Below are 57,671 nucleotides of genomic sequence, written 5' to 3' on the forward strand. Positions count from 1 at the left end.
AGGTTGGAGCATGGGCGCTCTCACCCACCCCAGATATGGGCGCCACGTGCAGACAAAAGGCAGCAACTGCTGGCGGAGATCCCTCACGTCAATAGGAAGCGGGATTGCGGAAGGGGGGTTCTAGGGGGGCGAAGCCCACCTGGCGGGGGGCCGTTGGGGGGCGGAGCCCCCCGACACGACCTGTCGGCGGCAGCCGAAAACGCAACGAGGCGTGCCCCCACAAGCACCGGCAGGCAGCCGAAAACGAAACGAGGCGTGCCCCCTCAAGCAACGGCCCTCACGTGGGTGCCCCCCACAAGCGACGGCCCTCACGTGGGTGCCCCCTCAAGCGACGGCAAGGGACCCGCAGAGGGTCACCCCGCGAGGCAGGAGGGGCCCAGCAATTCCTTGAGGTCACCAAAGAGCGCGGGGTCCGGGGTAACGCGGTGCCTATCAAGCCGCAGCACCGTCGTCTTCCGCGCCCCCTCCAACCGAACCCGCACCTCACTGGACCCACGATGCTGGGTAAGCACATACCCGAGTTTTTCCACCAGCGGCGGCGTCACCTTCACGGTCGGAATCGTAATGGTGACCGGCGCGGACGCCGACGCCTCACTCAGATCCGGAACCTGCAACTCCATCGCGACCAGCCGTGGCACATCCTCCCGCTTGTCGAGCCGCCCCTTGACGAAAACGATCGCGTCCTCCACCAACTGCGTGGAGACCAACTGATACGTAGCGGGGAAGAACATGCAGTCGATGGAACCCGCCAGGTCCTCCACGGTGGCAATCGCCCACGCATTCCCCTGCTTGGTCATCTTCCGCTGGAGCCCGGAGATGATCCCCCCGATGGTCACGATCGAGCCGTCCGAATAGTCACCGCCGGTCAACTGCGCAATGGCGGCGTCGGCCTTGTCGTTCAGCACATGTTCCAGCCCGAAGAGCGGATGGTCGGAGACATAGAGTCCCAGCATCTCCCGCTCCTGCGCGAGCAGATACGTCTTGTCCCACTCATCTTCGGAGAACTGCACATCCAGCCCGAAGCCGGGGCCTGAGTCATCGGCTTCGCCGCCCAGATCACCGAAGAGATCGAACTGCCCCTCGGCCTCCTTCCGCTTCACCTGCACCACGTTGTCGATCATCGGCTCGAACTGCGCGGTCAGCCCTTTACGCGTGTGCCCCATCTCATCAAAGGCACCGGCCTTGATCAGCGACTCGACGGTGCGCTTGTTGCAGACGACGGCCTCAACCTTGTCGAGGAAATCAGGGAAAGAGGAGTACTTCCCCTTGGCCTTTCGGCATTTGACGATCGAGTCCACCACATTCTGGCCCACATTCCTGACGGCCGTAAGACCGAAAACAATGGTGGAGTCGTCCTTCGAGGTGAAGTTCGCCTCCGACTCGTTGACGTTCGGCGGGAGCACTTTGATGCCCATCTTGCGGCACTCGTTGAGGTAGACCGCCGACTTGTCCTTGTCGTCCCGCACCGAGGTGAGCAGCGCGGACATGTATTCGGCCGGGTAGTTGGCCTTCAGATACGCCGTCCAGTAGGTGACCAGCCCATAGGCGGAGGAGTGCGCCTTGTTGAACGCGTATCCGGCGAACGGCACCAGCACGTCCCAGACGGCCTGGACGGCGGCGTCGGAGTAGCCGTTGTCCCGCATGCCCTTCTGGAAGTTCACGAACTCCTTGTCGAGAACCTCCTTCTTCTTCTTGCCCATGGCCCGGCGCAGCAGGTCGGCCTGTCCGAGCGAGTAACCGGCCAGGACCTGGGCTGCCTTCTGTACCTGCTCCTGGTAGACGATCAGGCCGTAGGTGATGTCGAGGACCTCCTTGAGAGGCTCCTCCAGCTCCGGGTGGATCGGAGTGATCTCCTGCTGGCCGTTCTTCCGCAGCGCGTAGTTGATGTGGGAGTTCATCCCCATCGGGCCGGGGCGGTACAGCGCCGAGACGGCGGAAATGTCCTCGAAGTGGTCGGGCTTCATCATGCGCAGCAGGGAGCGCATGGGGCCGCCGTCGAACTGGAAGACGCCCAGCGTGTCACCGCGGCACAGCAGCTCGAAGGTCTTGGGGTCGTCCAGCGGCAGGTCCAGAAGCTTGAGGTCGACGCCCTTGTTCTTGCGGATCATCTTGACCGCGTCGTCCATGATGGTGAGGTTGCGCAGCCCCAGGAAGTCCATCTTCAGCAGGCCCAGCGCCTCACAGCTGGGGTAGTCCCACTGCGTGACGACCGTGCCGTCGTTCTTCGGCGAAAAGATCGGCGCGTGGTCGATGACCGGCTCGCTGGACATGATCACGCCCGCCGCGTGCATGCCCATCTGCCGTACCAGGCCCTCGATGCCCATGGCTGCGTCGATGACCTTCTTGACATCCGGCTCGTTCTCGTACATCGACCGGACCTCGCCCGCCTCGCTGTAGCGGGGGTGTTTGGGGTCGGTGATGCCGGAGAGCGGGATGCCCTTGCCGAGCACATCGGCGGGCATCGCCTTGGTGATGCGGTCGCCCATCGCGTACGGGTAGCCCAGCACGCGGGAGGCGTCCTTGATGGCGGCCTTGGCCTTGATGGTGCCGTAGGTGCCGATCATGGCGACCTTGTCGGCGCCGTACTTGTCCGTCACATAACGGATCACATCGCCGCGCCTGCGCTCGTCGAAGTCGATGTCGACGTCGGGCATGGTGACGCGCTCGGGATTGAGGAACCGCTCGAAGATCAGCCCGTGGGTCACCGGATCGAGGTCGGTGATGCCCATGGCGTACGAGACGATGGAGCCCGCCGCAGAGCCACGTCCCGGGCCGACCGCGATGCCGTTGTCCTTGGCCCAGTTGATGAAGTCGGCGACCACGAGGAAGTACCCCGGGAAGCCCATGTCGATGATGACCTTCATCTCGTAGTCCGCCAGCTCCTGGCGGTCCTGGGGAACGCCGTCCGGGTAGCGGCGGGCCATGCCGCGCCGCACCTCCTCGCGGAACCAGGAGATCTCGTCGTACCCCTCAGGCACATCGAACTTCGGCATCAGGTTCTTGGGCTCGAACATGCCCTCGGTCTCGATGCGTTCCGCGATCAGCAGCTGGGAGTTGCGGCAGCCCGACTGCCAGGCGTCCGAGGAGTCGATGGCATACATCTCCTCCGCGGACTTGATGTAGTAGCCGGCGCCGTCGAAGCTGAAGCGGTCCGGGTCGGAGAGGTTGCTGCCCGTCTGGATGCACAGCAGGGTGTCGTGCGCCGCCGCCTCGTGCTCGTAGGTGTAGTGCGAGTCGTTGGTGACGACGAAGGGCGCGTTGATCTTCCTCGCGATGCGCTCCAGACCGTCCCTGGCGCGCTTGTCGATGTCGATGCCGTGGTCCATCAGCTCGACGAAGAAGTTCTCCTTGCCGAAGATGTCCTGGTACTCCCCGGCGGCCTTCAGGGCCTCGTCCTCCATGTCGAGGCGGATCTTGGTGCTCACCTCCCCGGAGGGGCAGCCGGTGGTCGCCATCAGGCCCTCGGCGTACTCGGCGAGCAGTTCGCGGTCCATCCTGGGCTTGCGGAAGAAGCCCTCCAGGCTGGCGCGCGACTGGGCGCGGAAGAGATTGTGCAGCCCCGTGGCGTTCCTGGCCCACATCGTCATATGGGTGTAGGCACCGTTACCCGACACGTCGTCCCGCTTCTGGTGCGGGGTGCCCCACTTGACCGGGCGGGTGTTCCTGCGGTGGTCGGGTGCCAGATACGCCTCGATGCCGATGATCGGTGTGACCCCGGCGTCCTTTGCGGAGTGGAAGAAGTCGTAGGCCCCGTGCAGGTTCCCGTGGTCGGTCATCGCGATATGCGACATGCCCATCTCGTTGCAGGCGTTGAACATGTCCTTCAGCCGGGCTGCGCCGTCGAGGAGTGAGTACTGCGTGTGCACGTGCAGATGTGTGAAGGGCTTGTCGGTCACGACGAAGGCCACCTCCGGGCGCGGGTCTTCTGGGGCGGCCTAGGAGTCTACGACCCGCCACTGACAACCGCTGAAGGTCCGTCCGGGCCGACGGCCCGCTGTGGAACCGACCGGGCACCATGCCCCGTCGCCGTACGTTGGACACTCGATTCGTCCTACACCGCTTCAGTCCCCTACCGCCTTACGGAGCGCACCCATGACCACGGCAGGCCAGGCAGCAGAGCGCGGCGAGACCATCCTGCGGGTCTTCGACACCGCTTTCGGCGACCTCCTCGCCGCCGACCCGGCGGCCTTCCGTACGAAGTTCCGCAAGATGGCGTCCTCCGCCTTCGCCTTCTACCGCGGCACGGCCTGCCTCTTCTACGCCGATCTTCACGAAGAGCGGGACGGCGGCCCGTTCCTGGACGAGCGCACCAGCCGGGTGTGGATCCACGGCGACCTGCACGCCGAGAACTTCGGCACGTACATGAACGCCAACGGCCGCCTGCTGTTCAACGTCAACGACTTCGACGAGGCGTACGTAGGCCCCTTCACCTGGGACCTCAAGCGCTTCGCGGCCTCCGTGGCGCTGCTGGGCTACAGCAAAGCGCTCAGTGACGAGCAGATCACCGCGCTGGTGACCACCTACGCCGACGCCTACCGGGACCGCATCCGCGTCATGGCCTCCGGCACCGCCGAGAGCGAGCCGCCCACCCTCACCCTGGAGACCGCACGCGGCCCCGTGCTGGACGCGCTGCGCGCAGCCCGTGCCAACACCCGCTTCGGGCTGCTGGGCACCATGACCGAGATCCGCGACTGGGAGCGCGGCTTCAGCCCGGGCGGCGGGTCCATCGAGCTGGACAAGGAGACGCGGGACGCGGTCCTGGAGGCGTTCGGCGCCTACCTGCACACCCTCCCGCCGCACGAGGGCCGCGAGCGGCACGGCGCCCACCGCGTCAAGGACGTGGTGGGCCGCCGCGGCATCGGCATCGGCAGCGCGGGGCTGCCCTCGTACAACATCCTGCTGGAGGGCCACAGCGACGCCCTTGAGAACGACCTGGTCATCTATATGAAGCAGGCGCAGACCCCGGCCGTCTCGCGGCACATCACCGACCAGGCCGTACGCGACTACTTCCAGCACGAGGGGCACCGCACCGTCATCTCGCAGCGTGCCCTCCAGTCGCACGCCGACCCGTGGCTGGGCTGGACGGAGCTGAACGGCGCGGGCCAGCTGGTGGCCGAGGTCTCGCCCTACGCGGTGGACCTGGACTGGTCGGAGCTGTCGGACCCGGACGAGATCGCGCAGGTCACCGCCGATCTCGCCCGCGCGACAGCGACCATGCACGGGGCGGCGGACGAGGCGGAGAGCGGCCACAGTCTGGTGCCGTTCTCCACGGAGCGCGCCATCGACGCAGCGATCTCGGCGGACGAGGACGGCTTCCGCGCGATGCTGGTCGACTTCGCCCACACATACGGCGCGCAGGCACGCCGCGATCACCAGATCTTCGTGGACCTCTTCCGCAATGGGCGTATTCCGGGGGTCTGAGCACGGTCGCAGGGGGGCTCCGGGAATTGCCGGGCCCCCGGATCCGGCCCTTTAGAGACCGCTTACGCGATCCCATGGCACACTCGGTCACCATGGGAGCAGCAGGGGTAAGGACAGCACGTGCGGGGCTTTTCACGGCCCTGTGCGTCACCCTGTCCTCCGGCGCCCATGTGCTGCTCTCCGGCTCCCCCGTCCCGCTGCGCCCGTTCCTCGTGGTCTCGGCGGTGATCTTCGCCCTCGCCTTTGCGCTGGCAGGGCGGGAGCGGAGCTTCGTGCGGATCGCGGCGCTGCTGATCCCGCTTGAGCTGGCGGCGGACACCGTCTTCACCACCGGCCAGCACGCCTGCTACGGGCAGGCCGGCGGGCCGGTGACCGGGCCGCTGCGCTCGGTAGGCGTCGAGCTGCTCTGCGGTGGCGGCAGCGTCGGCACGCCGCTGGCGCGGATGGCCGCGCGGGGCGGCGAGGCCGGCGCGTACCCGTTGGGCGTCCATGGTGTGCCGGGCGCGGCGCTGCCCTGGCTGCTGCTGGCCGCGCATGTAGCCGTGGGCCTGCTGGCAGCGCTGTGGCTGCGGCGCGGCGAGGCGGCCCTCGCCGGGCTGCTGCGCGCCGTGGCGGCCACTGCCTTCCGCCCGCTGCAGCTCGCGGTGGCCGTCCGCCGTACCTTCCGCGGCGGCGGCCCGGCCCTGCTCCGGCGTACGCCGGAGCCTGGTGAGCCCCGCGCGCTGCCGCTGCTGACCCACTCCGTACACCGTCGCGGGCCGCCTGCGCTCGCCACCGCCGCACCGGCGGTCTGAGCAGGTTTCCTTTCGCGTACGGACATACGGAGAAGAACAGTCATGAGCAAGCGCAACAGTTCGGAAGCCAAGCGCGCCGCCCGCGAGCGGCTGCGTATCGAGCGGGAGAAGCAGGCCAAGAAGGAGCGGACGCGGCGGCAGTTGCTGGTCGCGCTCTCGGTGGTCGGGGTGCTGGCCGTGGTGGCCGGTATCGGCGTCTTCATCGCCAAGCTGAACGACCAGGACTCCAGCGGCGACGACATGGCCGTCACCACCGGAGGTGCCAAGGCCGAGAAGACCATCGACGTCTACGAGGACCTGCGCTGCCCGGCCTGCGCCAGCTTCGAGCAGGCGGTGGGCGAGCCGCTCCAGAAGGGTGCCGAGGAGGGCAAGTACAAGCTGCGTATCCACCTCGGCGCGATCATCGACGGCAACATGGGCGGCTCCGGCTCCAAGAACGCCGCCCGCGCCCTGGGTGCCGCCAAGGCCGTGAGCCCCAAGGCGTTCGCGGACTACAAGCAGCAGCTGTACTCGGCCAAGTGGCACCCGAGCGAGCAGGGGCCCGACAAGTTCGCCGACAACAACTACCTGCTCAAGGTCTCGGACACGGTCCCGGAGCTGAAGGACAACAAGGCGTTCGAGAAGGCCGTCAAGAGCAAGAAGAAGTACAACAAGTGGGCCAAGGACATGATCGCCAGCTTCAACGGCGCCGAGGTCCAGAGCACCCCCACCATCAAGATCGACGGTAAGCAGGTGGAGCCGCAGGACGTGCCCGCCAAGCTCAAGGACATGGGCGTGGACCTGAAGTCGGGCAAGGAGAAGAAGAAGTAGCCGACGCAGAGCCCTGCGCGACGAGGGGCAGACCGCAATCTGCGGTCTGCCCCTCGCCCTTACTGATGCGTAACATGGCCGCTCGTGACTTCTACCGACTCCACGAGAACCGAACAAGTCCTGCCCGGAAGAGCCAAGGGACCGGTGCCCGCGCCACGGCGCCGCGCCGTGGTCGCCGCCGGCGCGGCCGGTGCCGCGCTGCTGCCGCTCGCGGGCGCGCTGCCCGCCGCGAGCGCGGCCGACGCCGGTCCCGCGTTCGTGCACGGTGTGGCCTCGGGTGACCCCCTCCCGGACGGGGTGCTGCTGTGGACCCGGGTCACCCCGGAGCCCGGCGCCGTCCCCGGCTCGGGCAAGGGCGCACCGGTCGAGGTGGCCTGGGAGGTGGCCGAGGACCGCGGGTTCACCACCGCCGTGGCGCACGGCACCGTGAAGGCGGAGGCCGCCGCCGACCACACCGTGAAGGCGGATGTGCGCGGACTGCGCCCGGCCACCACGTACTACTTCCGCTTCACGGCCGGGGGTGTCCACTCCCCCACCGGCCGCACCCGTACCGCGCCCGCCGAGAGCGCCGAGGTCTCCAACCTGCGTCTCGGGCTGGTCTCCTGCGCCAACTACGAGGGCGGCTACTTCGCCTCGTACCGGCATCTGGCGGCCCGTTCCGACCTGCACGCGGTGCTGCACCTGGGCGACTACATCTACGAGTACGGGCACGGCGAGTACCCCGCGGGGGACGCCGTCGTACGGACCGTGCAGCCCCCGCACGAGATCGTCTCGATCGCCGACTACCGGGTCCGGCACGGCCATTACAAGTCCGACCCCGATCTGCAGGCCATGCACGCGGCGCATCCGCTCGTCGCCATCTGGGACGACCACGAGTTCGCCGACAACGCCTGGTCGGGCGGTGCCGCCAATCACGATCCGGCCGCCGAGGGCGACTGGGCGAGGCGAATAGCCGCGGCGAAGCAGGCGTACTTCGAGTGGCTTCCGGTGCGGCCCTCCACCGCGGGCACCACCTTCCGCACGCTGCGCTTCGGGCGGCTGGCCGAGCTGCATCTGCTGGATCTGCGCTCGTTCCGCGACGCACAGGCAAAGGTGGGCGACGGCAAGGACATCGACGATCCGGCCCGGACGCTGACCGGGCGCAAGCAGCTGGACTGGCTGAAGAAGGGCCTGGCGGACTCCCCCGCCCGCTGGAAGCTGGTCGGCAACCCGGTAATGATCTCCCAGGTGGCCTTCGGCTCCGTCCCCGCCAAGTTCCTCGGCCCGCTCGCCGAGTGCCTGGGCGTGCCCGAGGAAGGGCTGGCCGTCAACACCGACCAGTGGGACGGCTACGCGGACGACCGGCGCGAACTCCTCACGCACTTGCGCGACAACCGGGTCACCGACGCCGTCTTCCTGACCGGTGACATCCATACGAACTGGGCCAACGAGGTACCGCTGCGCGCCGCCGACTACCCCGAGGAGGCCCCGGTCGCCACGGAGTTCGTCATCACCTCCGTCACCTCCGACAACCTCGACGACACCCTGCACGTCGCCCCCGACACCCTCTCGGGCGTCGCCGAGACGGCCGTCCGCGCCGCCAACCGCCATGTGCGCTGGGTGGACATGGACTCGCACGGCTTCGGGGTGCTGGACGTGGACGCGGCGCGGGCACAGCTGGACTACTTCGTCCTGTCGGACAAGGCCGACAAGTTCGCTACCGCCTCGCTGCGCCGCTCCTACCGCACCGCCTCCGGCTCACAGCGCGTCGAGCGCACGTATCAGCCCATACGCTGAGCCGCCCTTCACCCGTACGCTGATCCCCATGACAGGGGGAGAGCGCGGGCAGCGCGGACAGCTGGTCGACGGGCGTTTCGAGTTGCTGGAGCGACTTGGGGCCGGGGGCATGGGCACCGTGTGGCGGGCGCGGGATATCACCCTGCACCGCGAGGTGGCGCTGAAAGAAGTCCGGCCCCCGGCCGAGCCGGACGACCCGGACGCGGCACCGGAGGATTCGGCGGGATCCCGGGCGCTGCGCGAGCGGGTGCTGCGGGAGGCCCGTGCTCTGGCCCGGCTCAGCCATCCGCACGTGGTGACGATCCATCACATCGTGGACGGGGGGCCCTACCCCTGGCTGGTGATGGAGCTGGTTGCCGGGCCGTCGCTCGAACGGCGGCTCGGCCAGGGCCCGTTGGCGCCGCGCGAGGCGGCGCGGCTCGGCCGGGAAGTGCTCTCCGCGCTGCGCACCGCACATGCGGCGGGTATCCAGCACCGCGATGTGAAGCCCGGCAACGTGCTGCTGCGCGAGGACGGTTCGGCAGTGCTCACCGACTTCGGCATCGCCGCGCTCCAGGGCTCGGCCACGGTGACGGCGACGGGCGAGTTCATGGGCTCGCCGGAGTTCATCGCCCCGGAGCGGATCCGGGGCATCGACGACGACCCGGCGAGCGATCTGTGGTCCCTGGGGCTGACGCTGTACGTGTGCACGGAGGGCCACAGTCCGCTGCGCCGCGCCACCACGCTGGCCACCATCGCCGCGGTGCTCGACGACCCTGTTCCGCCGCCGGTACGCAGCGGCGCCCTGGGGCCGGTGCTGGAGGCCGTACTCGTCAGCGACCCCGCGGCCCGGCCCGGCGCAGCAGAGCTGGAACGGATGCTGACGGATGTCGCGGAGGGGCGGGAAGCGACACCGTATCTGCCGACCGAGACGGCGATGCCGGTACGCGGGCCCGCTGCGGCGCCGCCACCGTCCGGGGCGCCCGCCCCGGTGTCCACCCACCAGGTTGCTTCGGGCCGGCGCCGTGGCCGCGCCCCGTTCGCTGTCCTCGCAGCTGTGGTGGCTGGCGCCCTCGTTGCCGGTGGTGTGTTCCTGCTGACGCGGCCGGACGGGAAGTCCGCCGACGCAGGCGAGGGCAAGCAGAGCGCGCGGCCCACCGTGACGGACGCGGACCGCTCCCGGAATCCCTCGCCGAAGGAGAAGGAGAGCCCGCAGCCGGAGCGGAGCAAGAGCCCGGCCGCAGATGCGACCGGCTCCCCGGCCGGTCCGGGCTCCCTCGCCGACACCTGGGTCGCCCAGCTCGGCTCGGTCGCCAAGTCGGACGGCACCGGCGAGCGCGACAAGATGCAGGCTGCGCTGGGCCGCCATGGTTGGGGGGTGCGCTATGTGGACAGCGACCGCTATGCCTCGCTGCGTCCGGGCTACTGGATGTTCTACACCCCCGGCCCCTCCGGCGGCTTCCGGAGCGGCCTGGAGGTGACGGACTGGTGCGTCGCGCGCGGCCTGACGTCGTCGAGCCGGTGTGTGGGCCGCTATGTCAGCGACGACGCCGCCGACCGCCGCTACGTCTGCGCCCCGGACAAGAACCGGGGCACGGGGCGCTGCGAGCGCTGAGGACCCGTCCTACAGCGTCTCCAGGAACCCCAGCACCGACCGCCAGGTGCGCTCCGCGGCCTCCTCCTCGTAGTCCTCCAGTCCGGCGTGGGTGTACAGGTGCCCGGCACCCGGGTATCTGTGCACCTCCACGTCGGCGCCGGCCCGCTGCATCCGCAGATACCAGGCGGTCAGCCAGTCGTGCGGCTCGAAGGCGTCGGGGTCCCCGACATGCAGCTGCACGGGCAGCTCGTCCACCGCTGCGTCCTCGGGGATGTCCGACGTCCCGGAGAACAGCACCAGGCCGCGCGCCTTCTCGTCGGCCAGTGCGAGGGTCTGGGCGATGGAGCCGCCCATCGAGAAGCCCGCGTAGACCAGGCCCTTGTCGGAGTGGGGTGCGGTGGCGGTCACGGCCCGCCGCAGCAGCTCGTCGCGGTCGGGACTGCCCTCCTCCTCGCGCATCCGCATCCCTTCCTCGACCGAGGGGGCGGTCCGCCCGTCGAAGAGGTCCGGGGTGATCACCTCGTGCCCCGCGGTGCGGAGCCGCTCCGCCGCGGCGTGCACATCCGCGGTGAGCCCGCACACGGAGTGCAGGAGAACGATCGGTACGGGTGCCACAGATGTCACTTCCTTCACAAAGAGCCCCCGGTGAGAGCCCTGGAGCCGGGTACTCCACATGGTGCCAGGTACGGTCGTCGGTGGTCCCCGGGCGGTCGCAGCCGCCGCGCGGCCACCCTCCCCGGTGCCGCGACCGGGGCCTTCGCCAGGAGACCTAGGAGAAAGGCGACCATGGAGAACGTGCTCCGGCCCGTCATCGTCTTCGGTGGCGCGCTCGTGCTCTCGTACGTCCTCGCCTGGGCCGTCGACCGGCTGATGGTACGCCTCGACGTCCGCCACCCGGAGACCCCGATGTGGGGGCTGCTGCGCAGCGGTCGCTTCCCGTTCCAGGCGGTGCTGTTCGTCGCGCTGGTCAGCGCCTTCTTCGACAGCACGCAGCTGGCCAGGGACCACAGAAGCGGTGTCGACCGGTGGCTGACCATAGTCCTGATCGCGGCCTCGGCCTGGCTGATCCTGCGGATCGTCGCCGCGATCACGGAGACGATTGCCACCCGGTACGTGGGCGCCACCCACGACCCGGCGCGCGGTCGCCGGGTGCGCACCCAGCTCACGCTGATCCGGCGGTTGATCACCGCCGTGGTGACGGTGATCGCGGTAGCGGCGGTGCTGCTCCAGTTCCCGGGCATGAAGACGTTCGGCACCTCGATGCTGGCCTCGGCCGGTGTGCTGGGAATCGTCGTCGGTATCGCGGCCCAGTCGACGCTGGGCAACCTGTTCGCCGGGCTGTCGATCGCCTTCGGCGACATGGTGCGGATCGGCGACGAGGTCGTCGTGGATGGCGAGATGGGCACGGTCGAGGAGATCACCGTCTCGTATCTGGTGATCCTCACCTGGGACGAGCGGCGGATCACGATGCCGGTCTCGTACTTCACCAGCAAGCCGTTCGAGAACTGGTCGCGCGGCGGCCCCCAGCAGACCGGCACCGTCTTCCTCCAGCTCGACCACTCGGCGCCGATCGCCGAGCTGCGCGCCAGGGCGGAGGAGCTGGTGCGGGCCAGCGACGAGTGGGACGGGCGCAGCTGGAGCCTGGTGGTCACCGACAGCACGCCCACCACCATCGAGGTGCGGGTCGCGGTGACGGCACGCTCCTCGGACGATCTGTGGACGCTGCGCTGCTCGCTCCGCGAGGAGCTGATCGCCTGGCTGAAGACCTACCACCCGGAGGCGCTGCCGGGCATCCGGTACATCCAGCAGGAGAAGCTGGTCTGAGGCCGCGCCCCGAAGGGGCGCGGGGCTGTGCTCATATGCGGCTCCGCCGCGTGGGCGCGATCAACCACAACAGACCCGCAGCCTGCGGACGTCGGGCAGGGGCACCCCGAGGCACCGCCCCGCCTCACAGCCCCCGGAAACTGCGGACGTCCAACTGGTGCAGCACCCGGTCCACGACCTCCGGATCGACACCTGCCTCGCCGCGCGCGGCAATCACCTCGTGCCGCGCGGCGGACAGCAGCTCACCCTGGAGCCGCCGCATCTTCTGCGCCCGGGCCACGCGCTTGCTGTGCGCGGCCCGGCGCTCCTCGCCGACGATCTCGGGGGAGATCCGCGCGCCCACGTCCCAGGCCCTCCGCAGCAGCGCCTCGGAGACCTCTTCCGGCAGCTCCTCGACCTCTTCGATCTCCTTGAGCCGCTTGCGGGCCGCCTTGGCGACGCGCAGCGCCAGCTGCCGCTCCAGTTCCCGCTCGGCGGCGCTGTCGGACTGCACGTTGAGCCGCGTCACCAGCCGGGGCAGGGTCAGCCCCTGGAAGATCAGGGTGACGATCACCACCGCGAAGGCGATGAAGATGATCGCCTCCCGGCCGGGGAACGCACCGCCCCCGGCCTCCGGCTCGACGGACAGCGGGACGGCCAGCGCCAGCGCGACCGAGGCCACCCCGCGCATTCCGGCCCACCACACGACGACGGTCTCCCGCCAGTTGCGCGGGATGTCCTCGTCCAGGTCCTTGCGCCGGTGCAGCCGCTGCGCCAGCCACGCGGAGGGCAGCAGCCACAGCAGCCGCAGGATGACGACGACGCCGACGACCGCCAGAGCCGCGGGCAGCAGCTGCCGCCAGTCCTCCTGGACGGTGTCGAAGATGGTGTGCAGTTCCAGCCCGATCAGCCCGAAGGCGATCCCGGTCACCAGCATGTCCACGATCTGCCAGAACGTCTGCCCCGCCAGCCTGCCCTGGACGTCGTCCGCATCCACGGCATGCCCGGAGGCCAGGTAGAGCGCCGTCGTCAGTACGGCCAGCACGCCCGAGCCCATCAGCTCCTCGGCGAGCACGTAGGAGGCGAACGGCACCAGCAGCGTCAGCCCGGTCTGGAGCGTGGCGTCCCCCAGGTAGCTCATGAGCTTGTTGGCGAGCCAGCCCAGGGCGAGCCCGACGGCGAGGGCCACCACTCCGGAGAGCACCAGTTCGCCGGCGGCGACGGGCAGCGAGAACGTGCCGGTCACGGCGGCGGCGATCGCCACGTGATAGAGGGTGATCGCCGTCACATCGTTGAACAGGCCCTCGCCCTCCAGCGCGGAGACCAGCCGCCGCGGCAGTCCCACGTTGCCCGCGACAGCGGTGGCGGCGACCGGGTCGGGCGGCGCCACCAGCGCACCCAGCGCCACAGCCCCCGCGACGCCGAGCCCGGGCACCAGCGCGTTGGCCACGGCGGCCACCGCGGCGGTGGTGACGAAGACCAGCGCGACCGCCATCAGGAAGATCGGCCGCTTGTTCGCCGCGAACTGCCGCCAGGACGTGCGCTGGGCCGCGGCGTAGATCAGCGGCGGCAGCACCAGCGGCAGGATGAACTCGGGCGGCAGGGAGACATTCGGGATGGAGGGGATCAGCGCCAGCACTCCGCCGAAGATCGTCATCAGCACCGGCGAGGGCAGGCCCAGCTTGTCTCCCAGCGGGACCATGAGGACGGCGGCGAGCAGCAGTGCGAAGAAGAGGGCGAGCTGATCCATATATCAGGAGCTCTCGGCCCGCACCTTGTCCAGTGCGGCCTGGAGGTCTGCCGGGTAGGCGCTCTCGTACTCGACCCAGCCCCCGTCACCGGGGTGTTCGAAGCCGAGCCGTACCGCGTGCAGCCACTGCCGCTCCAGCCGGAGCCGTTTGGCCAGCGTCGGGTCGGCCCCGTAGGTGAGATCGCCGACGCAGGGGTGCCGGTGTGCCGCCATGTGCACCCGGATCTGGTGGGTACGGCCGGTCTCCAGCTTGATGTCCAGCAGGCTGGCGGCGCGGAACGCCTCGATCAGGTCGTAGTGGGTCACCGAGGGCTTGCCGTCGGAGGTGACCGCCCACTTGTAGTCGTGCTGCGGATGGCGGCCGATGGGCGCGTCGATGGTGCCGCTGAGCGGGTCGGGGTGGCCCTGGACCAGCGCGTGGTAGCGCTTGTCGACGGTGCGCTCCTTGAACTGCCGCTTGAGCAGCGTGTACGCCCGCTCGGACTTGGCGACGGCCATCAGCCCCGAGGTGCCCACGTCCAGCCGGTGCACGATGCCCTGCCGCTCGGCGGCGCCGGAGGTGGCGATGGTGTAACCGGCGGCGGCCAGCCCGCCGATGACGGTGGGACCGCTCCAGCCGGGGCTGGGGTGGGCCGCGACACCGACCGGCTTGACGATCACCACGATGTCGTCGTCATCGTGGATGATCTCCATGCCCTCGACCGGCTCGGCGACGATCTGCACCGGCTGCGCCTGCCGGGGCATCTCGACCTCGATCCACGCCCCGCCCTGCACCCGGTCCGACTTGCCCGCCGGCGCCCCGTCCAGCAGCACCTTCCCGCCGGCGGCCAGCTCCGCCGCCTTGGTCCGCGAGAAGCCGAACATCCGGGCGAGCGCCGCATCGACGCGCTCGCCCTCCAGGCCGTCGGGTACGGGCAGGGTGCGGGTTTCAGGAAGCGTGCTCACCTGATCGAGTATGCCGGACGCCGGCATACGGCCGTATGCCGCCTTGATGCGGTCCCCTCCGCGCGGTAGCGGACCCCTTTCCGGTTCCCCTCTCCCTCACTCGCGCGGCTCCGCCCAAGGTGCGGCGCCCCCCTCCGCGGCCGACGGTGTCAAGTGAGCCTCGGGACACCGTCGAGCACCCGTGGAGGGAACGCCCGATGACGCCGCGCAGGACACCGAAGCACTCCGCGCCGGGCACCGGCACGGAGCCTGGCATACGCCGCAGCCCAGTACATCGCCGCGCCATGGCGGTGGCCACCGCCATGGCCACGGCAGCCCTCACCCTGGCGCCGGTCGAGGCCGCGGCAGCCCAGGGCATCGCGGGCCCCTGCGCCATAGCGCCGGGCAGCGGCACCGACGAGGGCCCGCTCAACCCTGCCTACGTACGCCCCCACGGCCACAAGCGGGCGCTGATGCTGATGGTCGACTTCAGCGACCACCCGGCGGCGACCCCGGCCCACGAGCGCGCCCGCTTCTTCTCCCGGTACGGCGACCGGTTCTGGGACCGCGCCTCCTTCGGGAAGTACCGCCTGGAGACCGACACCAGCTCCGACTGGATACGCATGCCGCGTCCCTGGTCCTCCTACGGGATCACCCGCGGCATACCGACCGGCCTGATGCGCGGCTACGTCCAGGACGCGCTGGAGGCCGCACAGCGCCAGGGCACCGATGTGCACGGTGCCGACCTGGTCTTCATCGTCGCCGACAGCAATCTGCCCGCCGCACCGACCGTCTCCCAGGCGCACACCTTCGACGGGCTCAGGGCGGCAGGGACCCGGGTGCACGGCGCGGCCCTCATCTTCGGCCGCGCCACCGACGCGGCGCTGTGGCAGCGCGGCAACTTCGTGCACGAGGCGCACCACCTCTACGGCCTGCCCGACCTCTACAACGTCGCCGAGAACGCCTCCGTCGAGTACGCGGGCGGCTGGGACACCATGAGCATGGCGGGGATCTCCGACCTGCTGGGCTGGCACAAGTGGAAGTTCGGCTGGCTGCCCCGCTCCCGGGTCGGCTGCGTCACCTCCGCAGGCACCACCGAGCACACCCTCTCCCCGGTCAGCACCGCCGACGCGGGCTTGGCCGTCGTACGGACGGGGCAGCACAGCGCGATAGTCGCCGAGGCACGCACCCGCCACGGGCTGGACCGGGACATCTGTGCGGAGGGCGTGCTGCTCTACACCGTCGACTCCGGCAGACCCACCGGCGAGGGCCCCGTCCGCGTCGTCGACTCCCGGCCGCACAGCGGCGGCGGCGCCGCCTGCGCCGACCGGCTGCCGACCGAGCTGGCCGAGATGTCGGACGCGCCCTTCACCCCGGGCGAGAGCCACACCTTCCGCGGCGGAATACGGTTCACCGTCACCAGGACCACCGGCCACGGCGGCTACGGCCTCCGCGTCCACGTACCGAACGACAGCGGCTGAGGGCCGCGGCCGGCGGCAGAAGCGGGGCTCAGTCCCGATGGACGGTCCCGTCCGGATCCAGACCGCGGAAGGAGAGCAGCACGATCAGGATGCCGCCGCACACGATGGCCGAGTCGGCGAGGTTGAAGACGGCGAAGTGTTTGGGCGCGATGAAGTCCACGACGGCGCCCTGGAACACACCCGGAGAACGGAAGATCCGGTCGGTCAGGTTTCCGCACGCGCCGCCCAGCAGCAGGCCGAGCGCGATCGCCCACGGGGTGCTGTAGAGCTTCCGGGCGATCCGGGCGATCACCACCACGACGGCCACCGCGATCGCCGTCAGCAGGATGGTCAGCGCCTCCCCGATCCCGAAGGCGGCGCCCGCGTTACGGATGACGTTCAGCTGGAGCCAGGAGCCGAGCAGCTCGATCGGCGCGTGGTTCTCCAGCTTGGCGACCACGGCCAGCTTGCTGACCAGATCCAGCGCGAAAGCAAGACCGGCCACCCCGATCAGCACACCGATCCGGCGCCTGCGCCCAGCGGAAGCGGCTGACTCCCCCTCGGGGCGCTCCCCTTCCGCACGCTCCCCTTCCGTGCGCTCGTGTTCGCCGCCGCCGGCCGCGCCATCGTCGGGGCCATCGACAGGCCGCTCCACCTCAGTCACGCTTTGAGGGTACGACACGCGCGGACGGCGGCGTTCACGGCGTTCTCCGGCGGTCAGCGGCGCTCCTGCTTCTGCTTGCACTCCACGCACAGCGTGGCCCGCGGGAACGCCTGCATCCTGGCCTTCCCGATCGGCTTGCCGCAGTTCTCGCACAGCCCGTACGTCCCCGCGTCCAGCCGTTCCAGCGCCCGCTCGCTCTGGTAGAGCATCTCGCGCGCGTTGGCGGCCAGCGCCATCTCGTGCTCGCGGGTGATGTTCTTGGTCCCGGTGTCGGCGTCGTCGTCACCGGCGCCGTCGCCCGAGTCCCGCATCAGCCCGTTGAGCGCCTCCTCCGCGGAGGTGATCTCCTGCCGCAGCCGCTCTGCCTCGCTCCGCAGCCCGGAGCGTGCCTCTTCAACCTCTTCCGGGGACCAGGGGTCCTCGTCGGGGCGTACCGGCAGTTCGCCGGGGGCCGCAGCGCCCTCCCCGTTCCGCGCCGAGGGCACTGCCTCGGCCTCCGTCACTGCCGGAGTCTTCTTCGCAGCCACCGTCCCTGCTCCCGTCGTCGTCTGTGCGGACTGCCCGGCGGGCGCCGGTGCGGCGCCCTCCCGGCGGTCCGCTGCCGCTTCGGCCGCCGTCACTTCCGCGGCGGCCGCTTCGGCCCCCGCCCGTTCCCCCGCGGTCCTCTTCGCCGCGGCCTTCTTCGCCGGAGCCTTCTTCGCCGGTGCCTTCTTCGCCCCCGCATTCTTCGCCGATGTCTTCTTCGCCGGTACCTTCTTGGCGGCCGACTTCTTCGCCGGTGCCCCCTTACCGGGAACCTTCTTCGCTGCCGCGGCCCTGTCCCCGGCGTCTGTGGCCTTCTTCGATGCTGCCGTCTTCTTCGCGGCGCTCTCCTCCGCCACCATGACCGCGGCCCCTTCACATTTTGTGATCTTGCTCGCGAAACGTGACCGGAACGATAAATCGACTTCAAGCACACGGCAACGGGGCACGCCGGTCTGCAACCTTTGTGCCCCGCCCGGGCGCTCGAAAACCGCTCCGTACCCGCGGGTGAATCCCCGTACACTAGGGGCGGCGAAAGGCGTTGATGGGGACGAGTAGCGTCCGTGAGCGGCCCAGAGCGATCCGGGGACGGTGGGAGCCCGGAGGCGAGCGCGGCGTGAAGATCACCCCGGAGCCGTCGGAAGAAAACCCGGAAGAAGAGGCTTCCGGGCGAGTAGAACCGGCAGCGCTGCCCCAATGAGGGGACGGTGGGCACGGCCCGCCGTCAAGGAGGGTGGTACCGCGGGTCCGCCGCCGACCAGGCAGGCGAGCTCGTCCCTCCGACGGAAGTGAAGACGCGCAGCATCTTCCCGATATCCGCCGGAGGAAGAAGACCCGCCGATGCAATACAACCAGGTGCCCGCCCAGGTCGACCTGCCCGCGCTGGAGCGCGCCGTGCTCGACTTCTGGCGCGAGAGCAAGGTGTTCGCCCGCAGCCTCGAGATGTCCGAGGGCCGCCCCGAATGGGTCTTCTACGAGGGCCCGCCCACGGCGAACGGCATGCCGGGAGCGCACCACATCGAGGCTCGCGTCTTCAAGGACGTCTTCCCCCGCTTCCGCACCATGCGCGGCTACCACGTGGCCCGTAAGGCCGGCTGGGACTGCCACGGCCTGCCCGTCGAGCTGGCCGTCGAGAAGGAGCTGGGCTTCAACGGCAAGCAGGACATCGAGGACTACGGCATCGCCGAGTTCAACGCCAAGTGCCGCGAGTCGGTGACCCGTCACACCGACGCCTTCGCCGAGCTGACGACCCGGATGGGCTACTGGGTCGACCTGGACGACGCGTACCGCACGATGAACCCCGAGTACATCGAGTCGGTCTGGTGGTCGCTGAAGCAGATCTTCACCAAGGGCCTGCTGGTCCAGGACCACCGCGTCGCCCCCTGGTGCCCCCGCTGCGGCACCGGCCTGTCCGACCACGAGCTCGCGCAGGGCTACGAGACGGTGGTGGACCCCTCGGTCTACGTCCGGATGCCGCTCACCTCAGGACCGCTGGCCGGCGAGGCGTCCCTGATGGCGTGGACGACCACCCCCTGGACGCTGGTCGCCAACCTGGCCGTGGCCACACATCCGGACGTCACCTACGTCGTCGCCTCCGACGGCAAGGACAAGATCATCGTCGCCGAGCCGCTGCTGGACACGGCGCTCGGCGAGGGCTGGCACATCACCGGCGAGCGCTACACGGGCCGCGAGATGAACGGCTGGCACTACCAGCGCCCCTTCGAGCTGGTGGACATCCCGGGCGCCCACTTCGTCGTCAACGACACCTACGTCACCACCGAGGACGGCACCGGCATGGTGCACCTGGCGCCCTTCGGTGAGGACGACTTCCGGGTGGCCCGTGCCAACGGCATCGAGCCGGTCGTGCCCGTCCGCGCCGACGGCACGTTCGAGCCGGACGTGGACCTGGTCGGCGGCCAGTTCTTCAAGAAGGCCGACGAAGCCCTGGTCGCCGACCTGGACACCCGCGGCCTGCTGTTCCGGCACGTGGCCTACGAGCACAGCTACCCCCACTGCTGGCGCTGCCACACGGCCCTCATCTACTACCCCCAGCCGTCCTGGTACATCCGTACGACGCAGATCAAGGAAGCCCTGCTGCGGGAGAACGCGGCGACCAACTGGTTCCCCGACTCGGTCAAGCACGGCCGCTTCGGCGACTGGCTGGACAACAACGTGGACTGGGCGCTGTCCCGCAACCGCTACTGGGGCACCCCGCTGCCCATCTGGCGCTGCGAGGAAGGCCACCTCACCTGCGTCGGCTCGCTGGCCGAGCTGAGCGAGCTGTCCGGCAGCGACCAGTCGCGCCTCGACCCGCACCGCCCCTACATCGACGCGGTCACCTTCGGCTGCCCCGCCGAGGGCTGCACCCTGGAGGCGGCCCGCGTTCCTGAGGTCATCGACGCCTGGTACGACTCGGGCTCCATGCCTTTCGCACAGTGGGGCTACCCGTACAAGAACAAGGAGCTGTTCGAGAAGCGCTACCCGGCGCAGTTCATCTCGGAGGCCATCGACCAGACCCGCGGCTGGTTCTACACGCTGATGGCCGTCGGCACCCTCGTCTTCGACAAGTCGTCGTACGAGAACGTCGTCTGCCTCGGCCACATCCTCGCCGAGGACGGCCGCAAGATGTCCAAGCACCTGGGCAACACTCTCGAACCCATCCCGCTGATGGAACAGCACGGCGCGGACGCGGTGCGCTGGTTCATGGCCGCAGGCGGCTCCCCCTGGGCGGCCCGCCGGGTCGGCCACGGCACCATCCAGGAAGTCGTCCGCAAGACGCTGCTGACGTTCTGGAACACCGTCGCCTTCCAGGCCCTCTACGCCCGTACGGCCGCCTGGGCGCCCTCCGAGTCCGACCCGACGCCGAACCTGCGCCCGCTGCTGGACCGCTGGCTGCTGAGCGAGCTGCACGCACTGATCGACCAGGTCACCCTCGCCATGGACAGCTACGACACCCAGCGCGCGGGCAAGCTGCTGTCCACCTTCGTCGACGACCTGTCCAACTGGTACGTGCGCCGCTCCCGCCGCCGCTTCTGGCAGGGCGACGCCGCAGCGCTGCGTACGCTGCATGACGTGGTCGAGACGGTCACCAAGCTGATGGCGCCGATCACCCCGTTCCTGACCGAACGCGTCTGGCAGGACCTCGTCGTCCCGGTCAGCCCCGGGGCCCCCGACTCGGTCCACCTGGCCTCCTGGCCGCAGGCCGACCTCAGCCGGATCGACCCGGAGCTGTCCCAGGACATGCTGCTGGTCCGCCGGCTGGTGGAGCTGGGCCGCGCCTCGCGCGCCGAGTCCGGAGTCAAGACCCGGCAGCCGCTGTCCCGCGCACTCATCGCGGCGCAGGGCTTCGAGACCCTCTCCCCCGAGATGCGCACCCAGATCACGGAGGAGCTGAACGTCGAGCAGCTCGCCTCCCTCTCGGAGGTCGGCGGCTCGCTCGTCGACACCACGGCCAAGGCCAACTTCCGGGCCCTGGGCCGCCGCTTCGGCAAGGAGACCCAGACCGTCGCCAAGGCCATCGCCGAGGCCGACGCCGCCACGCTGTCGGTGGCCCTGCGCCAGGGCACGGCCACCGTGCAGCTGAACGGCGAGACCGTCGCCCTCAGCCCCGAGGAGGTCATCATCACCGAGACCCCCCGTGAGGGCTGGTCGGTGGCCTCCGACTCCGGAGCCACCGTCGCGCTGGACCTGGAGATCAGCCCCGAGCTCCGGCGGACCGGGCTGGCCCGCGACGCCATCCGGCTCATCCAGGAGGCCCGCAAGAACTCCGGGCTCGATGTCGCCGACCGGATCGAGCTGCGCTGGCAGTCCGGTGACGAGGACGTGGCGCGTGCCCTCGCCGAGCACACCTTCCTGATCGCGGAAGAGGTCCTCGCCGAGGAGTTCGCCCAGGGCGACCCGAACGAGATCGAGGGCCCGGACTTCGAAGACGAGGCTCTGAACCTGAAGTTCCGCCTCCGCAAGCGCTGAGCGCTCCCCGCGAGAGCGGGCCACTCGTCGGGGCACCCCCACCTGTCCGGGTGGGGGTGCCCTTATTTGTCGGGTTTACGGGTGCTCACGAAAGAGGGCGTCCGTTGGAACAGGCGAAACGAATGGGCCGGGCCCGAGAGCGGTGGATGCTCTCGGGCCCGGCCCTGCCCCGGACTCCGTCCGGGAGGTGCCCCACAAGGGGGCGCTCAGCTCGTGCGGATCAGCTTTCGTCCTCGTCGATGAGGAAGCCCCGCATCGGTGAGGGCGCCTGCTGGGCCGCCTGCGGCCCACCCTGCGGCCGCACCGGCGCCATCGGCTGCGTCATGGCAGGCGACATCTGCTGCTGCCCGCCGTAGGACTGCCCGGCACCGCCCTGGGTGTGCGGTCCACCGCCGGGGCCAGCACCGTGGCCGCCCATGGAGTGTCCGTTGCCGCCCATCGACTGGTGCCCGCCCATGGAGCCGCCACCGCTGGTGGCCGCTCCGGCGGGGGCACCGGCCCCGGCCGACGCCATCGACGGCGTGGGCGCGGGCAGCGATGCGGTCGCCGGCGTCCGCGGCGGCGCGAGCGAGTCGTCGGCCTGGTTCTCCAGCTGTCGCAGCTGGCTCTCCAGGTACGACTTCAGCCGCGTGCGGTACTCGCGTTCGAAGCCGCGCAGATCCTCGACCTTGCGCTCCAGCGTGGCGCGGGCGGACTCCAGCGAGCCCATGGCCACGCGGTGCTTCTCCTGCGCGTCCCGCTCCAGCGCGTCGGCCTTGGCGCGCGCGTCCCGCTCCAGGCCCTCGGCGCGGCTGCGTGCCTCGCCGACGATCTTGTTGGCCTCGGAACGGGCCTCCGCGATCGCCTGGTCCGCGGTCTGCTGTGCCAGCGACAGCACGCGGGCCGCGCTGTCGTTGTTCTGGCCGCCGCCGGGCATCTGCGGGCCGCCCTGCGGGCCACCGGGACCCATGGGGCCGCCCTGCTGCGGGCCGGGGCCACCGGGACCCATCGGACCGCCCTGCGGACCCGGGCCACCGGGACCGCCGTGTCCACCGGGGCCGCCGGGGCCGCCGGGGCCCGCGGGGAGCTGTGCCTGTCCGCCGGGAAGCTGCGGCGGGCCGCCCATGCCCTGCTGCTGGGGCGGGACGGGCTGCGGTCCGGATATGGCGGCGGGCACAGGGGCCCCGCCTTGCTGCTGCTGCCTGTCCTGAGGTTCAGGAGGCTTTCGCATGCCGCCCTGTTGCTGTTGCTGGTTCTGCGCGGCCGCGCGTGTGGCCGCAGCCAGCTTGGCGCGCAGGTCCTCGTTCTCGCGCAGCAGCCGGGTCAGCTCGGCTTCGACCTCATCGAGGAAGGCATCGACCTCGTCCTCGTCATAGCCTTCACGCAGACGGACGGTCGTGAACTGCTTGTTCCGCACGTCCTCGGGGGTCAGGGGCATCTCTTCACCTCAACGTAAGTCGTCGGCATATCGGCAAGACCATTCCGATCGTTCACAGCCTGGCCACGACGTTGATCAGGATGTAGACGATGATCATGAGTACGAAGAAGGACAGGTCGAGCGCCACGCCCCCGAAGCGCAGCGGTGGGATGAACCGCCGCAAAAGCTTGAGTGGCGGATCGGTGACAGTGTAGGCGGCCTCCAGAACGACCACCATCGCCTTGCCGGGTTGCCATGAGCGGGCGAACTGGAAGACGTAGTCCATCACCAGCCGGAAGATCAGCACGAGCAGGAAGCAGTACAGCGCGATTTGCACCACGTCCAGTGCGGTTCTCATCTGCGCGTCCCTCTCCCCTGGGGCTCTCGTGCGGCCTTGGCGGCCTGTTCCTGGATCCTGCGTCTCAGCTCTGGTTGAAGAACCCGCCCTCTGCGATGCGGGCCTTGTCCTCCGCCGTGACATCGACGTTAGCAGGAGACAGCAGGAACACCTTCTGCGTCACTCGCTCGATACTGCCGTGCAGACCGAAGACCAGACCAGCCGCAAAGTCGACAAGTCGCTTCGCATCGGTATCGTCCATCTCCGTCAGATTCATGATCACCGGAGTGCCCTCACGGAAGTGTTCCCCGATGGTACGGGCTTCGTTGTAGGTCCGAGGGTGCAACGTGGTGATCCGGTACGGCTCACGTTCGGACACGACCTTGGGCATGATCACCGGGGCACTCTTCTCGACATTCTGGCGTTCAGGTGTGATGGATGACACCGGAGCAATTCTCCCGGCTCGTCCGCTTTCTGCGGCAACCGGAGGGGGCGACTCCGACTCCCGCTCCCGCTGCGCCGGGGGGTGAGCAACCCTCACCGGCTCCTCAGGTTCGGTCTTTTGGAGGGAATGGTGTGATTGTTCCGACTCGTACCGCCGACGGTCACGTTCGGGCTCGGGCTCGGGCTCGAACTCGTCGTCAGGGTCGAATCCCCGGCCGTCGTACCCATCGTCCTCCACGAGGCCGAGGTAGACCGCCATCTTGCGCATCGCGCCGGCCATTCTCTGCGTCCTCCGCTCTGTGGTGGATCGACTCCGCCCCCGTCACCGGTGGCCCTGGGATGATCCACGCAGCCTCTCCGACCGGCCTTTTCCGGCGGAAATGACCATATATTCTGCTGTGGCCCAACTCGCTTCGCGACGTTACCGGAGCCGGGGTCGGTCTCCGAGTACCGCACTGCCGACGCGCACATGTGTCGCACCGGCAAGCACCGCCTCTTCGAGATCCGAACTCATTCCCGCCGACACCATCGTTGCAGCAGGATGCGCCGCTCGCAGGGCGGTTGAGATTTCCCACAGCCGGTCGAAAGCCGCCCGCGGCCGCCCGGCCAGCGGTCCGGTCAGCGGTGCAACGGTCATCACTCCGTCGAGCCGCAGACCTTGGGCAGCTGCCACCGTCTCCGCGAGATCCGTCACACCGTCGGGCGCCACACCGCCGCGCTCCCCCAGCGAGCCTGACTCTGCGTCAAAGGCGACCTGGATCAGACATCCGATCTCTCGCTCCGTACGCACGGCGGCGTTGGAGAGCGCGGTGACGAGCCGGGCACGGTCCACGGAGTGGACAAAGTCGGCATAACCGGCAACGGACCGCGCCTTGTTGGTCTGCAACTGGCCGACGAAGTGCCAGCTGAGCCCGGTGTCCGCACATGCAGCCGCCTTCGGCGCGGCTTCCTGGTCGCGGTTCTCCGCGACATCCCGGACCCCCAGCTCGGCCAGCAGCCGCGCATCGCCGGCGGGATAGGTCTTGGTGACGACGACAAGAGTGACGTCCTCGCGCTTACGCCCCGCCGCGAAACAAGCGCCTGCGATGCGCTCCTCCACCCGGGCGAGGTTCGCGGCCAGCTCGGCCCTGCGCGCCGTCTCAGCGGATTCTGGCGACCCCTGGGACTCTGGAGCCTCGGACCGCCCAGAAGCCTCAGAGGGTCCAGCAGCGGACTCTGCGGACACACTGGACTCACCGGACACCGGGGACTCGGGAGGCTCAGGGAACATCTCTGCCGTCACTTCTCAGCTCGCCTCGATCCAGACATAACTCGCAAGCCTTCCCGTCGTCTTGTCCCGGCGGTACGAGAAATGATCAGCAGACTCGAGCGTGCATACGGAAGACTGTTCGCACCGGGTGACCCCGGCCCGGGCGAGCTGCGCCCGTACCCCGGCGGCCATATCGACGGCGGGCGTTCCCTGCCGGGTCGTCGCGTACGTCTCGGGGACGGCCGCCGCTAGCTCGGCACGCATCTCGTCGGGCACCTCGTAGCACCGGCCGCAGACAGCGGGACCGGTGCGGGCGACGATGCGTCCCGGCTCCGCGCCGAGCCCGGCCATCGCCTCGACCGTCGCACCCACCACACCCGCCAGTACGCCGGGCCGCCCCGCGTGCGCCGCGCCCGCGACTCCCGCGACCGGGTCGGCCAGCAGCACCGGAGTGCAGTCCGCGGTCAGCACCGCGAGCGCAAGTCCCCGGCGCGCGGTCACCACCCCGTCCACGGGTGGCGCGTCCTCACCGAACGGGCGGTCCACGACGGCGACGTCGCGCCCGTGCACCTGATGCATCCAGACCACCTCGTCGGGCGACAGTCCGAGCACCCGCGCGGCCCGCTCCCGGTTGGTCCGTACCGCCTCCGGGTCGTCACCGACCGCGCCGCCGAGATTGAGCTCCTCATACGGAGCGGCGCTCACCCCGCCCCACCTGTCGGTGAAAGCGAAATGCGCGCCGCTGACCGTCTCTTGCGCAGCTATCACTTCAGGAAGTCCGGCACATCCAGCTCTTCCGCCTGACTGTCGTGGTACGGGCGGGCCGGCGGCACCTGCGGGGTGGCGGCCGGAGGCGGCGGCACCTCGCTCACCGGCGCGGGCTCGGGGCGGGGCGGGGCCTCCTCCTCGCGCGGCGGGGCGACCGAGCCGAGACCGCTGAACGAGGGGCGCTCGGGCTCCGGGTCCGCGGAGGTGGCGGACGGCTCGTCCTTGTACGAGGACGGAGCGGAGGAGGCGGCGGACGACGACTGGCCGAGCGCCTTCTCCCCCTTCTTGGAGGGCGGCTGACCGCCGTCGAACCCGGCGGCGATGACGGTGACCCGCACCTCGTCGCCGAGCGCGTCGTCGATGACGGCGCCGAAGATGATGTTCGCCTCGGGGTGGGCCGCCTCGCTCACCAACTGGGCGGCCTCGTTGATCTCGAACAGACCGAGGTCCGAGCCGCCGGAGATGGAGAGCAGCACCCCGCGCGCCCCGTCGATGGACGCCTCCAGCAGCGGCGAGGAGATGGCCATCTCCGCGGCGGCCACCGCGCGGTCGTCGCCGCGGGCCGAGCCGATACCCATGAGCGCCGACCCGGCCTCGGACATCACGGACTTGACGTCCGCGAAGTCGAGGTTGATCAGGCCCGGCGTGGTGATGAGGTCGGTGATGCCCTGGACACCGGAGAGCAGCACCTGGTCCGCCGACTTGAAGGCGTCCAGCACGCTGACCTGACGGTCCGAGATGGACAGCAGCCGGTCGTTCGGAATGACGATCAGGGTGTCGACCTCGTCGCGCAGCCCCGCGATACCGTCCTCGGCCTGGTTGGCCCGGCGACGGCCCTCGAAGGTGAAGGGACGGGTGACGACACCGATGGTGAGGGCGCCGAGCGAGCGGGCGATGTTCGCCACGACGGGCGCGCCACCGGTGCCGGTGCCGCCGCCCTCGCCCGCGGTCACGAAGACCATGTCGGCCCCCTTGAGGACCTCCTCGATCTCCTCGCGGTGGTCCTCGGCGGCCTTGCGGCCGACGTCCGGGTTGGCGCCGGCGCCGAGGCCGCGAGTCAGCTCGCGGCCCACATCGAGCTTGACGTCGGCGTCGCTCATCAACAGGGCTTGCGCGTCAGTGTTGATCGCGATGAACTCGACGCCCTTGAGACCGACCTCGATCATCCGGTTGATGGCGTTCACGCCACCGCCGCCAATACCGACGACCTTGATGACTGCGAGGTAGTTCTGCGGTGCTGCCACGTCGAAGGCCTCTCGCCTCGAGTTACGTATCCCTGTAGGGCGGTTCGAACGCCGACCCGAACCCTAAGTGTGAAGTTTAGGGTTACCAGTGCCTGTCTTACTTGGACTCTTCGCAACGGACACTAAGTCGACAAGTGCTGGGTGTTCAACGAACACGCCGAACCTCCCGTTTTTCTTTTCACCCTATGTGATCAGACCGAGCAGTAGCCATCCAGGGTGCTCACCAGCAGCAATGTCCGTCAACTGGGACAGGTGGCTCCCGGTGAGGACATCAGCCTGATCATGTGTGGCAGCTCGGGTCAACTGACACGGCCACGGAGCGGCGGAGTCCAACCGTTCGCCGAACCCGGCTGGAGGTACGGGGGTTAGGGCTTGTCCTGCGGATCTCGCGTACCCGGCAAGGGGCTGCTCCCCGAAGGGGCGCGGGGAACTGCGCGCCCAGGCACCACACACCCGCAGCCTGCGAACGTCAGGCAGGGGCAGCCCCTCCCCCGCATGGAAATTCGCGCCGGGGGTGGTCAACTTTCCGACGCGGCGGGGGCGCTGGGGGCTGTGACGTCGAAGTGGGTGGCGTTCTTGGCGGCTTTCATCAGGGCCGCCAGCGCCTTGGCCTTCGCCGCGCCGCGCTCCGCGCTTCCCCACCGCACCGTGCGACCCTCCGTCAGCTCCAGAGAGATGTCGTCGTAGGAGCGGACCGTTACGGTGCGGACAGCGCGGTGGACGGAATCGGGGAGTGAGTGCGTGACCCGTGCCGCTTCACGGCGTAGCCGCGCCGCTGAGAAGTACCGCTCGCCCTCCGGTTCCTTCGGTTCCAGCACAAGAAGCGGAACGCCTTTCGGCGGTTTGCCGACTGTGGCGAATCGCACGCCTTCGGAGTCCACTTCCCGGTATTTGCCGGCGCTCTCCAGGAGCAGTTCCGGGCGCCTTTCGGTCACGGTGAGCGTGACGCCGTGCGGCCAGGACCGTTCGGCCGTCACCTCCCGTACGCGCGGCAGCGCCTGGCGTACGCGTTGCTGCACGGCCGCCTTGTCGACGGTGATGAGCGGCGCGCCGGTGGGAACCGCAGCCGCGCGGGAGACCGCGGAGTCGCTCAGCACCCGGGTGCCGGTGACGGAGACGCTCTCGACGCGCAGCCACGGTGAGCCGTACAGGACCCAACTGCCGAAGCCGCCCAGTGGAACGGCGAGGGCGAGCAGCAGGACCAGGATGCGCCGCCATCGCAGTCGCGTCCTGAGCGCTCCCGGGCGCGGCGGGTTCTCCCGGGCGCGGTCGCCGGTCCCGGCGCGCGCTCCGGGGCCGGCGCCGGAGCGGGCGCCGACGCCGGGGCCGGGGCGCCCGCGCTGTTCGGCGCCCCGGCTCCGTGGGCGCGGGGCACCCGCTTCGTCGGATGCCTCGGACTCCCTGGACGCCTTGGGCATCTTGGACGCCTTCGGCTTCTTGGTCGCCTTGACGGCTTTGGCAGCTCTGACCACAAGGACCACCCTGCTTTCTGTGAGCCGCCGCTTCCGCGCCGCGCCTATCAGCCCTGGCGGCGCGCGGCGATCGCCTCGTACACCATGCCGACAAGCAGTTCATCGGCGTCCGGACGGCCGAACTCGGCTGCCGCGCGCGACATGGCGGTGAGGCGCTGCGGGTCGGCGAGGACCGGGAGCACAGTGCTCTGGATCCACTCCGGGGTCAGCTCCGCGTCGTCGACGAGGAGTCCGCCCCCCGCCTTGACGACCGGCTGGGCGTTGAGCCGCTGTTCGCCGTTGCCGATCGGCAGGGGGACGTAGGCGGCGGGCAGCCCGACGGCCGACAGCTCCGCTACGGTCATCGCGCCCGCGCGGCAGAGCATCATGTCGGCCGCGGCGTACGCGAGGTCCATCCGGTCCACATACGGTACCGGCACATAGGGCGGCATTCCGGGCATGTGGTCCGCGTGGGGGAGTTCGTTCTTGGGGCCGACCGCGTGCAGGACCTGGATGCCGGCGCGCTGGAGGTGCGGAACGACCTGCTGGACGACCTCGTTGAGCCGGCGGGCGCCCTGCGAGCCGCCGGAGACCAGCAGCGTCGGCAGGTTGGGAGACAGCCCGAACGAGGCGCGCGCCTCGGGCCGTACGGCAGCGCGGTCGAGGGTCGCGATGGAGCGGCGCAGCGGGATACCGACGTAGCGGGCGCCGCGCAGCTTGCTGTCGGGCGTGGAGACGGCGACACCGTGCGCGTAACGGGAGCCGATCTTGTTGGCGAGTCCCGGGCGGGCGTTGGCCTCGTGCACGACGATCGGCACACCGGCGCGCTTGGCGGCCAGATAGCCGGGCAGCGCCACATAGCCGCCGAAGCCCACCACGCAGTCGGCCTTGGTGTGCTCCAGGATCTGCTCGGCGGCCTTGATGGTGCCGCGCAGCCGCCCGGGCACGGTGATCAGCTCAGGCGTGGGTTTACGCGGCAGCGGAACGGCCGGAATCAGCTCGAGTTGGTAACCGCGCTCCGGCACGAGCCGCGTTTCCAGGCCGCGCTCGGTACCGAGGGCCGTGATCCCCACGGTCGGGTCCTGCCTGCGCAGGGCGTCCGCGAGGGCGAGCGCGGGCTCGATATGGCCGGCGGTCCCCCCACCGGCGAGTACGACGTGCACGCTGTTTCACCGCTCTCCGGACGGCGGCCTTGCGGCGCGCCGTCTCATCGTCTTCTCTCTCTTCCGGCCGGGGGTGCTCCGCGAGCGCAACACCCCTGCCAGCCCTCCCCGGGACGTGCGCTGCCACAGGGCGGGCTGCCGCACGGCCAGGGCAGCGCGTGCTGCCGGGTCGCTGCGCGCGAAGGCGATCAGCAGTCCGACGGCGAACATCGTCGGCAGCAGGGCGGACCCACCATAGGAGAACAGCGGAAGAGGGACTCCGGCGATGGGCAGCAGACCGAGCACCGCACCCACGTTGATCACCGCCTGCGCGATGATCCACGTCGTCACTCCTCCCGCGGCATACCTGACGAAGGGTTCCTCCGTGCGTCCGGCCACGCGGATACCCGCATAGCCTAGAGCCGCGAAGAGTGCGAGTACCGACAGCGTCCCCGCCAGTCCGAGTTCCTCCCCGGTCACGGCGAAGATGAAGTCGGTATGGGGTTCGGGGAGTTGCCCCCATTTTTCCACACTCGCCCCCAGCCCGGAGCCGAACCATCCGCCGGAGGCCAGCGCATAGATTCCGTGCACGGCCTGCCAGCACTGGTCGTCGGCCCCGGGATCGGTGGCACCGATGCAGCCGAGCCGGGACATCCGGTTGGGGCTTGAGGTGACCAGCAGCGCGGCGGCGGTGAGCCCGGCCACGAGTACGCCGGTGAACAGCCGGGTCGGCGCGCCCGCCAGCCACAGCAGTCCGAACAGCACGGCGGCGAGGATGAGCGCGGTGCCCATGTCGCCGCCGAGCATGATGAGCGCGAGCAGCAGCAGCGCCCCGGGCACCAGTGGTACCAGCAGGTGCTTCCACTGGGTGAGCATCTTCCGCTCGCCCTTGCGCGCGAGCAGGTCGGCGCCCCACAGAACGAGGGCCAGCTTGGCGAACTCGCTGGGCTGGAGCTGGAACGGGCCGCCCAGATAGATCCAGTTCTGGTTGCCGTTCACCTCCTGCCCCACCCCGGGGACCTGCACCAGGATCATCAGGAAGACGGAGACGAGGAGCAGCGGATAGGCCAGCGCCCGGTGCAGCCGTACCGGCATCCGGGAGGCGGCCAGCAGCAGCACCGCGCCGAGCGCCGCGGCCACCAACTGCTTGCGGAAGAAGTAGGTGGAGGCCAGTCCGGACTGGAGGGCCTGGATCTGCGAGGCGGAGAAGACCATCACCAGGCCGAGGACGGTGATGAGCAGACTGCCGCCCAAAATCAGGTAGTACGCCGTGAGCGGCCGGTCCCAGGCCCGCTTGGCGCGGGCGTAGAGCCGTTGCGGTGCCGAGGTGCCCTCAGGTGTGCCGGGGTGCCTCGGCAGACGCATGGGCGCGGGCCGACGGCTCGCGCGCCGGGGCGTGGGCGGTTTGGCGGATCGCGCCGTCATCCGTATCCCCTCCGTCTCGCCCGCGTCCTCGGCTGGCGGGGAGCGGGGTCAGTGCTCGCTGTGGCCTGCGGCGGCGGCGAGGGCCCTGACCGCCTCGGCGAACGCGTCGCCGCGTGCGTTGTAGTTGACGAACATGTCCATCGAGGCGCACGCGGGGGCCAGAAGTACGGTATCGCCGGGCTGCGCCAGCGACGTCGCTCGGCGGACGGCCTCCGCCATCGCCCCAGTGTCCGTGCGTTCGATGTCGGCCACGGGAACATCGGGCGCGTGTCGCGCCAGCGCTTCGCCGATCAGCTGCCGGTCGGCGCCCAGCAGCACGACGCCGCGCAGCCGGGGGGCGGATTTGGCGACCAGTTCGCCGAACGTCGCGCCCTTGGCCAGTCCGCCCGCGATCCACACGATCGACTCGTAGGCGGCCAGCGACGCCTCGGCCGCGTGGGTGTTGGTGGCCTTGGAGTCGTCGACGTAGGAAACGCCGCCCACCTCGGCGACGTGGGTGATGCGATGGGCGTCCGGGCTGAAGGCGCGCAGTCCGTCGCGTACGGCCGCGGGCGGTACGCCGAAGGCACGGGCGAGGGCCGCTGCGGCGAGCGCGTTGGCGATGTTGTGCGGCGCCGGGGGATTGATGTCGCCGGTCTCGGCGAGTTCCTGCGCCTGCTGCTGCCGGTCGGGGACGAAGGCCCGGTCGACCAGCACGCCTTCGACCACGCCGAGTTGGGAGGGTGCCGGGGTGCCGAGGGTGAAACCGATGGCGCGGCAGCCCTCGACCACATCGGCGGCCCGCACCAGGTCCTCGGTGCGGGGCTTGCTCTCGTCAGGCGTGTCATCGGCGTTGTAGACGCAGGCGACCTGGTTGCCCTCGTAGATCCGGCCCTTGGCGGCGGCGTACGCCTCCATCGAGCCGTGCCAGTCGAGGTGGTCGGGGGCGAGGTTGAGCACGGCGGCGGAGTGCGGGCGCAGGCTCGGGGCCCAGTGCAGCTGGTAGCTGGACAGCTCGACGGCGAGCACATCGAGGTGGCCGTAGGGCTCCTGTTCCAGGACGACGTCGATGAGGGAGACGCCGATATTGCCGACCGCGGCCGTCCGCAGCCCCGCCGCGCGCAGAATACTGGCGAGCATCTGGACGGTGGTCGTCTTGCCGTTGGTGCCGGTGACGGCGAGCCACGGCGCGGCGTCGGGGCCGCGCAGCCGCCAGGCCAGCTCCACATCGCCCCACACCGGCACGCCCGCCTCGGCCGCCGCGCGGAAGAGGGGGCTGGTGGGCTTGAAACCGGGGGTGGTGACGATCAGCTCGGTGTTCTCGGGGAGCGTACGGTCATCCCCGAGCCGGACCGTCACCCCGAGCGCCTCCAGTTCGGCGGCCTGGCGGCGCGGGCCCTCGCCGTCACCGCCGTTGACGGCCGTGACGCGGGCTCCCAGACGGTGCAGCACCTTGGCCGCCGGCATGCCGCTGACGCCGAGCCCGGCGACGGTGACGTGCTTGCCGGACAGCTCCTCGGAAAGCTCTGTCAGGTTCGTCCGGTCCGCCCTGTTGTCGGAGGTCACTTGCTCGCCGCCCAGCCCGCGTAGAAGATGCCGACGCCGACGATGGCGCACATGCCCTGGATGATCCAGAACCGGACCACCACAAGGACCTCGGACCACCCCTTCAGCTCGAAGTGGTGCTGGAGCGGGGCCATCTTGAAGACCCGCTTCCCGGTGAGCCGGAAGGAGCCGACCTGGATCACGACGGACATGGTGATCAGCACGAACAGTCCGCCGAGGATCGCCAGCAGCAGTTCGGTGCGCGAGCAGATGGCCAGCCCCGCCAGCGCCCCGCCGAGGGCGAGGGAGCCGGTGTCGCCCATGAAGATCTTCGCGGGCGAGGTGTTCCACCACAGGAAGCCGAAGCAGGCGCCCATCAGCGCGGCGGCGACGACAGCCAGGTCGAGCGGATCTCGTACTTCGTAACAGCCGGGTCCTGCGGTGGCGATGTGCGCGCAGGACTCCTGGTACTCCCATACGCAGATGAACACATAGGCGCCAAAGACCATCACCGAGGCGCCGGTCGCCAGACCGTCGAGGCCGTCGGTGAGGTTCACACCGTTGGACATGGCCAGGATCATGAACAGCGCCCAGACCACGAACAGCACGGGCGGCAGCGCCCAGCCGAAGTCCTGGGTGAAGGAGAGCTTGGTGGAGGCGGGCGTGAGCTGACGCGCGTCCTCGAAGCTGAGCGCAAGGAGGGCGAAGGCGATACCGACGATCAGCTGGCCGGCCATCTTCGCCTTGGCGCGCAGACCCAGACTTCGCTGCTTGACGATCTTGATGTAGTCGTCCAGAAAGCCCACCAGGCCCATACCTGCGAACAGGAAGAGCACCAGCACACCGGAGAACGACGGCTGCTCGCCCGTGATCAGCTTGGTCAGCACATAGGCGAGCACGGTGGCCAAGATGAAGGCGATACCGCCCATGGTGGGGGTGCCGCGCTTGCTGTGGTGGTTCTGCGGGCCGTCGTCGCGGATGAACTGGCCGTAGCCGCGCGAGGCGAGCAGTTTGATCAGCAGGGGGGTCCCGATCAGGGACAGGAAGAGTCCGATGACCCCGGAGAAGAGGATCTGCTTCATCGTCATCGGGCGGAGCCCTCACCCTCCCTGGTCCCGTCCTCGAGGAGAGCGGCCGCAACCTTCTCCAGGCCCACCGACCGGGAAGCCTTCACCAGTACGACATCCCCCGCGCGCAGCTGACCGCGCAGCAGGTCGACGGCCGCCTCAGTGCCGGACACATGCACCGACTCCTCACCCCACGAACCCTCGTTCTTGGCACCCATGTCGAGCCAGGCGGCCTCCCGGCCTCCGACTGCCACGAGCTTGCTGACGTTGAGCCGGACGGCGAGCCGTCCGATCGCGTCGTGCTCGGCGAGCGCTTCGTCGCCGAGCTCGGCCATCTCGCCCAGCACCGCCCAGGTCCGGCCCCCCCGGGCCTTCGCCGCCTCCCCCATGGCCGACAGCGCACGGAGCGCGGCCCGCATGGAGTCGGGGTTGGCGTTGTAGGCGTCGTTGACGACCATGACGCCGTCGGCGCGCTCGGTGACCTCCATCCGCCAACGGGAGAGCGTGCTCGCGGAGGAGAGCGCGTCGGCGATGTCCCCAGCGGGCATGCCCAGTTGGTGGGCGACGGCCGCCGCGGCGAGCGCGTTCGACACGTGATGCTCACCGTACAGGCGCATGGTCACATCGCCGCACCCGGTAGGTGTGTGAAGGGTGAAAGCTGGTGTGCCGCGTTCCGTCAAACGCACGTTATCGGCCCGTACGTCCGATTCCGGGGCCTCGCCGAAGAACAGCACCCTGGCCTCGGTACGCGCGGCCATGGCGCGGACGTACGGGTCGTCGGCGTTGAGCACCGCCACTCCCCCGTCGTCCGCCGCCGGAAGCGTCTCCACCATTTCGCCCTTGGCCTGCGCGATCTGCTCACGGCCGCCGAACTCGCCGATGTGCGCCGTGCCGACGTTGAGGACGACGCCGATCCGCGGCGGTGTCAGCTCGGTGAGGTAGCGGATGTGGCCGATGCCGCGGGCGCCCATCTCCAGCACCAGGTGCCGGGTGGTCTCGTCGGCGCGGAGGGCCGTCAGGGGCAGGCCGATCTCGTTGTTCTGCGAGCCTTCCGGCCACACCGTGGGGCCCAGCCGTCCCAGCAGCTGGGCGATGAGGTCCTTGGTGCTGGTCTTGCCGCTGGACCCGGTCAGCGCCACGACCTGGGTGCCGAGCTTTCGCACGGCGTGCCGGGCCAGGGCGCCCAGGGCGCGGGTGACGTCGTCGACGACGATCGCCGGGACGCCGACGGGACGGGTGGCGAGCACGGCGACGGAACCGGAGGCGACGGCGGAGGCGGCGAATTCATGGCCGTCGGCACGCTCACCGGCGAACGCCGCGAAGAGCGTGCCGGGGCCCGCCTCCCGGGAGTCGATCACCACCGGCCCGGTGATCCGCGCTTCCGGGTCGGTTATGTCGTGCTGCCGTCCGCCGGTGAGGGCGGCGATCTCTGCGAGGGAGAGGGGGATCATCGGTTCTGGTTGTCTGTCCGGTGATTCGTGGAGAGGGGGGCGGAAGAGGTCGAGGAGTAGGAGGGAGAGGAAGGGGAGGGTGCCGCCGGTGCGGCGGACGCGGTGGAAGCCTGGGGGTGCGTGTTACTCGCCGCTGGGTGCTCGGCGGCCCGGGCGCGGATGGCGTCGTGCAGGACCTGGACGTCGTCGAAGGGGCGCACCACACCGGCGATGTCCTGGCCCTGTTCGTGGCCCTTGCCCAGGACGAGGATGGTGTCGCCGGGTTCGGCGCGGGCGACGGCGGCCCGGATGGCGGCGGCCCGGTCCTCCTCCAGGATCACGGTGCCTCGCTCATAGGCCGGGACCTCGGCGGCGCCGCCGAGCATGGTGGCGAGGATCGCGAGGGGGTCCTCGGAGCGCGGGTTGTCCGAGGTGAGCACGGCCGTGTCGGACAGCCGGGCGAGCGCGGCGCCCATGGCGGGGCGTTTGTGCGGGTCGCGGTCTCCGCCGCAGCCCAGGACCGCGTGCACGGAGCCCTCGGTGACCTTGCGGACGGCGTAGAGCACGGACTCCACGGCGTCCGGTTTGTGCGCGTAGTCGACGATGGCGAGGTAGTCCTGACCCGCGTCCACCCGCTGCAGCCGGCCGGGGACGCCGGGGACGGCGCCGATACCCTCGGCCGCCGTGTCCGGGTCGAGGCCGGCGGCGACCAGCGCGGTGAGCGCGGCCAGCGCGTTGGCGACGTTGAAGGGCCCGGCGATCGGAGCACTGGCAAGCACCTCCCGGCCGCCGGGTCCCACGGCCGTGAACGTCGAGCCGAGCGGGCCGACCTCCACGTCCTCGGCTCGCCAGTCCGCGTCGGGGTGGCCCTCGGCGGAGAAGCTGGTGACGGGGAAACCTTCTTCCGTCAGCTCGCCCAGCAGCCGGAAGCCGTACTCGTCGTCGAAGTTGACCACTGCGGCCCGCGAGCGCTCCGGGGTGAAGAGCTGCCGCTTGGCCTGGAAGTAGTCCTCCATGTCGGGGTGGAAGTCGAGGTGTTCGGGGCTGAGGTTGTTGAACACCGCGACGTCGAAGACGCAGCCGTCGACCCGGCCGAGGACCAGTGCGTGGCTGGAGACCTCCATCGTCACCGAGCTGACACCGCGCTCGCGCATCACCGCGAAGAGCGCCTGGAGGTCGGTGGCTTCCGGCGTGGTCCGCTCGGACTTGATCCGCTCGTCACCGATCCGCGACTCGACGGTGCCGATCAGCCCGGTCAGTACCCCGTCCTTCTCTGCTGCCTTGCGCAGTCCGCCGTCGACCAGGTAGGCGGTCGTCGTCTTGCCGGAGGTGCCGGTGATGCCGATCTGGAGCAGGTCCTCGCCGGGGGTCCCGTAAATGGTGGCGGCCAGCTGTCCCATCCGGCCGCGCGGGTCGGGCACGGTCAGCACCGGCAGCCCGGTGGCCGCGGCGCGCTCGGTGCCGCCCGGGTCGGTCAGTACGGCGACGGCGCCCAGGCTCTGCGCCTGCTCCACGAAGTCCGCACCATGCAGCCGGGCGCCGGGCAGCGCGGCGTAGATGTCGCCGGGGCGCACGGCACGCGAGTCGTGGGTGATGCCGGTGACGGACGCATCGGCCTCGGGTGCGTCGCCGGCGCCGGACGCCGGAGCGCCGGGCTCGTCGGCATCCAGCAGTCGGGCCAGCTCCGCGAGCGGGACGGGCACGACCCGCGCGGGGCGGGGCGGCCCGGGGAAGGACTCGGTGGAGGTCTGATCAGCTTGTGGCACGGCGGTGAGCGTACCGGGCGGGACGGTCGCGCCGCGAAGCGAGGGGCGCGGCGGCGCTGAGCCCGCGGGGTTGTACGGACTGTCAGTGATCGTTCTCACGTGGTGCATGACTCAGCCGTTCCGGCCCTTCCCCGCGAGCACGGGGAGCCGCGCGGGCTCGGCCCCGGTCGGGGGGATCTGGAGGCTCTTGAGGGAGAACTTCATGACCTTCTTGTAGACGGGACCGCATACGTCGCTGCCGAAGTAGCTGCCCTTCTTCGGGTTCTGGACAGCGCAGTAGACGGTGATCCGCGGCTTGTCGGCGGGCGCGAACCCGGCGAAGGAGGCGGTGTAGCCGTGGTAACGGCCGGTTTTCGGGTCCACCCGGTTGGCCGTACCGGTCTTCCCCGCGACGCGGTAGCCGGGGATCTTGGCCGTGGTTCCGGTGCCCTCCATGTCGGCCACCACCGACTCCAGCATCCTGGCGAGAGTCCTGGCGGTCTTCTCGCTGACGACCCGGCGCTTCTGAGGTTCCTCGGCGGGCTCGTAACGCCCGTCGGGGCCCGTGGTGCCGCGTACGACCGTGGGTTCGATCCGTTCGCCGCCGTTGGCGATGGTGGAGTAGATGGAGGCGGCCTGGACGGCGTTGAGGGAGAGGCCCTGGCCGAAGGGGATCGTGTACTGCTGGGAGGCGCTCCACTTGCCGGGATTCGCCAGCAGGCCGTCCGTCTCGCCGGGGAAGCCCAGCCCGGTGGGCCGGCCGATGCCGAACTTCCGCAGATAGCGGTGGAGGACCTGGTTGGCCTGCCGCTGGGACTTGCCGAGCTGCTCGGTGGCGAGGATGGTGCCGATGTTGCTGGACTTGGCCAGGACACCGTTGAGGGTCAGATGCCAGGTGGGGTGGTCGACGTCGTCGGCGAAGGCACGGTCGGCACGCTTGAGCCGGTTCGGGACGGTGACGGCCGTGGTGGGGGTGGCCTTGCCCTCCTCCAGAACGGCGGCCATCGACATGACCTTGCTGGTGGAGCCGGGCTCGTAGACGTCCTGGACCGCGGGGTTGCCGAAGGAGTCCACTTTCGCGCTGCGGAGGTCGTTCGGGTCGAACCCGGGCGCACTGGCCATGCCGAGCAGCTGGCCGGTCCTGGTGTCCTGGACGATGACGTAGCCGCTGTCGGCGTGCGACTTGGCCACCTGGTCGGAGATGGCCCGCTGCGCGGACCACTGGATGTCCCGGTCCAGCGTGAGCTCTATGTCGGAGCCCGGCCTGGCCGCCTGCTCGCGGACTCCAGCCGTGGGGACCTGGCGGCCGCCGGACTGGGCGTAGGTGATCTTGCCGTTCTCGCCCACCAGCTTGTCGTTCAGCATCGCCTCCAGCCCGGCACCGCCCTTGCCCTCGGAGCTGACGAAGCCGAGTACGCCTGCGGCCAGGTCCTTGTTCGGGTAGACGCGCTTGGCGTGCTTCTCCTGGTAGATCCCGGCCAGCACATTGGGCTTCTCGCCCTTGGGTGCGCCGCTCGCCTCGGCGGCGAGCCGTGCCTTGAGCTTCTTGATCTTCCGCCAGGTCTGCGGGGTCTGCTGGCGGGCGAGCAGCACATAGCGGGTGCCCGGCCGGGAGAGCTTCTCGGCCAGCTCCGCGCGGTCCTTGTCCAGCAGGGGGGCCAGGATCTTGGCGGCCCGCTCGGGGGCGTCCTTGATCTTCGTCTGCTTGGGGCTGAACAGATACGGGTCGGCGGTGATGTCGTAGGCGTCCACGGTGCTCGCCAGCGCGGAGCCGTCCCGGGCCGTGATGGCGCCGCGCTCGGCGGCGAGCGGGACGGTGATGTAGCGGTTGACCGCGGCCTTGTCCGCGAACGCGCTCGCATCGATGGCCTGCACCTGGAGCAGCCGAACGGTGAAGGCCAGGATGACCAGCGTCAGCCCGACGGCGATCAGCCGCAGCCGGGGCCGCGGGTTCACCAGCCGCAGTGGCGCCGACCCGCCGCCCTGCGGGGGACGCCCCCCGCCACCACCACGCCGCGCCGCCGGTGTACCCGATGTCGTACGGGAGGAGGGGGCGGCCGGGCGGATGGGGCGGGGGACGCGGCGCGGGGTGTCCTCCTGGCCGCGCTCGGCGCTGCGGCCCTGGTCCGGCGCCCGGCGAGGGGTCCCGCGCTGGTCCGGCGCCCGGCGGGGGGTCTGGCGGGCGCCGCGGCCCGGCTCGCGGGGGCGCTCGGTCACGGGCCCACCTGCTCGGTGTCCCCGGCGGACGCGCTGTCCGGTTTGCCGCGTACGGTGCCGTCCGGGTGGAGGAAGACGGGGTTGCCGCTGGGGACCAGGCCCTGCTCGCGGGCGCGCTTGGCCAGCTGGTCGGGGGCCGAGTAGCCGTCCACCTCCTGCTGGAGGGCCTGCTGCTGGTCCGTCAGTTCCTCGGTCTCCTTCTCGAGCCGGTCCAGCTGGAAGGAGCCTTTGTTGAGGGAGGCATTCAGCAGCAGCAGAGCCAGCAGCCCGCTGCCCAGCAGCAGGACGACGAGCAGGACGAACGGGGCGCGTGCCGCCGGGGTGTTCCCGGCGGGCATCAGTCTGGCCAGCCGTGCGATGCGCTGCTGTGCGGTCATGTCGCCTCCCTCGTGCGGCGGGCGGTCATGTCGCCTCCCTGATGCGCTGGACGGCCCGCAGTCTGGCCGGTGCGGCTCGGCGGTTCTCGGCGATCTCCTCGTCGGTCGGCAGCTCGGCACCGCGGGTCAGCAGCTGCAGCCGGGGCTGGTACTGCTCGGGTACGACCGGCAGCCCGGGCGGGGCCGAGTTACGGGAACCGGTGGCGAACAGCTGTTTGACCAGCCGGTCCTCCAGCGAGTGGTACGCGAGGACCACCATCCGGCCGCCGACGGCGAGCAGGTCCAGCGCGTCGGGCAACGCCTGCTCCAGCACCGCCAGCTCCCCGTTGACCTCGATGCGGAGCGCCTGGAAGGTCCGTTTGGCCGGGTTGCCGCCGGTGCGCTTGGCGGCCTGCGGCAGGGCTTCGCGGATCACCTCGACCAGCCGGGCGCTGCGGGTGAACGGTTCCTTCGCGCGTTCCCTGACGATGGCCTCGACGATGCGGCGGGCCTGCTTCTCCTCGCCGTAGGAACGCAGGATGCGCACCAGGTCGCCGGGCGGGTAGGTGTTGAGGACCTCGGCGGCGCTGAGCCCCCTCGTCTGGTCCATGCGCATGTCCAGCGGGGCGTCCTGTGCGTAGGCGAAGCCGCGGTCGGCCTCGTCCAGCTGGAGCGAGGAGACGCCGAGATCGAACAGGATGCCCTGGACACGGGGGACGTTCAGCCGGGCCAGCACCTGCGGCAGCTCGTCGTAGACGGCGTGCACCAGCGTGGCCCGGTCCGCGTAGGGGGCCAGCCGTTCACCCGCGAGTTCGAGCGCGGCAGTGTCCCGGTCCAGGCCGATGAGGCGGGCCGAGGGGAAGGTGGCCAGCAGCGCCTCGCTGTGGCCGCCGAGGCCGAGGGTGCAGTCGACGACTGTCGCTCCGGGCTCGGCGAGGGCGGGGGCGAGCAGGTCCAGGGTGCGCCGGAGCATCACCGGGCTGTGGAGTTCGCCGATGGGCCGCTCGTTGGTGGTCACTGTGCCCTCTCAGATCTGGCGGGCACTGCACATGCTCCTTGGTCCCCGCCCGCTCGAAGGGGAGCGGCCCCCCGCGCCGAACGGGCGCCGGAAGCCGGGAGCGGGAGGAGGCCGAGCCGCACGTGCGCGCCCGCACACGCGAGGGGAATCGGGGTCCTTGGGGAGCGTTCGTCGCCTCCCACTTCGCGTCACTTTAGTCCACTCGTCCCCTCGGTCAACTACGGGACCAGGCGCGTCCACCTACGGGATCAGGCGCATCCTGACAGCGGCTGACACCTGCTTCGTGACCGCGATGTGCGCCGGACGAGGGAGACGGGTGAGGGTCCTGTGGGTTACCTCACACCACGGCGAGCCGCCCGTTTTGGCCACTCTCCGGACGGGCCGCCCGCCGCGGGAGCGTCTAACGTCGTACACATGTCGATATCCGCGCCCCGGCCCCAGCCCGCACCGTCCGTGATCGACGAGCTCGTCGCAGCGAACCTGGATTACGCGCGTGAGTTCAGCGACCCCGGGATGGACGCCCGCCCGGTCCGCAACGTGGCGGTTGTCGCCTGCATGGACGCCCGACTGGATCTGCACGCCGCGCTCGGCCTGGAGCTCGGTGACTGTCACACCATCCGCAACGCGGGCGGCGTCGTCACCGACGACATCATCCGCTCCCTCACCATCAGCCAGCGCGCGCTGGGCACCCGTTCCGTGGTGCTCATCCACCACACCGGCTGCGGACTGCTCAACCTCACCGAAGATTTCCGGCACGAGCTGGAACTGGAAGTGGGCCAGCGGCCGTCCTGGGCTGTCGAGTCCTTCAAGGACCTGGACCAGGACGTGCGTCAGTCGATCGAGCGCGTACGGACCTCACCGTTCCTGCCCTACCGGGACGATGTACGCGGCTTCGTCTTCGACGTGACGACGGGTCTGCTGCGCGAGATCGCCCCGGCCTGAACCCGGACCGAGCCGGTCGGCTCTCGGGGGGGCCGCTGCCCGGAACAGCCGGGAGAGTGACGGGAGGCCCTGTCGCCGTGAAGAATACGCAACAGCGCACACTGCAGGGCCCGGTGGAGCGGACGCGGGGGCGTACGCGGCGGGCACGTACGAACGGGCAAACGGGGATGGGGCCGAGGAGGGCCGGTGACGACCTATGACGAGCGGGCGAACCTGAGCGATCTGAGCGCCACGGCGGGCGAGGTGCGCCGCTGTGTCGAGTCGGTGATCGAGGGAAAACCCGAAGTCGTCCGGCTTTCGCTGACGGTGCTGCTTGCGGAGGGGCACCTGCTGATCGAGGACGTGCCGGGCGTCGGCAAGACGATGCTCGCCAAGGCGCTGGCCAAGGCCATCGACTGCTCGGTACGCCGTATCCAGTTCACGCCCGATCTGCTGCCCTCCGACATCACCGGGGTCAGCGTCTACGACCAGCAGCGCAAGGACTTCGAGTTCAAGCCCGGCGCCGTATTCGCGCAGATCGTGATCGGCGACGAGATCAACCGCGCCTCCCCCAAGACCCAGTCCGCACTGCTGGAGTCCATGGAGGAGCGCCAGGTCACCATCGACGGGCAGACGTATGAGCTGCCCGATCCGTTCATGGTGGTCGCCACCCAGAACCCGGTGGAGATGGAGGGCACCTACCCGCTGCCCGAGGCGCAGCGGGACCGGTTCATGGTGCGCGTCTCCATCGGCTATCCGAGCCCGGCCGCCGAGCTGGAGATGCTCGATGTGCACGGCGGCGCCTCCCCGCTGGACGATCTCCAGCCGGTGGCGCACGCGCACGACATAGCCAAGCTGATCGAGACCGTACGGGGCGTGCACGTCTCGGACGCGGTACGGCGGTACGCGGTCGAACTGGTGGCTGCCACCCGGGCGCACTCCGATCTGCGGCTGGGGGCCTCGCCGCGCGCGACGCTGCATCTGCTGCGGGCCTCCAAGGCGTCGGCGGCGCTGGCCGGGCGCGAGTTCGCGCTGCCCGACGATGTGCAGTCGCTGGCGGTCCCGGTGCTGGCGCACCGCCTGCTGCCCACCGCACAGGCGCAGTTGAACCGCCGTACGGCCGAGCAGGTGGTGAGCGAGATCCTGGGGCGGGTGCCCGTGCCCGCCGTCGGCCCCGGCCCCGCCGTGCCCGGAGCGGCACCGGGCGGGCCCGGTATGCCGGGTCCCTACGGGCAGCCCCAGCCACCCGGACAGCAGCCCCCGCCGGGCCGGCCGCACACCGGGCAGCCCCGGGGCTACTGATGGCCTACGGACCGGCCCCCAGCGCACCGCCGGCCCCCGGCGCGGGGCCGCACGGCGGTACGGGGCCGTACGGCGCCCGGCTCGATGGCGGTGCGGGAACGGCCGGTGGTCCGGGCCGTCCGGGCGGCGGCGCGGAGGGCGGCCGGGGCCGGGAGGAGAGCCGGGGTTCGCTGCGGCTGGCGTTCGGCGGGCTCACCACCCGCGGCCGCTCGTTCCTGGCGGCCGGTGTGGCGGCGGCGCTGTGCGCTTACGTGCTGGGCCAGGACGAACTGCTGCGCGTGGGCGCGCTGCTGGCGGCACTTCCGCTGGTGTGCGTACTGGTACTGCACCGCACCCGCTACCGCGTGGCGGGCTACCGCAGACTGTCGCCCTCCCGGGTGCCGGTCCGCTCGGAGGCCCGTGTGCATCTGCGGATCGACAACGTCTCGCGGCTGCCCACCGGGCTGCTGATGCTCCAGGACCGGGTCCCCTACGTGCTCGGCCCGCGCCCCCGGTTCGTACTGGACAGGGTGGAGCCGGGCGGGCGGCGCGAGGTCTCCTACCGGGTCCGCTCCGATCTGCGCGGACGCTATCCGCTGGGCCCCCTCCAGCTGCGGCTGACGGACCCGTTCGGAATGTGCGAGCTGACCCGCTCCTTCAGTACGTACGACACCCTCACCGTCGTTCCGCCCATCGAGGCGCTGCCGGCAACGCGGCCGGCCGGTGAGACCACCGGTTACGGCGAGGGGCGGCAGCGTGCCCTGGCGCTGTCGGGGGACGACGATGTGATCCCGCGCGGCTACCGGCACGGCGACGACCTGCGGCGGGTGCACTGGCGGTCGACGGCGCGCTACGGCGAGCTGATGGTCCGCCGCGAGGAGCAGCCGCAGCAGGCCCGCTGTACCGTACTGCTGGACACCCGCCGCGCCGCCTACCCCGGCTCGGGGCCCGACTCCCCCTTCGAGTGGGCGGTGGCGGCTGCCGCGTCGGTCTGTATGCATCTGCTGGAGCGGGGCTATTCCGTACGGCTGCTGACCGACACCGGGGCCGCAGCGCCGGGGCCGGAGAGCGGGGGCTTCCTCTCGGAGACCTCGGACACGGCGGGGCTGCTCCTCGACACCCTCGCCGTCGTCGAACACTCGTACGAGCAAGGGCTGTCCGGCGCCTATGACGCGCTGCGCGGCGGAACGACGGGGCACGAGGGACTGCTGGTCGCCTTCCTCGGAGCGCTGGACGAGGAACAGGCACTCACGGTCGGCCGGATGCGGCAGCGCTCCAACCGCGCCATCGCCTTCCTCGCGGTGCCCACAGGGGCCCAGCACGCGGGTGGCGCCGCGCCGCCGACCGTGCCCAGGACCGAGGAAACGCCGGAGCGCGCACTGCGCGAGGCCGGGTGGACGGCACTGCCCGGCGGGCCCGGAACGCCGCTGGCCACGCTGTGGCAAGAGGCCGACAACGCCGGTATGAGGGGGCTGGAACGATGAGCGGACGGGGACGGCTCGCAATCTGCGCCGTGCTGGCGACCCTGGCCGCGTCCTGTGCGCTGCTGCCGCTGGTGGACCCGGCGACCTGGCTGCTCCAGGCCGCGCTGCTGACAGCTGTACAGGCCGGGGTGGGAGCGGCCACCCGCCGGGTGCCGCTGGCCCGGCCGGTGACCGTGCTGACGCAGGCCGTCATCTCCCTGCTGCTGCTCACCGTCGTCTTCGCGCGGGAGCACGCACCGGCCGGTTTCCTGCCCAGCCCGGCGGGGTTCGCACACTTCGGCACGCTGTTCGACCAGGGCATCCAGGACGTGAGCCGGTACGCGATACCGGCGCCCCTCACCGACGGCATCCGGCTGATGCTCGTCGGCGGCGTACTCGTCATCGGCCTGCTGGTGGACACGGTCGCCGTGACGTACCGCAGCGCAGCGCCCGCCGGGCTGCCGCTGCTGGCCCTCTACTCGGTGGCCGCCGGGCTCTCCCAGGGCGGCGCCCGCTGGCTGTGGTTCCTGTGCGCCGCGGGCGGCTATCTGCTGCTCCTGCTGGCGGAGGGGCGCGAGCGGCTGTCGCAGTGGGGCCGCGTCTTCGCCGACCGCTCACGACCGGGCGCGGCACCGCACCAGCCCGGCAGTGTCGGTGGCCTCGCCATGGCGCCGGTACGCACCGGGCGGCGGATCGGCGTGCTGGCGCTGGGCATCTCGCTGGTGGTACCCGCCGCACTGCCCTCGCTGAGCGGCGGACTGCTCGACAACGTGGGCACCGGTGGCGGGGGCGGCGGCAACAAGGGCGGCGGCACGGTCTCCGCCGTCAACCCGGTCGTCGCCCTCAAGAACAGCCTCAACCAGCCACAGAACCGCACCGCACTCACCTACTCGACGGACAGCGACGAGAAGGACCTCTACCTGCGGATCGTCGCGCTCGACAAGTTCGACGGCGCCCAGTGGAAGCCTTCCGAACGGCGCATCGGCGAGATCCCCGACCCGCTGCCCAGCCCACGGGGCCTGGGACCGGACGTACGGACCCGCACGGTCAGCAGCACCATCCAGGCCAGCGACGCGTACGCACAGGACTGGCTGCCGATGCCGTACCCCGCGAGCCGGGTGCAGGTCGACGGCAAATGGCGCTTCGAGCCCGAGGGCCGCACCCTCGTCGGCTATGACAAACAGACCACCCGCGGCCTCCGCTACAGCGTCGACAGCCTCCGCGTCCAGCCCACCGCCGAACAACTGCGGAACGCCCCCGCGGCGCCGCCGGCGCTGAAACGCGAGTACACGGCCGTCCCGGACTCGCTGCCTGCCGTCGTACCGAAGACCGCACGCAAGGTCACCCGCGGCGCGAAGGACGACTACGACCGCGCCGTGCTGCTCCAGGACTGGTTCGCCGACAAGGGTGGCTTCACCTACGACACCGAGGTGGCAGCCGGCACCGGCGCCAACGCCATCGCCGACTTCCTGAAGCAGAAAGAGGGCTTCTGCGTCCACTTCTCCTTCGCCATGGCCTCGATGGCCCGCACCCTGGGCATCCCGGCCCGGGTAGCGGTCGGCTTCACCCCGGGCACGGCGCGCGGTGACGGCAAGATGGAGGTCGGCTTCCAGGACGCGCACGCCTGGCCCGAGCTGTACTTCGAAGGTGTGGGCTGGACCCGTTTCGAACCCACCCCCACCCGGGGCACCACCCCGCCCTACGCGCAGCCGGACTCGCCGGACACCGACCAGAACCCCAGCGAGGAACTGCCCGACCGCAGCCAGGACGACCAGCCCTCGGCCGACCCGTCGCCCTCGGAGGAATGCTCCGCGCAGCAGAAGCAGTCCGATCCCGAGTGCGGGGCCGCGGCACCGCTCCCCCGCTCGGGAAGCCCCGACGAAGGCCCGCCCCTGGGCACCATCGCCGCCTTCGGCTCGGCCGGGCTGGCCGTGCTGGGGTTGCTGCTGCTCCCGATGCTGTTGCGGATGCGGAGACGCTCCCGGCGGCTACGCGCCCCGGGCGCCGGCAGCCCGGAAGCCGTGCTCGTCGCCTGGCAGGAGCTCATCGACACCGGGTGGGACTACGGAATCCTCCCCGACGACTCCGCGACCCCGCGCACGGCCGCCGCGCGGCTGGCCCGGATCGGGCAGCTCGGGCCTGACGACGCCGAGGCGGTGCAACGGGTCGCGCTCGCGGTGGAGCAGGTGCTGTATGCACCCGTTCCGCGGGCGACCGCCGGGGTAGCGGACGAGGTCCGCCGCATCCGCGCCGGGCTCCGCGCCGCGGCTCCCCGCACCGTGCGGATCCGCGCCCTGCTCCTGCCGCCCTCGACGGCCCGGCTGCTGTGGTCGGCCACCCGCCGGGCCAGGGCGCTGCGCGCCCGCTGGACTCGGGCCCTGAGCCGCCCCCGCCTCGCCAAGTAGCTCTTGCGGGGCCGCCCTACCGACGGCGGGAGGCGAAGCGCAAACAGCCCGGCGGTGCCGAACTCACCTCTTCTGGAGAGTCCGGCACCGCCGGGCTGCTGCGTAGTGGCTGATCACCGCTGCGGCGGGAAAGAAGGCGCGGCGGCGGAAAAGGAGGCTCCGCGGCGGGAAATCCGGCGGGAAAGACGAGGCCGTCGCCCCGCTTCGCCCCCGTGGGAGGGGCGGCGAACGGGGCGAGGGGGACGGGAAGGCCCGGCCTCAGTGGTGGCCGTGGCCCTCGTCACGGCGGCGCTGCCACCGCTCCTCGATGCGGGCCATCATCGACTTGCGGCTCCGTGGCTGCTGCCGGCGACCGGATCCCGACCCCTGCGGGGACTGGCCCTGGGCCTGCCCTTCGCCCTGCTTGGGGGCCTTTCGCCATCCTGTCACCGCGAGGACCGCGCAGCCCAGCATCACCAGGAAGCCGACGACGCTGACCCAGATCTGCTGAGCGACCATTCCGGCCATGAGGAGCGCGATACCCACCAGAAAGCCCGCAACCGCTTGGTAGACCCGCTTACGGGTGTACCGGCGCAGCTCACTTCCCTCGAGCGCTGTCGCGAACTTGGGATCTTCGGCGTACAGCGCTCGCTCCATCTGCTCGAGCATCCGCTGCTCGTGCTCAGAGAGCGGCACGGAGTCCTCCTACTCGTCGGTCGCGGGGGCGACCGGATGCGACTCTTTCAGGATAGGCAGGGAATCGCCCCCGTGAAACCCGCCCCTCTACGCCAATTCCTCCCACCACACCCGATATAACGGACGGGGTGCCCACGGCGTGTTCCGTTCATTCCCGCACCACCTTTCCGCCATGCCGGACGGTGTGCCTCGATCATACGGCGCGTAGCGGTTGATCGGGCGGTCGCGAAGAGAGCCCCGTTCAGAGCCCGCCCACGCAGCGCGGGCGCTCGTCAGCGGCCGACGCCCCGGGACGGGACCTCGGCGAGCACGTGCAGCTGACTGGCGACCGACTGGAAGTCGGGCAGCTCGGCGGCGGCCGCCTCCAGCCTGGCGAGGGCCTCCAGCGCGTCCGGCTCGGTGTCCACGAGCGCGCCGGGCACCAGATCGGCGAAGACCCGTACGCCGTGTACGGAGATCACCTCGAGCCCGGTGCTGGAGACCAGCGCGGTGAGCTGCTCGGGGGTGAAGCGGCGGGGCATGGGGTCGTTCTCGCCCCAGCGTCCGCCGGGCGAGGTGAGGGCGTGCCGGGCCTCCGTGAAGTGTCCGGCCAGCGCCCGCGCCAGCACGGCTCCACCCAGCCCCGAGGCCAGCACACTGAGGGTGCCGCCTGCCTCACGCAGCGCGGCGACGGCGTTGCCGAGGCCCTCGGCCGGGTCGTCGACGTACTCCAGGACGCCGTGGCAGAGCACCACGTCGTAGGCTCCGCGCTCGGCCACGTCGAAGAGGCCGCGCACATCGCCCTGGACGCCGCGTACCCGGTCGGCGACGCCTGCCTCGGCGGCGCGGCGCTCCAGCGCGAAGAGGGCGTCGGGGCTGGGGTCGACGACCGTGACGCGGTGGCCGAGCCGGGCGACGGGCACGGCGAAGTTGCCGGTGCCGCCTCCGGTGTCGAGCACCTCGAGCTCGGCGCGGTCCGCCAGTTTGGTGCGCTGGTCGAGGGCTCCCCTGAGGACGTCCCAGACCACTGCGGTCCGGAGGGTTGCGCTGGGGCGGGACATGCGGCTGCTCCTCGGCTCAGGGACGGGCGGTTCCCACCCTATTGCCTCCGGCCCCGACCGATCCGCCCGGCGGCCCTCTCGCTTCCTGACGGATGACGCCTCGGCACGGCAGCCCCCTCCCCGCGCCCGCGATTCCGTGGTTCATCCCGCCCGCCGGTCCCAGGTCGGGGAGGGGGGTTCGTCGGTGGCGGCTGTGCGGGGCCGGGGCAGGGCGGGCTGGGTGATCAGCATGCGTTCCACGAGGCGGAGGAACATCCCGGCGTAGTGGACAAGGTCGTCGGCGTCCCGCCAGCTCGCGGCGCCGGCTATACCGGCTTCGGCGCGGGCGCGGCGGGCGGCGCCGGAGGCGAAGAGGGCTGCCCACTCGGCCAGTTCGGGGGCGACCTCGGGCAGCACCTCCCAGGCGCTGCGGATGGCCGGGCGCCGTACCCGGCGCGGACCGGCCCCGCGCTTGCGGGCCGGCTCCAGCTCCGGCCTGCCGCGGACGGCGAGGACGGCGGCGGCTGTGCGCAGCGCGGCGAGGTGGGCCGTGGCGTACCGCTCGTTGGCGGTCTCCATGGCGACCGCCTCGTCCAGGCCGTGCTGGGCCTGGGCGAGCAGGTCGAGTGCGGCGGGCGGGGCGGTGGCCCTGCGGAGCACGGGGTGGATGTCGTGGGGGTCGCGGGTGGGATCGGGGTGGCTGGTGGGCGGCGCTGTCGGCTGCGGGGGCACGGGTCGCGCTCCCGGAGAAGGTCGCATCACGTGAATCAACCTCCCGTCGGCTGATGCCGGTTCGAGAACCGGTCGTATGGGCACATCGTGCCGCATGCCACTGACAATCCATTCTGACCTGCGCAAACGCCGCGAGGAGCAACGCGGAGTCGGAGGCGATCGGCGGAGAGCGGCCGCCGGTTGGCGTGCGGGCCACTGTCTGCTGCATACTTTGAACTGACCAGTCAGTTCAAAAAGCGCCGTGCCCGGCGCCGGGGACCGGGCACGGCGCGCACCAAGAGCGGAAGCGGGGACTGCGACTGCCGGCACGGTCGGCAGCTGCGGGCAGCGGATGCGACAGCAGACCCGGCATCGCGGTAGGCGACACGGAGCGGGAGGGGCTGTGACACAGCTGCGGGGAGCCGCCGTATCGGCGGAGGACTTCGGGCTCGACGGGCCGCGCGGCCCGGTCTTCGGCGGGGTGGGCTTCAGCGCGGAGGCGGGCTCACTGATCGCGGTGACCGGCCCGTCGGGTTCGGGACGCACCTGCCTGCTGCTGGCGCTGACCGGCCGGATGAAGGCGAGCAGCGGCCACGCCAAGGTGGCCGGGCACCCGCTGCCCAAGCGGCTCGCGGCCGTACGCCGGATCAGCGCGCTGGGCCCGGTACCCGGCGTCAACGACCTGGACCCGGCGCTGACCGTCACTGAGCAGCTGCGCGAGCGGGTGCTGCTCCAGCGGCGGTTCGACAGCCCGCTGCGTGCGCTGCTGCGCCCCCGCAAGGAGCGGGCCGCGGCGAGCCGGGCGCGGCTGGAGGCGGCCCTTGGGACCGCGGGTCTCGATCTGGACGCCCTGCCCAGGGGCGGGCGCACGGTCGTACGGGATCTGGACCGGCCCACTGAGCTGCGGCTCTCGGTGGCGCTGGCGCTGCTGGGCGAACCACGGCTGCTGGCCGTCGACGACGTGGATCTGAAGCTGTCGGAGAGCGAACGCAAGGACGCCTGGGGGCTGTTGCGGACGGTGGCGGAGCAGGGCACCACCGTGCTCGCGGTGTGCAGCGAGCCGCCGGCCGAGGGTGCGGTGGTGGTCCGTACCGAGCAGGCCCTCGCGGGCGGCGGCCGGAAGACGGGCAAGACCGGGGCGGGTGCCGCCGGAGGGCCGGGCGACGCGCAGGACGACGGGGACGACGACGGGGAGAAGGAGGGGGCGGACGATGCGCTCGCCGAGGCTAGCCGCGCTTGAGCTGAAGCGGTTCGGCAGGGGACGGCTGCCGCGGGCCGCGATGGCCGCGATGCTGCTGCTTCCGCTGCTGTACGGCGCGCTGTACCTGTGGTCGTTCTGGGACCCGTACGACCGTCTGGACAAGGTGCCGGTGGCGCTGGTGAACGAGGATCAGGGCGCCACCGTCAAGGGCGAGAAGCTGAACGCGGGCGACGACATCGCCAAGGGCCTGCACAACAGCGACTCGTTCGACTGGCACGAGACCAGTGCGGCCGACGCGCGCAAGGGGGTCGAGGACGGGCGGTACTACCTGTCGCTGACGGTGCCCGCCGACTTCAGCAAGCGGGTCTCCTCCAGTTCGGGCGACTCCCCCGAGACGGGGGCGCTCAAGGTGCGCACCAACGATGCGAACAACTACATCGTCGGGCAGATATCCCGCACCGTCTTCTCCGAGGTCCGCGCCAGCGCCTCCAGCAAGGTGTCACGCGGCTTCTTCGACAAGATCTACGTCTCCTTCTCCACCCTGCACGGCAAGACGGCGAAGGCCGCCAAGGGCGCCGACGACCTGGGCGCAGGCATCGGCAAGGCGAAGAAGGGCGCGGGCAAGCTGAAGAGCGGGCTCGGCGACGCCGAGGACGGCAGCGGCCGGCTCAAGAGCGGCACGGCCAAGCTGCACAAGGGCTCCGGCACCCTGGAGACCGGCGCGGGCCAGGTCGCCGAGGGCACCCAGAAGCTGGCCGACAAGGTGAACGGCACCGCAGGCGAGGTGCGGCCGTTCCTCAAGGCGCACAGCGGCGACATCGGCAAGGCCGCGCGCGGGGTGGCCCGTACGAGCAAGACGCTCAAGCAGAACCTCGGCAAGCTGCCGGGCGCCGCACAGCGCGCGCAGACCGACTCACGCGAGGCCGCCGACACGCTCTCGAGGCTCTACGAGGCACGCTGCGGCAAGGGCGCTCCCGGCAAGGACGTTCCGGGCACGCCCAGCCCTGGCGGAACACTGCCGGGCAACGCGTCCCCCGAGGCGCCGCAGCCGTCCCCGCCCTCCTCGCCGTCCACCGGCACCACCGGCAACGCCGGCAACACCGGCACGTCTCTCGCACCAAGCTCCTGCCCGCAGTTGAAGAAGGCCGCGGACGCCGCCGAGCGGTCGGCTCGGGTCGCCGCGAAGCTCAATGGGTACGTCAAGAACGAGAAGAACCTCGACGAGCTCGGCCGCCACCTCGACGACCTCAACCGCGCCGCGAACGGCGTCGCCAAGCGGGCCCCGCACCTCCAGCAGGACATGGACAGCGCCGTACGGCAGATCAACAAGCTCAACAAGGGCGCCCACAAGGTCGCCAAGGGCGCCGGAAAGCTGCACTCCGGGCTCGGTACGGCCAAGAGCGGAGCCGCGACACTCGACACCGGTCTCGGCAAACTGTCCGGCGGTGCCGCCTCGCTCGACGGCGGTCTGTTCAAGCTGGCCGACGGCTCGGGAAAGCTGGCCGGCGGCCTGCACGACGGCGCCGAGCAGATTCCGGACTACGACAAGAAGCAGCGCGACGACCGTACGGGCGTGATGGCCGACCCGGTCGGCCTCGCCTCGCACAAGGCCCACACGGCGCCCAACTACGGCACCGGCTTCGCGCCGTACTTCATCCCGCTCTCCCTCTGGGTCGGCGCGATGATCGCCTACATGCTGCTCCAGCCGCTCAACAAACGGGCGCTGGCGGCCGGCGCGCCCGCCTGGCGGATCGCGCTGGCGGGCTGGCTGCCGGTGGCCGCGATCGGGGTGGCACAGGTGGCGGCGCTGATGAGCGTGCTGCACTGGGGCCTGGGTCTGCAGATGGCGCGCGGCCTGGCGACGGTCGGCTTCCTGGCACTGGTGACGGCGTGCTTCACGGCCGTCGTCCAGTTCCTCAACGCGCGCTTCGGACCCGCGGGCCGGATCCTCGTCCTGGCGCTGCTGATGCTCCAGCTGACCTCGGCGGGCGGCACGTACCCGATCCAGACCAGCCCCGGCTTCTTCAACGCACTCCACCCGTTCCTGCCCATGAGTTACGTGGTGGAAGGGCTGCGGCATCTGATCACCGGCGGGGAGCTGTGGCCGGTGTGGCGGGCGTGCCTGGTGCTACTGGCCTTCACGGCGGGCGCCCTCGTGCTGACGGCCGTCACCGCGCGCCGTAAGCAGGTGTGGACGCTGGACCGGCTGCGTCCGGAGATCTCGTTGTGAGGGCGGGGTCGTTCCGAGAGGAGAATGGCCGCATGACGAGTGCCCGCACCACCACGCCACGCAGCCGCAGCGCCACCAGGGACAAGCTCTTCCAGGCGGCGGTCACCCTCATCGCCGAACAGGGGTTCTCCTCCACCACTGTTGAGGAGATCGCCGAACGGGCCGGGGTGGCCAAGGGCACGGTCTACTACAACTTCGCCAGCAAGACCGAGCTCTTCGAGGAACTGCTGCGGCACGGGGTGGAGTTGCTCACCGCCGACCTGCGGCAGGCGGCGGAGGAGACGGCGGGCCGGGGCGGCAGCCGGGTGGATGCGCTCGATGCGATGGTCCGCGCGGGGTTGCAGTTCATCGACCACTACCCCGCCTTCACCCAGCTCTACGTCGCCGAACTGTGGCGCACCGGGCGGGCCTGGAACGACACCCTGCTGATGGTGCGTAAGGAAGCGGTCGCCGTGGTGGAGGGCGTACTGCGCGCCGGCGTCGCGGAGGGAGAGCTCAGCGAGGAGATCGACATCCAGCTCACCGCCGCCGCGCTGGTGGGGATGGTGCTGGTGGCCGCGCTGGACTGGAAGGCGTTCCAGCCGGAGCGCTCGATCGAGGACGTGCACGGGGCGCTGTCCCTGCTGCTCCAGGGGCGCGTCGCAGGGAGCCGGCTCCGCTGACCACGGAACCGGCCCCTGTGCGGGACGGCCCCCTCTGCGCGGGGCCGCCCCACTGTGCGGGGGGTGGCTTCCGGAAGGGGCGCCGAGCACCGTTCCGCGGCCCCGTGTCAGCGGTGCGGCCCCGTGCCCTTCCGTCGGGCCTCACTCTGCCGCCCGCACGGATGGGGCCCATCCGTGCGGATACTCAAGATCTCGGGTGAGTACCGGTACCTACGCCTGGTTGCGCCCCGCCTCTCCGTTTTTCCGAGGGGGTGCCCCTGCCCGGAGCTTGCGGGCTGCGCGTGCATCGTGGCTGGACGCGCAGTTCCCCGCACCCGGGCGGGCTCGCCGCTTGCTGCCCGGTGGGGATCGATAAGGTCGGGGGCATGGTGCGGGTTGTGGTGGTCGGGGCCGGGATGGGCGGGATGGCGGCGGCGGCGCGGCTGGCCGTCGCGGGGCACGACGTCGTGGTGTACGAGCGGAGCGGGACGTACGGGGGCGCCGTACGGCAGTACGCGCGCGAGGGCTTCACCTTCGACACCGGGCCGGGGCTGCTGCATCTGCCGGCCGTCTACCGGGACCTGTTCGTCAAGACCGGCCGCGAGCGGCTGGAGGACCGGGTGGAGCTGGTCCAGGTGCCGGTCACCGCCCGCCATGTGTTCGCCGACGATGGCGGTGCCGTGTCGGTGCCCAACGCCTCCCGGGGCAAGGTGATCGCCGCGCTGGACGAGGCGCTGGACACAGGCGCGGGCGAGCGCTGGGCCGGGATGCTGACCCGGGCCCGCGAGGCGTGGGAGGCCACGCGCCGCCCGCTGTTGGAGGAGCCGCTGCGCGACGAGCCCTCGTCGAGGGGCGCGCTCAGCCGGGACGGCGCCTATCCGGCACTGCGGAAGAGGGGCCTGCTCCACCGGCGTACGCCGACGCTGGCCGAGGCCGCGCAGGACGAACTGCGCGATCCACGGCTGGCTGCGATGCTGTGCGGCTGCGTCTGGGCGCACGGCCTGGACTCGGCGGCGGCTCCGGCGAGCGCCGCCGTACTCGCCTACATCGAGGACACCTTCGGCACCTGGTACGTACGCGGCGGCATGCGTGCCCTCGCCGACGCGCTCTACGAGCGGTGCCTGGAGCGGCGGGTGGTCTTCCGCTTCGACAGCGCCGTGACCGGCGTACGGGAGAAGGACGGGCGGGCGGCCGGGGTGGAGCTGGCCGACGGCTCGGTGGCCGACGCGGACGTGGTGGTCGCCGGTGGCGGTCCCACCGCGCCCGGTGGCGAGGGCGGTGGCGAACGGGGCGCGGCCCGCTTCACCGTGCTGCTCGCGCTGCGGGGCGCCCGCCCCGAAGGCACAGCGCATCGCACGCTGGTGCATCGCGCCGAGGCGCCGGGGCAGCCGGTGACGGTGCTGCGGCCGGACGATCCGGCGCTGCGCCCGGACGACGCGCATGAGACGGCGGTACTCACGCTGCCGGTGCCCCCGGGCTCCGCTGCCGACGCCGCGGCGGCGACGCGGCTCGTCGAACAGCTGCTGGCGGCGACGGACGCGGCGGGGCTGGGGCTGAGCGAGCGGCTGCTGTGGCACGAGGTGCGCACTCCCGCCGACAACGAGGCGGAGACCGGCGCTCCGGGCGGCCGGGTGCCGCCGCCCGCGCTGCCCGGCGCCGGCGGTGCCTTCCTGTACCCCGCCAACCAGACCCGGCTGCCCGGCCTCTACACGGCGGGCGGCTGGTCCCATCCCGGGGGCGGCCTGCCCGCGGCGGGCATGAGCGGCGCCATGGTGGCGGGGCTGGTGCAGGACCCGGAGTGGCGCGGCTCGGTCTGAGCTCCTGCACCCCGACTTGCCCCGGTCAGCTCTGCTCCTCGCCGCCCGCGTCTGTCCCTGCGGAACTCAGTACTGGCCGCTGCCGTAATAGTCCTGCGGATACTGCGGCGCCTGCTGCGGATACGGCTGGGGCTGCGGCTGCGGCTGGGCGGCCGGGTCGTCGCCGTACTGGTCGCCGTACTCGTTCCCGTAGCCGTACGGGGCGGGCGGCTCGGCCGGCGGCAGCGGTGCGCCGGCGTCCCGCTGCTGGGGAACCCAGACACCGCCTGGAGGCGTCTCCGGCACATCGGGGTAGTAGGGCTGCTGGGGGGGCGGTGCCGGGTAGCCCTGCTCCTCGCCGTAACCGGCGTAGCCGCCGTACGGGTCCGGGTAGTCCTGGTAGGCGGGGTAGCTCTGATACTCGGCGGATTCCACGGCCCCGGAGGGGTCCGGGTATTCGGCGTACTGACCGGCGTACTGCTCGCCGGTCCCGTCCCCGTAGGCGAACGCCTGGGTCTGGTCCGGCGCAGGCCCGGGTGCCGACGCCGGCATGGGGCCCGGGGACTGGCCGAAGAGGGAGGACTCTTCCTCGTAGCCGTCGGTGCCGCCGTACGTGTGGTAACCGGCGTAGGCGTAATCGGTACCGGTTCCGCTTCCCGCCCCGAACTGGGCGGCGGGCTCTGGCTGTCCGTAGCCCTGCTGGCCGTAACCCTGCTGGCCGTAGTCGTCGACCGGGTCCGGCATGGGAACCGCGCCGGGGGCCGGGGCGGTGCCGGGGCCGTAGGTCTGGAGGTCGGAGACCTGGAGCGAGGCGGTGTCCGGGCCGGGCGCGGCGCCTGTCCGGCGGCGCCTGCTGGAGCCGGGGCCACCGCCGAGCGACCACCCGGCGGTGAACCCGCTCCGCACGGAGAGGGTGACGAAGGTCTGGCCGACGGCGAAGGCCGCGATGCCGACGCCGATCACGATGACCGACGGCAGTACGGTGCCCCCCACCACGCCCAGGAAGCCGGCGAAGGCCAGCGCCCGCCAGCGCAGCCGGGCCTTGTACTGGAGCAGGACCTCGCCCAGCAGCCACAGCGCAACAACGCCGAACGCGATATAGAGGACCGTCCAGCCCATCTACGCCCCTCTTCCCGCTCCTGCCGCCCCATGGGCGGATCCGTGGCTCAAGCCCCCTTGCGAAGGCCCAGGTTAGCCCTCTCCCGAAGGCCGAGATTCTGGTGGATCTCCAGCGTCGCCGTGGAGTGGTTGAGCGTGATGAAGTGCAGCCCCGGGACGCCTTCGGCCATCAGCCTCGCACACAAGTCTGTGGCGTACTCGATTCCGACCGAGCGTACCGCTGCCGGATCGTCCTGGACCGCGTGGAGTCGCTCGATCATCTCGGTCGGCAGGGTGGCGTTGCTCAGCTGCGCGAACCGCTCAATCTGCTTCACGTTCGTGACCGGCATGATCTCCGGGATGATGGGCGTGTGGCAGCCTGCCGCGGCGACCTTGTCGCGCAGCCGCAGATAGTCCTCGGCCCGGAAGAACATCTGGGTGATCGCGTAATCGGCACCGGCTTTGCACTTGTTCACGAAGTGCCGGACGTCGCTTTCCCAGTCGGTGGAGCGCGGGTGCATCTCGGGGAAGGCCGCGACGCCGACGCAGAAGTCGCCGGACTCCTTGATCAGCTCGACGAGTTCGGAGGCGTAGTTGATCCCGTTGGGGTGCTCGACCCACTCCCCCAGCGGGTCGCCGGGCGGGTCACCGCGCAGCGCAAGCACATTGCGGATGCCCGCGTCCGCGTACTGCCCGATGACGTTGCGCAGCTCGGCCCGCGAGTGGTTGACGGCGGTGAGGTGCGCGACCGGGGTCAGCGTGGTCTCGTTGGCGATGCGCTCGGTGTTGCGGACCGTGCCCTCACGCGAGGAGCCGCCCGCGCCGTAGGTGACGGACACGAAGGTCGGGGACACCGCCTCGATGCGCCGCAGCGCGTCCCACAGGGTCCGCTCTCCCTTCTCGGTCTTCGGCGCGAAGAATTCGAAGGAGAAGGACTGCTCTCCGCTCGCGAGCAGATCACGCACAGTCGGCGGACGGTCTGTCCTGGGAGCTGAGATACCGATGGCCATGGATGCAGGCTAGCGGCCTGACCTGTAGAGCGGCTCGACACTGACACGTTAAGGGATGATCTGTCCGGTTCCCGGATGGCCGATGTCCACCTGTTGGACAGGCGGCCACCCCGTGCTACGGGAACGGCCGGGTCACTGCACTCAGGGGTGCGGGTCGCCGTCGGCCGCCTCCCGCAGCCGTTGCGCGAGGGAGGCCGCGGCAGCCCCCGGGTCGTCGGCCCGGGTGAGCGCGCGGACCACCACCACCCGGCGGGCCCCGGCCTCCAGCACCTGGTCCAGGTTGTCCGCGTCGATCCCGCCGATGGCGAACCACGGCCGTGCCGCCGGATTCGCGGCGGTACGGGCGGCGGTGTGACGGACGAGATCCAGCCCCGGTGCCGGGCGGCCCGGTTTCGTGGGGGTCGGCCAGCACGGACCGGTACAGAAGTAGTCGACGCCGGGCTCGGCCAGCGCCGCGTCCGCCTCGGCAGCGGAGTGGGTGGAGCGGCCGATCAGCACCTGTTTGTCGAGGTTACCGAGCAGCGCGCGGGCTGCGGGGACCGGCAGATCGCCCTGGCCGAGATGGAGCACGTCGGAGCCGGCGGCGTGGGCCACATCCGCGCGGTCGTTGACGGCGAGCAGCGCGCCGTGCCGGCGGCAGGCGTCGGCGAAGACGGCCAGCTGAGCCAGCTCCTCCGCCGCCTCCATGCCCTTTTCGCGCAGCTGGACGACGTCCACACCGTTCGCCAGGACCGCGTCCAGGAACTCGGGCAGGTCGCCCTGCTCCTTCCGGGCGTCGGTGCACAGATACAGCCGTGCGCCGGCGAGCCGCTCCCGCGCTCCGGCGGACGGGGTGGAGCCGGTGGATGCGGCGGGCGTGGTGGTGCTGCGGGACATGGTGCGGTGGTTCCCCCCATGGGGGGGGGTGGGGACCCGAGAGCGGGTCCACGCACCCGGTG

General features: G+C 70.9%; 44 protein-coding genes. 16 read left to right on the forward strand and 28 right to left on the reverse strand.

Annotated features, from left to right (window positions below):
- Positions 1 to 353 precede the first annotated feature (353 nt).
- The gene (dnaE, locus tag ACTWP9_RS17045) at positions 354 to 3,896 is read right to left on the reverse strand and encodes a DNA polymerase III subunit alpha (protein ID WP_443247022.1); all 3,543 of its coding nucleotides are present in this window, start codon (positions 3,894 to 3,896) and stop codon (positions 354 to 356) included.
- A gap of 196 nt (positions 3,897 to 4,092) precedes the next feature.
- Here dnaE and ACTWP9_RS17050 point away from each other — a divergent pair, with 196 nt between their 5' ends.
- The 5 genes from ACTWP9_RS17050 (at position 4,093) to ACTWP9_RS17070 (ending at position 10,395) form a co-directional block, all read left to right on the forward strand.
- Positions 4,093 to 5,421 carry a DUF2252 domain-containing protein gene (locus ACTWP9_RS17050; protein ID WP_443247023.1) on the forward strand — a complete coding sequence of 443 codons (1,329 nt, stop codon included), beginning with the start codon at positions 4,093 to 4,095 and terminating at the stop codon, positions 5,419 to 5,421.
- Positions 5,422 to 5,513: 92 nt separating this feature from the next.
- Positions 5,514 to 6,215: a hypothetical protein gene (locus ACTWP9_RS17055; protein ID WP_443247024.1), complete on the forward strand. Its 702-nt coding sequence runs from the start codon at positions 5,514 to 5,516 to the stop codon at positions 6,213 to 6,215.
- 42 nt (positions 6,216 to 6,257) lie between these two features.
- Entirely contained in the window at positions 6,258 to 7,025 is a 768-nt protein-coding gene (locus tag ACTWP9_RS17060) for a thioredoxin domain-containing protein (protein ID WP_443247025.1), read from the forward strand.
- 144 nt (positions 7,026 to 7,169) lie between these two features.
- A complete protein-coding gene (locus tag ACTWP9_RS17065; RefSeq protein WP_443247243.1) occupies positions 7,170 to 8,801 on the forward strand; it encodes an alkaline phosphatase D family protein in 1,632 nt (543 codons plus the stop codon).
- Positions 8,802 to 8,829: 28 nt separating this feature from the next.
- Entirely contained in the window at positions 8,830 to 10,395 is a 1,566-nt protein-coding gene (locus tag ACTWP9_RS17070; RefSeq protein WP_443247026.1) for a serine/threonine-protein kinase, read from the forward strand.
- 9 nt (positions 10,396 to 10,404) lie between these two features.
- Here ACTWP9_RS17070 and ACTWP9_RS17075 read toward each other — a convergent pair whose 3' ends face one another.
- A complete protein-coding gene (locus tag ACTWP9_RS17075; protein ID WP_443247027.1) occupies positions 10,405 to 10,992 on the reverse strand; it encodes a dienelactone hydrolase family protein in 588 nt (195 codons plus the stop codon).
- Positions 10,993 to 11,163: 171 nt separating this feature from the next.
- On the opposite strand from ACTWP9_RS17075, the gene ACTWP9_RS17080 reads away from it, so the two are divergent.
- On the forward strand, positions 11,164 to 12,201 hold the full coding sequence (locus ACTWP9_RS17080; protein ID WP_443247028.1) for a mechanosensitive ion channel family protein: 1,038 nt from the start codon (positions 11,164 to 11,166) through the stop codon (positions 12,199 to 12,201).
- Positions 12,202 to 12,325: 124 nt separating this feature from the next.
- On the opposite strand, the gene ACTWP9_RS17085 is transcribed toward ACTWP9_RS17080, so the two are convergent.
- Together ACTWP9_RS17085 and ACTWP9_RS17090 are read right to left on the reverse strand one after the other, a co-directional pair.
- Positions 12,326 to 13,930 (reverse strand): Na+/H+ antiporter, encoded by a 1,605-nt coding sequence (locus tag ACTWP9_RS17085; RefSeq protein ID WP_443247029.1) that lies wholly within the window; start codon positions 13,928 to 13,930, stop codon positions 12,326 to 12,328.
- Between the two features lie 3 nt (positions 13,931 to 13,933).
- On the reverse strand, positions 13,934 to 14,875 hold the full coding sequence (locus tag ACTWP9_RS17090; RefSeq protein WP_443247030.1) for an RluA family pseudouridine synthase: 942 nt from the start codon (positions 14,873 to 14,875) through the stop codon (positions 13,934 to 13,936).
- 197 nt (positions 14,876 to 15,072) lie between these two features.
- Between ACTWP9_RS17090 and ACTWP9_RS17095 the strand changes: the two genes are divergently transcribed.
- A complete protein-coding gene (locus ACTWP9_RS17095) occupies positions 15,073 to 16,335 on the forward strand; it encodes a peptidase M6 (protein ID WP_443247031.1) in 1,263 nt (420 codons plus the stop codon).
- 28 nt (positions 16,336 to 16,363) lie between these two features.
- Here ACTWP9_RS17095 and lspA read toward each other — a convergent pair whose 3' ends face one another.
- A complete protein-coding gene (lspA, locus tag ACTWP9_RS17100) occupies positions 16,364 to 16,978 on the reverse strand; it encodes a signal peptidase II (RefSeq protein ID WP_443247032.1) in 615 nt (204 codons plus the stop codon).
- Positions 16,979 to 17,031: 53 nt separating this feature from the next.
- Entirely contained in the window at positions 17,032 to 17,862 is an 831-nt protein-coding gene (locus tag ACTWP9_RS17105) for a TraR/DksA family transcriptional regulator (protein ID WP_443247033.1), read from the reverse strand.
- A 478-nt stretch (positions 17,863 to 18,340) separates the two neighbouring features.
- Here ACTWP9_RS17105 and ileS point away from each other — a divergent pair, with 478 nt between their 5' ends.
- Positions 18,341 to 21,469: an isoleucine--tRNA ligase gene (ileS, locus tag ACTWP9_RS17110; RefSeq protein WP_443247034.1), complete on the forward strand. Its 3,129-nt coding sequence runs from the start codon at positions 18,341 to 18,343 to the stop codon at positions 21,467 to 21,469.
- A 220-nt stretch (positions 21,470 to 21,689) separates the two neighbouring features.
- Here ileS and ACTWP9_RS17115 read toward each other — a convergent pair whose 3' ends face one another.
- From ACTWP9_RS17115 to rsmH, 16 genes are all read right to left on the reverse strand, one after another.
- Positions 21,690 to 22,886, reverse strand: coding sequence for a DivIVA domain-containing protein (locus ACTWP9_RS17115; RefSeq protein WP_443247035.1), 1,197 nt, complete (start codon positions 22,884 to 22,886; stop codon positions 21,690 to 21,692).
- A 52-nt stretch (positions 22,887 to 22,938) separates the two neighbouring features.
- Positions 22,939 to 23,223, reverse strand: coding sequence for a YggT family protein (locus ACTWP9_RS17120; protein WP_173869241.1), 285 nt, complete (start codon positions 23,221 to 23,223; stop codon positions 22,939 to 22,941).
- Positions 23,224 to 23,287: 64 nt separating this feature from the next.
- A complete protein-coding gene (locus ACTWP9_RS17125) occupies positions 23,288 to 23,926 on the reverse strand; it encodes a cell division protein SepF (RefSeq protein ID WP_443247036.1) in 639 nt (212 codons plus the stop codon).
- A 141-nt stretch (positions 23,927 to 24,067) separates the two neighbouring features.
- Positions 24,068 to 24,745 carry a YggS family pyridoxal phosphate-dependent enzyme gene (locus ACTWP9_RS17130; RefSeq protein WP_443247037.1) on the reverse strand — a complete coding sequence of 226 codons (678 nt, stop codon included), beginning with the start codon at positions 24,743 to 24,745 and terminating at the stop codon, positions 24,068 to 24,070.
- A 186-nt stretch (positions 24,746 to 24,931) separates the two neighbouring features.
- Positions 24,932 to 25,663, reverse strand: coding sequence for a peptidoglycan editing factor PgeF (gene pgeF / locus ACTWP9_RS17135; protein ID WP_443247038.1), 732 nt, complete (start codon positions 25,661 to 25,663; stop codon positions 24,932 to 24,934).
- Positions 25,660 to 26,907, reverse strand: a complete 1,248-nt coding sequence (ftsZ, locus tag ACTWP9_RS17140) for a cell division protein FtsZ (protein ID WP_443247039.1) — start codon at positions 26,905 to 26,907, stop codon at positions 25,660 to 25,662. The genes pgeF and ftsZ overlap by 4 nt, the downstream gene beginning before the upstream one ends.
- A 518-nt stretch (positions 26,908 to 27,425) precedes the next feature.
- Positions 27,426 to 28,388 carry a cell division protein FtsQ/DivIB gene (locus tag ACTWP9_RS17145; protein ID WP_443247040.1) on the reverse strand — a complete coding sequence of 321 codons (963 nt, stop codon included), beginning with the start codon at positions 28,386 to 28,388 and terminating at the stop codon, positions 27,426 to 27,428.
- Between the two features lie 38 nt (positions 28,389 to 28,426).
- Positions 28,427 to 29,521 carry an undecaprenyldiphospho-muramoylpentapeptide beta-N-acetylglucosaminyltransferase gene (gene murG / locus ACTWP9_RS17150; RefSeq protein ID WP_443247041.1) on the reverse strand — a complete coding sequence of 365 codons (1,095 nt, stop codon included), beginning with the start codon at positions 29,519 to 29,521 and terminating at the stop codon, positions 28,427 to 28,429.
- A gap of 6 nt (positions 29,522 to 29,527) precedes the next feature.
- On the reverse strand, positions 29,528 to 30,925 hold the full coding sequence (ftsW, locus tag ACTWP9_RS17155; protein ID WP_443247042.1) for a putative lipid II flippase FtsW: 1,398 nt from the start codon (positions 30,923 to 30,925) through the stop codon (positions 29,528 to 29,530).
- Between the two features lie 48 nt (positions 30,926 to 30,973).
- Positions 30,974 to 32,371 carry a UDP-N-acetylmuramoyl-L-alanine--D-glutamate ligase gene (murD, locus tag ACTWP9_RS17160; protein WP_443247244.1) on the reverse strand — a complete coding sequence of 466 codons (1,398 nt, stop codon included), beginning with the start codon at positions 32,369 to 32,371 and terminating at the stop codon, positions 30,974 to 30,976.
- 95 nt (positions 32,372 to 32,466) lie between these two features.
- A complete protein-coding gene (gene mraY / locus ACTWP9_RS17165; protein WP_443247245.1) occupies positions 32,467 to 33,531 on the reverse strand; it encodes a phospho-N-acetylmuramoyl-pentapeptide-transferase in 1,065 nt (354 codons plus the stop codon).
- A gap of 2 nt (positions 33,532 to 33,533) precedes the next feature.
- Positions 33,534 to 34,967, reverse strand: a complete 1,434-nt coding sequence (locus ACTWP9_RS17170; protein WP_443247043.1) for a UDP-N-acetylmuramoyl-tripeptide--D-alanyl-D-alanine ligase — start codon at positions 34,965 to 34,967, stop codon at positions 33,534 to 33,536.
- Positions 34,964 to 36,820 (reverse strand): UDP-N-acetylmuramoyl-L-alanyl-D-glutamate--2,6-diaminopimelate ligase, encoded by a 1,857-nt coding sequence (locus tag ACTWP9_RS17175; protein WP_443247044.1) that lies wholly within the window; start codon positions 36,818 to 36,820, stop codon positions 34,964 to 34,966. Before ACTWP9_RS17175 ends, ACTWP9_RS17170 begins: the two co-directional genes overlap by 4 nt.
- Positions 36,821 to 36,823: 3 nt before the next feature.
- Positions 36,824 to 38,908, reverse strand: a complete 2,085-nt coding sequence (locus tag ACTWP9_RS17180; protein ID WP_443247045.1) for a peptidoglycan D,D-transpeptidase FtsI family protein — start codon at positions 38,906 to 38,908, stop codon at positions 36,824 to 36,826.
- A complete protein-coding gene (locus ACTWP9_RS17185; protein WP_443247046.1) occupies positions 38,905 to 39,285 on the reverse strand; it encodes a septum formation initiator family protein in 381 nt (126 codons plus the stop codon). Before ACTWP9_RS17185 ends, ACTWP9_RS17180 begins: the two co-directional genes overlap by 4 nt.
- 25 nt (positions 39,286 to 39,310) lie before the next feature.
- Positions 39,311 to 40,282, reverse strand: a complete 972-nt coding sequence (gene rsmH, locus ACTWP9_RS17190; RefSeq protein WP_443247047.1) for a 16S rRNA (cytosine(1402)-N(4))-methyltransferase RsmH — start codon at positions 40,280 to 40,282, stop codon at positions 39,311 to 39,313.
- 414 nt (positions 40,283 to 40,696) lie between these two features.
- Here rsmH and ACTWP9_RS17195 point away from each other — a divergent pair, with 414 nt between their 5' ends.
- The 4 genes from ACTWP9_RS17195 to ACTWP9_RS17210 all read left to right on the forward strand — a co-directional run bounded on the left by ACTWP9_RS17195 (position 40,697) and on the right by ACTWP9_RS17210 (position 46,352).
- Positions 40,697 to 41,224, forward strand: a complete 528-nt coding sequence (locus ACTWP9_RS17195; protein WP_443247048.1) for a beta-class carbonic anhydrase — start codon at positions 40,697 to 40,699, stop codon at positions 41,222 to 41,224.
- Between the two features lie 186 nt (positions 41,225 to 41,410).
- Complete coding sequence (locus ACTWP9_RS17200) at positions 41,411 to 42,505, forward strand: AAA family ATPase (protein WP_443247049.1); 1,095 nt, start codon at positions 41,411 to 41,413, stop codon at positions 42,503 to 42,505.
- Positions 42,505 to 43,968, forward strand: a complete 1,464-nt coding sequence (locus ACTWP9_RS17205) for a DUF58 domain-containing protein (RefSeq protein ID WP_443247050.1) — start codon at positions 42,505 to 42,507, stop codon at positions 43,966 to 43,968. The genes ACTWP9_RS17200 and ACTWP9_RS17205 overlap by 1 nt, the downstream gene beginning before the upstream one ends.
- Positions 43,965 to 46,352, forward strand: a complete 2,388-nt coding sequence (locus ACTWP9_RS17210; protein ID WP_443247051.1) for a transglutaminaseTgpA domain-containing protein — start codon at positions 43,965 to 43,967, stop codon at positions 46,350 to 46,352. Before ACTWP9_RS17205 ends, ACTWP9_RS17210 begins: the two co-directional genes overlap by 4 nt.
- Before the next feature lie 258 nt (positions 46,353 to 46,610).
- On the opposite strand, the gene ACTWP9_RS17215 is transcribed toward ACTWP9_RS17210, so the two are convergent.
- The 3 genes from ACTWP9_RS17215 to ACTWP9_RS17225 all read right to left on the reverse strand — a co-directional run bounded on the left by ACTWP9_RS17215 (position 46,611) and on the right by ACTWP9_RS17225 (position 48,778).
- Positions 46,611 to 47,027 (reverse strand): DUF3040 domain-containing protein, encoded by a 417-nt coding sequence (locus tag ACTWP9_RS17215; RefSeq protein ID WP_443247052.1) that lies wholly within the window; start codon positions 47,025 to 47,027, stop codon positions 46,611 to 46,613.
- 272 nt (positions 47,028 to 47,299) lie between these two features.
- Positions 47,300 to 48,067, reverse strand: a complete 768-nt coding sequence (locus ACTWP9_RS17220) for a methyltransferase (protein WP_443247053.1) — start codon at positions 48,065 to 48,067, stop codon at positions 47,300 to 47,302.
- 141 nt (positions 48,068 to 48,208) lie between these two features.
- Entirely contained in the window at positions 48,209 to 48,778 is a 570-nt protein-coding gene (locus tag ACTWP9_RS17225; protein WP_443247054.1) for an SAV_6107 family HEPN domain-containing protein, read from the reverse strand.
- Positions 48,779 to 49,160: 382 nt separating this feature from the next.
- Here ACTWP9_RS17225 and ACTWP9_RS17230 point away from each other — a divergent pair, with 382 nt between their 5' ends.
- The 4 genes from ACTWP9_RS17230 (at position 49,161) to ACTWP9_RS17245 (ending at position 54,646) form a co-directional block, all read left to right on the forward strand.
- Entirely contained in the window at positions 49,161 to 49,997 is an 837-nt protein-coding gene (locus ACTWP9_RS17230; protein ID WP_443247055.1) for an ATP-binding cassette domain-containing protein, read from the forward strand.
- On the forward strand, positions 49,969 to 52,188 hold the full coding sequence (locus tag ACTWP9_RS17235; RefSeq protein ID WP_443247056.1) for a YhgE/Pip family protein: 2,220 nt from the start codon (positions 49,969 to 49,971) through the stop codon (positions 52,186 to 52,188). The genes ACTWP9_RS17230 and ACTWP9_RS17235 overlap by 29 nt, the downstream gene beginning before the upstream one ends.
- A 32-nt stretch (positions 52,189 to 52,220) precedes the next feature.
- Positions 52,221 to 52,850, forward strand: a complete 630-nt coding sequence (locus tag ACTWP9_RS17240) for a TetR/AcrR family transcriptional regulator (RefSeq protein WP_443247057.1) — start codon at positions 52,221 to 52,223, stop codon at positions 52,848 to 52,850.
- Between the two features lie 365 nt (positions 52,851 to 53,215).
- Positions 53,216 to 54,646 carry a phytoene desaturase family protein gene (locus ACTWP9_RS17245; protein ID WP_443247058.1) on the forward strand — a complete coding sequence of 477 codons (1,431 nt, stop codon included), beginning with the start codon at positions 53,216 to 53,218 and terminating at the stop codon, positions 54,644 to 54,646.
- 66 nt (positions 54,647 to 54,712) lie between these two features.
- On the opposite strand, the gene ACTWP9_RS17250 is transcribed toward ACTWP9_RS17245, so the two are convergent.
- From ACTWP9_RS17250 to thiE, 3 genes are all read right to left on the reverse strand, one after another.
- Positions 54,713 to 55,744: a hypothetical protein gene (locus ACTWP9_RS17250; RefSeq protein WP_443247059.1), complete on the reverse strand. Its 1,032-nt coding sequence runs from the start codon at positions 55,742 to 55,744 to the stop codon at positions 54,713 to 54,715.
- Between the two features lie 47 nt (positions 55,745 to 55,791).
- Positions 55,792 to 56,733, reverse strand: a complete 942-nt coding sequence (gene metF / locus ACTWP9_RS17255) for a methylenetetrahydrofolate reductase [NAD(P)H] (protein WP_443247060.1) — start codon at positions 56,731 to 56,733, stop codon at positions 55,792 to 55,794.
- Between the two features lie 141 nt (positions 56,734 to 56,874).
- Positions 56,875 to 57,609 carry a thiamine phosphate synthase gene (gene thiE / locus ACTWP9_RS17260; protein WP_443247061.1) on the reverse strand — a complete coding sequence of 245 codons (735 nt, stop codon included), beginning with the start codon at positions 57,607 to 57,609 and terminating at the stop codon, positions 56,875 to 56,877.
- Between the last annotated feature and the right edge of the window lie 62 nt (positions 57,610 to 57,671).

Source organism: Streptomyces sp. 3N207, assembly GCF_052246355.1.
Lineage (GTDB): Bacteria > Actinomycetota > Actinomycetes > Streptomycetales > Streptomycetaceae > Streptomyces.

Excerpts from the sequence above, each read along its gene's own strand:
- ACTWP9_RS17050 (WP_443247023.1), top strand. The coding sequence starts at position 4,093 with ATGACCACGGCAGGCCAGGCAGCAGAGCGCGGCGAGACCATCCTGCGG.
- ACTWP9_RS17235 (WP_443247056.1), top strand. The coding sequence starts at position 49,969 with ATGCGCTCGCCGAGGCTAGCCGCGCTTGAGCTGAAGCGGTTCGGCAGG.
- ACTWP9_RS17205 (WP_443247050.1), top strand. The coding sequence starts at position 42,505 with ATGGCCTACGGACCGGCCCCCAGCGCACCGCCGGCCCCCGGCGCGGGG.
- ACTWP9_RS17210 (WP_443247051.1), top strand. The coding sequence starts at position 43,965 with ATGAGCGGACGGGGACGGCTCGCAATCTGCGCCGTGCTGGCGACCCTG.
- ACTWP9_RS17120 (WP_173869241.1), bottom strand. The coding sequence starts at position 23,223 with ATGAGAACCGCACTGGACGTGGTGCAAATCGCGCTGTACTGCTTCCTG.
- ACTWP9_RS17070 (WP_443247026.1), top strand. The coding sequence starts at position 8,830 with ATGACAGGGGGAGAGCGCGGGCAGCGCGGACAGCTGGTCGACGGGCGT.
- ACTWP9_RS17105 (WP_443247033.1), bottom strand. The coding sequence starts at position 17,862 with ATGGTGGCGGAGGAGAGCGCCGCGAAGAAGACGGCAGCATCGAAGAAG.
- ftsW (WP_443247042.1), bottom strand. The coding sequence starts at position 30,925 with ATGACGGCGCGATCCGCCAAACCGCCCACGCCCCGGCGCGCGAGCCGT.
- ileS (WP_443247034.1), top strand. The coding sequence starts at position 18,341 with ATGCAATACAACCAGGTGCCCGCCCAGGTCGACCTGCCCGCGCTGGAG.
- ACTWP9_RS17055 (WP_443247024.1), top strand. The coding sequence starts at position 5,514 with ATGGGAGCAGCAGGGGTAAGGACAGCACGTGCGGGGCTTTTCACGGCC.
- ACTWP9_RS17195 (WP_443247048.1), top strand. The coding sequence starts at position 40,697 with ATGTCGATATCCGCGCCCCGGCCCCAGCCCGCACCGTCCGTGATCGAC.
- mraY (WP_443247245.1), bottom strand. The coding sequence starts at position 33,531 with ATGAAGCAGATCCTCTTCTCCGGGGTCATCGGACTCTTCCTGTCCCTG.
- murD (WP_443247244.1), bottom strand. The coding sequence starts at position 32,371 with ATGCCGGCGGCCAAGGTGCTGCACCGTCTGGGAGCCCGCGTCACGGCC.
- ACTWP9_RS17220 (WP_443247053.1), bottom strand. The coding sequence starts at position 48,067 with ATGTCCCGCCCCAGCGCAACCCTCCGGACCGCAGTGGTCTGGGACGTC.
- ACTWP9_RS17240 (WP_443247057.1), top strand. The coding sequence starts at position 52,221 with ATGACGAGTGCCCGCACCACCACGCCACGCAGCCGCAGCGCCACCAGG.
- ACTWP9_RS17125 (WP_443247036.1), bottom strand. The coding sequence starts at position 23,926 with ATGGCCGGCGCGATGCGCAAGATGGCGGTCTACCTCGGCCTCGTGGAG.
- ACTWP9_RS17185 (WP_443247046.1), bottom strand. The coding sequence starts at position 39,285 with ATGACCGCACAGCAGCGCATCGCACGGCTGGCCAGACTGATGCCCGCC.
- thiE (WP_443247061.1), bottom strand. The coding sequence starts at position 57,609 with ATGTCCCGCAGCACCACCACGCCCGCCGCATCCACCGGCTCCACCCCG.
- ACTWP9_RS17245 (WP_443247058.1), top strand. The coding sequence starts at position 53,216 with ATGGTGCGGGTTGTGGTGGTCGGGGCCGGGATGGGCGGGATGGCGGCG.
- ACTWP9_RS17060 (WP_443247025.1), top strand. The coding sequence starts at position 6,258 with ATGAGCAAGCGCAACAGTTCGGAAGCCAAGCGCGCCGCCCGCGAGCGG.
- ACTWP9_RS17115 (WP_443247035.1), bottom strand. The coding sequence starts at position 22,886 with ATGCCCCTGACCCCCGAGGACGTGCGGAACAAGCAGTTCACGACCGTC.
- ACTWP9_RS17095 (WP_443247031.1), top strand. The coding sequence starts at position 15,073 with ATGACGCCGCGCAGGACACCGAAGCACTCCGCGCCGGGCACCGGCACG.
- ACTWP9_RS17175 (WP_443247044.1), bottom strand. The coding sequence starts at position 36,820 with ATGCACCACGTGAGAACGATCACTGACAGTCCGTACAACCCCGCGGGC.
- metF (WP_443247060.1), bottom strand. The coding sequence starts at position 56,733 with ATGGCCATCGGTATCTCAGCTCCCAGGACAGACCGTCCGCCGACTGTG.
- ACTWP9_RS17170 (WP_443247043.1), bottom strand. The coding sequence starts at position 34,967 with ATGATCCCCCTCTCCCTCGCAGAGATCGCCGCCCTCACCGGCGGACGG.
- ACTWP9_RS17250 (WP_443247059.1), bottom strand. The coding sequence starts at position 55,744 with ATGGGCTGGACGGTCCTCTATATCGCGTTCGGCGTTGTTGCGCTGTGG.
- ACTWP9_RS17085 (WP_443247029.1), bottom strand. The coding sequence starts at position 13,930 with ATGGATCAGCTCGCCCTCTTCTTCGCACTGCTGCTCGCCGCCGTCCTC.
- ACTWP9_RS17080 (WP_443247028.1), top strand. The coding sequence starts at position 11,164 with ATGGAGAACGTGCTCCGGCCCGTCATCGTCTTCGGTGGCGCGCTCGTG.